Below are 57,671 nucleotides of genomic sequence, written 5' to 3'. Positions count from 1 at the left end.
GTCGATTGATCGGTCGCTACCGTATGGCGCATGATCGACAATTCACGGGTGGCGGTCGTCTCCGGCGGAGCGACGGGCATCGGTCGCGAGGTCGCCCGGACGCTGGCCGGCCACGGCGACCGGGTCGTCATCATCGGGCGCCGGGCCGGGCTGCTGGATCAGGCCGCCGAGGAGACGAACCGGGCGCTGGGCGCGCACCGGGTGATCCCGGTCGCGGCGGACCTGACGGATCCGGCGCAGGTCCGGCGCGCCGCGGACCGCATCGCGGAGCTCGGGCCGGTCGGCGTGCTGGTCAACAACGCGGGCGCGATCATCACGCCGCCGGCCGACGAGGGACTCGAGGCCCTGGCCGCCGCGTGGCGTCGTGACCTGGACACCAACCTCATCACCGCGGTGCTGCTCACCAACGCCCTGCTGGAACACCTCAGCCGGCCCGGCGGCCGGCTCATCTTCGTGAGCTCCGCGGCCGCGCAGCGGGGAGGCGCCGGGTCCCACTCGGCCGGGTCGTACGCCGCGGCGAAGGCCGCGCTGCACGGCTGGGCCCTGGGGCTGGCCCGGCAGCTCGGCGGGGACGGCATCACGGTGAACGTCCTGGCGCCCGGCTACATCCAGGACACCGACATCTTCGCCGGCCGGGACACGCCGGAGTTCGTGGCCGCCAAGATCGCCGACACCCTGGTCGGCCGGACCGGGACGCCGGCGGACGTGGCGGCGGCCATCAGGTACATCGCCTCCGCGGACGCCGGATATCTCACCGGGCAGATCATCGGCCTCAACGGAGGTGCCGTGCTCGGCCGGTGAGCCCCGCCTGAATGGCTCAACCATCGCCCGCTCGTGTCGATGACCTCAAACGGAGGACAAGTGACGGGGCGGTCGGAGATGAGCGAAGCGCAGCGTCCGGAGTCGGTCCGGCGGCCCGCAGAGCTGACCGGTCTCGACATCGAGGCGGAGCTGGGTCGTGGCGCGTTCACGACCGTGTTCCAGGTGCGCCGTGGCGACGAGCGGTACGCCCTGAAGCGCCCGCGCGGCGAGGCGGCCGACGCGCCGGACACGATGCTGGCCTTCTGCCGCGAGGCTGCCCTGCTCGCCTGCGTCGATCATCCCGGCGTGGTCCGGGCGTACGCGGCCGGCCGCCACCAGGACGGCCCGGCGCTGGTCACCGAGCTGCTCGACGGCCGGTCCCTCGCCGATCTGCTCGCCGACGGTCCGCTGCCGCAGGAGCGGGTGGTACGGCTCGCCGCGGAGCTGGCGCAGGCGCTGGCCGCCGCGCATCGCACCGGTCTGGTGCACCGCGACATCAAGCCGCACAACGTCATGGTCCCCGCGCACGGGCCGGCGAAGCTGATCGACTTCGGCCTGGCAACGCTCGGCCAGGATCTGGACACCGCGGACAAGACGGTAGGTACGTTCCTCTACTGCTCTCCGGAGCAGTCCGGAATGCTCAAGCGGCCGGTGGACGGCCGTTCGGACCTGTACTCCCTCGGGGTCGTGCTGTTCCAGTGCCTGACCGGCCGCCCGCCGTTCTCGGCCGCGGACGTCGGGGAACTGCTGCGCCTGCACACCACCGCCCCGGTTCCGGGGCTCGGACCGGAGATCGACCCGGCGCTGGCCGAGGTGGTCACCCGGTTGCTCGCCAAGGACCCCGACGACCGGTATCAGAGCCCGACCGCCCTGCTCACCGCGCTGCGCGCCTGCGCCGGCGGACTGCGGTCCGCACCGGTCGACGCCGGGGCGGGCCGGTGGCCGTTGTTCGGCCGCGGCGCCGAGAGCCGGCAGCTCACCGAGCGGTGGCTGCGTGCCCGGGCGGGCGCCGGCGGCGCCGCGGTCGTCCGGGGTCCGGCGGGCTCGGGCCGCAGCAGTCTCGCGGCCGAGGCCGCCGCCGCGGCCGGCGCGACGGTCCTGCGGGGCCGGTGCGCCGAGGGCGAGGAGGTGCCGCTCGGCGGGCTGCGCGCCGCGCTCGAAGGGCACCTCGACGCCGTGGGCCGGATGGAGCAACAGGAGCGGGACGTCGCCCAGGAGCGGATCCGGACCGCCGCGGCTGCGGCGGGACCGGGTCTGGTCGCCGGCCTGTCGCCCCGGCTGGCCCCGCTGCTCGGCGACGCGACCGCGAGCGACAGCCGTGACGACCGTCTGCTGGCCGCGGTCGCCGTCTTCCTCAGCGAGCTGGCCCGCGTCGGCGAGGGGCTGCTCCTGGTCCTGGACGACGTGCAGTGGCTCGACACGGCGAGCCGGCGCGTGCTCGCCATGCTCGACCCCGAGCTGGCCACCCTGCCGCTGCTCGTCCTGCTCACCGAGCTCGACGGCGCGGCCCGTCCGCTCACCGAGCTGGACGGGGCGCTGGACACGACGGTGCGCTGCGAGCCGCTGGACGCCGACGCGACGGCCGCGCTGATCGCCTCCCGGCTGCCCGGCGCCCGGGTTCCGGACGGCCTGAGGACGCATGTCGCGGCCCTGGCGGACGGTTCGCCGCTCGCGATCGTCGCGTATCTGTTGCAGTTGGTCGACGCAGGTCTGCTGGTGCCGCTGTGGGGCGAGTGGTATTTCGACACCACCGGTGCCGAGGGTCTGCCCGTCGCCTCGGACGCCCGCTCGTTGATCGTGACCCGCCTTCAGGGGCTGCCGGGCGACGTCTGCGAGGTCCTGGCCGCCGCGTCGGTCGTCGGCGGCCGCTTCCGGCAGGAAGTGCTGACCGCCGTGTGCGGCCTGAGCGCCGGGACCGTCGCCGCCGCGCTCGGCACGGCCGTGCACCGGCGGATCGTGGAGATCGGCGACGGCGGCCGGTACGGCTTCGTGCACGCCGCCCTGCGCGACACCCTGCTGGCCGACGTCGCTCCCAAGCTGCGGCAGCGGCTGCATGCCGCGGCCGCCGCCGCCCTCGACCTGCTGCCGCCGGCGCTGCGCGACACCGATCACGAGTACGTTCTCGCCCGCCACCACCGTCACGCCGGCGAGGCGGCCGACCCGGACGCGCGGCGCCGCAGCGCCCTCGCCGCCGGCCGTCGTGCCCTCGCCGACCAGGCACCGGCCGACGCGATCGAGTACCTGACCGACATCACGGGGTCCGAGGGCGCGGCCGGTAGCGAGGTCCTGCACCCGCTCGCCGTGGCGTACCTGCGGGCCGGCCACTTCGCCGACTGCCGGCAGACGCTGGACCGGGCCCTGGCCACCGAGACCGACCGGCAGCGCCGCGCCGAGTTGCGCACGACCCTGGTGGAGCTGCACCACACCACCTGGGCCGACGAGCGGGCCGTGCAGGCGGCGACCGAGGCGCTGCACGAGCTCGGCCGCCCGCTGCCGGCGAACAAGCCGGTCCGGCTGCTGTCCACCCTCGCCCTCGCGGCGGCCGGCGCGCTCGTGCGCCGCACCGGCATCGGGTACGGCACCGCGAAGGGCCGCCGCCGCGACGACCTGGCCGCCCTCGCCGCCGTCCTGGACGCCGGCGGATACGCCGCCGCGCTCGGCATGCGCCTGCGCGAGGCCGCCGTCTTCACGCTGCGGGCGCTGTACGCCATCAACCGCATCGGCCTGTGCCCCGAGTACGTCCGGGTGTACGCGCTGATCGGCTACGTCACCGCGATGCTGCGCCTGCACGGCACGGCCCAGCGCTGCCTCACCCGGGCCACCCGGGACGCCGAGAAGCTGCGGGACCCGCAGTTGATCGCGTACGTCGAATGGGTCCTGGGCCTGGCACAGCTCTTCGCCGGCATCGACGACGGCAGCACCTACGAGCGGGCCCTCGCCCGGCACTCCCACTGGTTCCACCCGGCGCAGATGCTGCCCGGGATGGCCACGACGGCGCTGCGGCTGATGCTGCGCGGATACACCCGCGAGAGCAAGGCGGACTACGAGCGCAGCCTGCAACGGCTGGTCGACCCCAGCCAGGTGTACGGCACGTCGTTCAGCATGCTGGGCGTCTTGATCCCGGCCCAGTTGGGCCTGCCGGCCGAGGCCGCCGCGGTGGACGCCGCCATGCGCGAGGCGCTGCCGCCGGGGATCGCCACGCCCGTGCAGCGCGCCAACATCGCCACCGCCTCGCTCTGCGCGGCGGTGGAGGAGGGCGAGTTCGGCGCCCGCTTCGACGAGATCGTCGCGGAGTTCGAGGGCCTCAACCTGAACAAGAGCGAGCTCATGGCCCAGCTCAAGTGGTTCTACGTCTGGCGGGCGCACGGCCGGATGGCGCAGGTGCGGCTGGCCGACGAGGCAGAGCGGCCGGCCCGGCTGCTGGCGGCGGAGCAGGCGACGCGGGAGCTCGGCCGGGTGGCGAGCACCGTGCTGCTGCGCACCGGCCACCGCACCGCCCAGGCCGCGCTGCTGCACCTGCGCGGCGAGCACCGCAAGGCCATCGTGCTGGCCGACAAGGTGGAGCGGGACAGCCGCGCGCTGGACGCACCGCTGGTGACGTTCGAGGTGGCCCGCATCCGGGCCCGGGCTCTGCGCGCCCTCGGGCACACCGGCGAGGCCGAGCGGCAGGCCCGGATCGCCAACCTGCTGGCCGAGACGTACGGCTGGGAGCACCGCCGCCGCCAGGTCCGCATGGAGTTCGCCATCGACGACGCTCCGTCGCACCCGAAGCGCGTTCTCAGCGACCTCGACTCGCGCACCGGGCGCAACCGCCGCCTCGAGGCGCTGCAGCAGGTCAGCGCGGCCGGCGCGACGGTCCTCGACCCGCAGCGGCTGGCCCGGGTGGCGCTCGACGAGACGCTGCGCATCCTCGGCGCCGAGCGGGCCCTGCTCTTCCTGGTGGACGAGGCCGGCGCGACCGTGCCCTTCGCCGGGCGCGACGCCGCCGGCAACGACCTCGACACGGTGACCGACTACGGCTCCACGCTGGTGCAGCGGGTCATCGAGACGGGGGAGGCCCTGGTCGTCGCCGGCACCGAGCAGGGTGCCGCCCTCGGCTCGCAGAGCGTGGTCGTGCACGGCCTGCGCAGCATCATGGTGGCGCCGGTGCAGTTCAAGGGCCGGATCCTCGGCGTCGCGTACCTGGACAGCAGGATGGCCCGCGGCATCTTCACCGAGGACGACGTCGAGGTGCTCACCGCGATCACCAGCCACGTCGCGGTGTCGCTGGAGACCGCCCGCGCGGCCCAGCTCGGCCTCGCCGTGCAGACCGCCCGTCACCAGCAGCAGCTCGCCGAGACGCTGCGGTCGAGCCTGGCGGAGCTCAGCGCCATCCTGGACCCGTCGCAGGTGCTGCACCGGTTGTTCGCGACGCTGCACACCCACGTCGGCGCGACGGCGGGCGGGTTGCTGCTCGCCGGCGAGGCGGGGCTGGACATCGTGGCCGTCGCCGGGTCCGCGGACCCCGCCCTGCACGGCTCGTGGCTGGCGGACGGGGTGGACCCGATGCTGGCCGCCGCCCGTGTGGCGGACACGCCGGTGACGCTGCCGGCCAGCCCGGAGCTGCGCGAGCGGCTGCTCGGCGACGCGGAGGTCGCGCTCGCCGTACCGCTGGTGTCCCACGACGGCCTGGTCGGGGTGGTGCTGCTCGGCGGAGCCGGCTTCGACGACACCGCCCGCGAGATCGCGGCCGCGCTGGCCAGCCAGGGCATGAGCGCGTACGCGAACGCCGGGCTGTTCGCCCGGGTGCAGGAGCTGGCGACCACGGACGAGCTGACCGGCGTCAACAACCGCCGCCACTTCTACTCCCTGGCCACCACGCTGCTGAACGCCGCCGCCCGCAACGGCCACGAGTTGGCCGCGGTGATGCTCGACATCGACAACTTCAAGGCGGTCAACGACACGTACGGGCACGGCGTCGGCGACGACGTCATCCGGGAGGTCGCCCGCCGGGTGACGCAGAGCATCCGCTTCTGCGACGTCCTCGGTCGCTACGGCGGGGAGGAGTTCGCGGTGATCCTGCCGGACCTCGACGAGAGCGGCCCGAACCTCGCGGAACGGATCCGGGAGGCGATCGCCGCCACCGCGATCCCGACCCGGGACGGCGCACTGCCGGTGACGGTGAGCGTCGGGATCACCCACCTTCACCCGGAAGACGACGGGCTGGATCAGGTTCTCGCGCGCGCCGACCACGCGCTGTACCGGGCCAAGCAAGGCGGCCGCAACCGGGTGGAGCAGGCATGACGAGCATGACGTTCGAGCCCGGTCGCAGCGTGGCCGCGTTCATCGAGGCGATCTCCGGCACGTCCGACGTCGTCTCGGCCGCGGTGGCCGCCGTCGACAGCATGGCGGCCGTCCTGGCCGCGGACACGGTGGCGATCCTGCAGGACCGTGCCACGGTCGCCGTCCAGGGCGTTCTGGACGCGGAGATGCCCCAGCCCCGGGTGCCCGCGACGGGTGCCGCATGCGAGACCATCGGCGCTCGGTCCGTCCTGACCGTGGCGATCGGCCGGCACACCGGCCGGCGGCTGATCGCGGTGCGCGACGGCGGCTCGCCGTTCGTGGACGCCGAGGCCGACCTCGCGACCGGGCTGAGCGCGGCACTGGCGCTACAGCTCGCCGCCCTCGACCACGTCGCGGAGCAGCGGCGCTACGCCGGCGGCGACGCCGAGGCGGCGGCGCAGGACGCGCGGACCGGCCGGATGCTGCTCGAACAGCTCGCCGTGGTGCAGCGGGCGGTCGCCCGCCGCGCGCCGCTGAACGAGATCTTCGACGCGATCACCGCGGGCGCACGGTCCCTGCTCGGGGACGCCATCGCCGCGCTGGCGATGCGCGAGGGCGACGACCCGGACATGCTGCAACTCGCCTCGACGTGCGGGTTCCCCGACGAGGTGCGCCACCGCCTGTGGCGGGCACCGCTGAACGCCGCCGGGGTCACCGGCCAGGCGATCCGGCGCGACGAGGTCGTCGTGTTCGACGGCTCCGCGCAGTCGCCGGAGACCGCGGACGACGGCATCGAGGCCGGCGTCCAGGCGGCCATGGCGGCTCCGGTACGCCACCACGACAAGGTGGTCGGCGGCCTGTTCGTCGCCTCCCGCCGCCCCGACCGGGTCTACGGCCCCGCCGACCAGGCGGTGCTGACGGCGTTCGCCGAGCACGTCGGCGTCGCCATCGAGGCGGCCCGCGCGGTGGACGGCCTCTACCAGGCGTTCCACGACCCGCTCACCGGGCTCGCCAGCTCGGCGCTGTTCCGCAACCGGCTGGTGCACACGATGGCGCTGGCCGCCCGCGAGAAGAGCCGGGTGGCGGTCGTCCTGTTCAACCTGCACCGCTTCAAGACGGTCAACGACACCTTCGGCCACGCCGCGGGTGACCTGCTGCTCACCGGCGTGGCGGAGCGCCTCTCCGCCGGTCTGCGCGCCACCGACACGCTGGCCCGCTTCGGCGCGGACGAGTTCGCGATCCTGCTCGCCGGCGTGGAACAGGCGGAGCCGGCGATGGAGGTCACCGAGCGGCTGGCCGCGTCCCTGCGCCGCCCGTTCTGGATCGGCGGCCGGGAGGTCACGATCGACTGCACGGCGGGCATCGCCTTCAGCGCGCTCGGCGAGCGGGACGCGGACGCCCTGCTCCAGGGCGCGGATCTCGCCCTCACGGCGGCCAAGCAGGACGGCCCGGGCTGCATCGAGATGTTCCAGCCCGGCATGCAGGTGGTTCGCGCCCGGCGCGCCGGGCTGGAGATGGACCTGCGCCACGCGGTGGAGCGCGACCAGTTGGTGCTGCACTACCAGCCGATCGTCGACCTCAGCGACGGCCGGGTCACCGGTTGCGAGGCGCTGGTGCGCTGGGCGCACCCCGAGCGCGGCACGGTGTCGCCGCTCGACTTCATCTCGCTCGCCGAGGAGACCGGCTACATCGTGTCGGTCGGCTCCTGGGTGCTGCACGAGGCGTGCCGGAAGGCGGCGGAGTGGAACCGGTCGCTGCCCGGCGCGGGCCTGCACATCACGGTCAACCTGTCGGCCCGGCAGATCCGCCGCCCCGACCTGCCCGACCTGGTGGCGGGCGTCCTGCGGCAGACCGGCCTGGCACCGGAGCTGCTGACGCTCGAGATCACCGAATCGGTCCTCGTGCACGACGTCGACGCCACCGTGCACCAGCTCCACAAGCTGAAGGCGCTGGGCATCAAGCTGGCCATCGACGACTTCGGCACCGGGTACTCGTCGCTGGCGTACCTGCGCCGGTTCCCGGTGGACATCCTGAAGATCGACAAGATGTTCGTGGACGACATCGGCGTCGAGACCCCCGGCGCCTCGCTCACCCCGGCCATCGTCGGCCTGGGCCGCACCCTCGGCCTGGTCACGGTGGCGGAGGGCATCGAGGACGCGAGCCAGTGGAAGCCGTTGCTGGACAGCGGATGCGACCAGGGCCAGGGCTACTACTTCGCGCGGCCGCAGCCGGCCGAGGACGTCGAGAAGCTGCTCTTCGACGCGTACGGGAGCCGCGTGGTCGGCACCCTCGGCTAGGGGACTGTCCCGCGGGCGCGAATCTTCGTATCCTGACCCGGTGCCGCCAGACATCGCATTGAAGGCCATGAATGCCATTCACCGCGCCATCCTGAGGGTGAGCCGCGGGCGCCTCGGCTGGCAGGTCGCCGACATGACCGTCCTCGAGCTGGTCACCACCGGCCGCCGCACCGGGACGCCGCGGGCGGTGATGCTCACGTCCCCGCTCACCGACGCCGAGGCGTACGTCGTGGTCGCCTCCCGCGGCGGCGACGACCACCACCCGGCGTGGTTCCTCAACCTCCGCGACAAGCCGCAGGTGGAGGTGTCGGTCGCCGGCGGACCGCGCCTGCCGATGGTGGCGAGCATCGCCACCCCGGACGAGCGCGCCCGCCTCTGGCCACAGGTCACGAGCCGCTACCGCAACTACGCGGCCTACCAGAAGCGCACCACGCGCGAGATTCCTCTGGTCCTGCTCCGCCCCTCGACCTGAGACCGCCGGGGCTCGCGCTGCGCGCCCTCGGCCCGCGTCGCCGACCGGCAGCCACCCGCCCTCGGCGAGGGACCTGTCATGAACCCTGACGTCGATGCGGTACCGCCGCGGCGTCCGGAGCCGGGACCACCGCGGCCACGCGCTCACTGTGTGCCATGCCCCACGCTCCCGAGCGGATTCACGGCCGACACCATCCAGTGCAGAGGAGATGGGCGCCGCGGGTCAGACGTCGGCGACGACGCGGTCGCGGCCCTCGCGCTTGGCGACGTACAGATTGCGGTCGGCCAGGGAGAGCAGTGACGAGGGCGAGCCGCGGCCGTCGTCCGAGGTGGTCACCCCGATGCTGGTGGTCACCGGCATGGCGCCGGTGATGGGTTCCCAGGCGTGCGCGCGGATCCGCAGGCGCAGCCGCTCGCAGCGGTCGGCGGCCTCGTCCGCCTCCACATCGGGCATGATCAGCAGGAACTCCTCGCCGCCCATCCGGGCGGCGATCGTCGGTCCGGTCGCCGCCTCCAGCAGGAGCCGGGCGATCTCCTGGAGCACCACGTCGCCGGTGCCGTGCGACAGCGTGTCGTTCACCCGCTTGAAGTAGTCCAGGTCGAGGATCGCGACCGAGATCGGACGGCGCCCCACCAGCGCCTCGCCGAGCAGGGCGGGAAGCCGCTCGTTGACGTAGCGGCGGTTGTAGAGGCCGGTCAGGGCGTCGCGGTGGGCCATCTCCCGGAAGTGCTCGCTCGCGCGCCGAGCCTCGGTGGCCTCGAAGACCGCCTGCAACGCCCGGGCCCGTGCCTCGCGCTGCGCCGAGTGCAGGGCGGTCGCCGACTTGTGGAAGGCGAGGTGCTCGTCGTACGCGTCCCGGAAACGGCCCGTGGCGGCGTAGAGGGCGGCCTGCTCCTCGCGGGCCTGGGCGCGTACCCGGTCGAGGCCACGCTCCTCGGCGATCCGCACGGCCTCGTCGAGGGCCTGCTGCGCGGCGGCGTAGCGGCGGTTCAACCGGCGGGCCTCGGCGAGGGTGAGCAGGCCGACGGCCGGCGCGTCGCCCTCGTGCGATTCCACCTTCGACCCGCCGCCCTCGAGCAGGCCGCTCAGCGTCTCCTCGGCGGCGTCGTAGCGCCCGCCCATCATCTCCACGCGGGCGATGGTGTCGAGTTCGTGCGCGCTGAAGTTGCGCGGGCTGCGGGCCTGGGCCTCGCGCATGTGCCGGACGAGATCCCGGGCGGCGGCCTCGTCGTCGTTCTCGAAGGCCGTGTACGCCATGTTGTTGAGGATGTTCATGGTCAGCTCGAGGTCGCCGACGGTCGTGGCGATGTGCAGCGCCTCGCGGAAACGCCGGCCGCCCTCCGCGGTGGAACCGCTCTCGTCGAGCGCGATCCCGAGCGCCATGAGGTGTCGCGCCCGGATGTTCTGCGGCTCGTCGTCGGTGAGGTGGGAGTAGCACTGGACGGCGTGGGTGAGCCCCTCGGAGAGGTCGCCGATCTGGCGGTAGAAGCTCGACAGGATCCGGTGGGCCCGGGCGAGCAGGAACGGGTGATCGTGTTGCTGGGCCCAGGCCAGCACCTGGTGTGCCCACCGCCCGCCCCGTTCCAGCCGGCCCTCGCGGACGAGGACGTCGGCGCGCAGCAGCTTCGCCCGCACGGCGAGGTCCTGGAAGCCGAGGGCCTCCGCCCGGCGCTCGACCGCGGCGGCGGGCACGGTCACGCTGCGGAACCAGGACACGGGGCGCTTCTCGAGCTCCTCGAGGGTGGCTTCGAAATGCGCGCGCGTGTCGTCGGCCAGGGTCCTGCCGGACACCTCTGCCGCCTCGGTCGTCACAAGCGCTCCCCGCCCTCCCGGTCGATCCCCCGGGGTCTTCGGTATGCGGCTTTGATCGGACGCCGACCGTGATCGCTGAGATGTTCGCCTCGATTATCTAGGTCACAATCTCACCGGCGCGCGGTGCACGCCGCCGGCGAGGCGGCCACCTTGTCGACGGTGTAGACGACGGCGACGGTGAAGCAGTAGTTGTTCTGCTCGTTGAGGCCGTAGACGACGTACTCGGTGGTTCCCGCGGGAAGCTGCTGGAACGCCCGCTGCTCCTGCCCGCTGCGCCCGCCGGAGATCAGCACCGGGCCCTCCGAGCCCTGCGGATAGCGCCAGGTCAGCGAGACGCTATCGCGGTTGTCGCGCAGCTTGACGTCGATCGGCGCGAGGGGGTCGACGGTCGCCGACGGGCCCGGCGCGGCGGCACTCCCCGTCCCGGCGGCACTCGCTCCGGGGGCGCCCGAAGAGCCGCTCGCCGGGGCGGTCGCGGTGCCCGCCGGGCCTGTCGCGGTGCCGGTCGCCGGGAGCGGTGCGGCGGGTGTCCGGGCCCGGTCGCCGCGCGGCAGGGTCACGGCCACGATGGCCGCCGCAGCCGCCACCCCGGCGACCAGCACCGTGGCGAGGATGAACGGCTGCCGGCTCGCCGGCAGGTCCGGCTCTTCCGCGGGTACGCCGGTGACCGGGGCGCTGGCCCGGTCGACGGGCTGCCGGAACGGCCGGGGATCGGCGGGAAGGGCCGGGATGCCGGCGGTCGCGTCGGTGAACGGTGCCGCCGGCGCCCCTTCCTCCCGCCGGGGAACGTGGCCGGGCCAGGCGGCCTGGGGCGGGACGACCGCCGGCGGGACGGCCACCGGTGGGACGGCCACCGGCGGCGGGGCGGAGGACGGGACGGCCGGCGGGGCGGCCGGAAACGGAACGGCCGGCGGCGGGTCCAGGCGGGCGTGGCGGCCGGTGAGGTCGCCGGGAGCCGGGTCCGGACGCACCGGGTGCACACCCGGGACGGTGGCCGGCATCCGGCCCGGGGATGGCTCGGCCGCCGGGCCGGTCGAGCGGCGCACCTGCCCGCATCGGTGCTCCCCGGACGGGGGGTGGCCGGCCAGCCGGGCGATCTGCTGCGCCAGGGAGTGGTCGGCGCTGAGATGGCGGGCACACAGCTCCTGAGCCAGGGCCAGGTGCGCGGCGGCGTCCTCGCCGCGGCCGCACTCGCGCTCCATCGCGCCCAGCCGGGCCAGCATCTTGATCCCGGCTGCGGAGGCGTCGCCGTGCACCTCGCGGTGCCGGGTCCAGGCGTCGGTGAGCCGCGCCCGGGCGGCCGTGCACTGGCCCGCAGAATGTTCGGCCGTCGCCAGGTCGGCCTCGGCGGCGAGCACCCGCGCGGACAGCGGCCCGTCCAGGGCGGTCAGCTCGCCCACCAGATCGTGGTAGAGCTGGGCGGCCCGGCCGTGGTTGCCCACCCGGTGCAGCACCGCCGCGTGGGTCGCGGCGGCGGCGATCGTCCGCTCGTCGTGCGGGCCGTGCAGCCGCTCCTCGGCCGCGTGCGCGAAGCCCGCCCAGTTCCGCGCCGCGTGCGCGTCGCCCAGCGCGATGAGGATGCGCGCCTGCAACGCCGCCGCGAGCGCCAGGTCGGGCGAGGCGTTGCGGGGGTCGGTCTCGGCCGGATCGAGGGCACCCGCGAGGACGTCCCGGGCGCCGGCGAGGTCACCCTCGGCCGTCAAGGTCTGCGCCTGGGCGGTCAGGGCGGCGAGCGGGAGGGGCACGTGCCTCATAGTGTCTGCTCGGCCACCGTAGGTACAAGTCCTGACTCGCGTAGCGTCGCGGCGCTGCACCGGGTAGAACTCGGGTATGAGCGCCGACAGCGTCGCCGACGTCAAACGCGAGATCCTCGTCCGCCATCTGGAAGCGTGGGCCCCCGCGGCGCTGCACCGGGCCCGCCGCGCGGTCTACGCCCACGGGTACGCCGACGCCACCCGCCCGCTCGCCGAGGCCGCGCTCGGCGTCTTCACCGAACAGTCCGACCTGGTCAGAGGGCGGGAGCTCGCCATGGTCGCGGTCGGCGGCGAGATCGGCGGCACGGGCGGCGCGGGCCTGAGCGTCCTCGGTGTGCCGGGTCGCACCGAGGACTCGTGGGGGGCGGCACTCAAGGCGGCGGGCGCTTCGCGCGTACCCGTGCTGGGCTTCCTGGATGCGACGGCCGTGAGTGAACCGCCCGGCGCGGCCATGCTGACCGCCCTGGCGGCGGGGAAACCCGCCGAGGTCATCGTCGTTGTGCCCGGGTCGTCGCCGGTGCCGCAGGCGCGGGACGACCTGCGGCAGGCCGGCTTCCCGCTCGTCGCCGCGGTCGAACTGGCGGTCTCCGACGAGCCGGGCGAGATCCTGCTCTATGCGACGACACTCGGCAAGAGCCTCGAGGCCTTCAAGGACCTGCTGTGGGCGGTCGACGAGTACGCGGGCGTCCGCTACCGCGATCCGGGCGACCCCGAGCGGCACCTCATCGACATCTCGCTCAGCCCGCACCCCGGCCCGCTGCGCCGCGAGCTTCTGGCGCACCTGCGGGAGGAGGGCGAGGCGAGCGTCACCAACCTGCGGACGTTCGCGCTGACCGAGACGGTGTACCGGGCGGCGGACGCCACCCGGGTGCTGCACACGCTGCTGGACGCCGGCACGGTGACCCGGCGCCCGGAGCACGGCCGCCTCGGCGGAGACGTGATCATCTCCGCTTGAGGGGTTACTTGTCCTGCTTCCAGGAGAGCGGGCCGGGGAGGTCGACGCGGTGCGCCCGCGCCTTGGAGTTCCAGGACCAGCGGCCGATCTTGATGGTCCAGGAGGAGAGGCCCCGCTGCGTGAAATTCAGGATCAGCGGTCCGAACTTCTTACGACTGCGGTACATGATGGCCATCGGGGGATCCTTCCGTGGAATCGGTTGGTCCACCGATGCCCGGGGGCAGATCTTCCGAAACGCCCGCGCCGTCCCGCGCGGGCCCGGCGGCGTCCGGCGCAGCCGCTCGGCCAGGCCGGGCGCGCCGGCATCGCCCGAGGCTCAGCGGGGCTGCCAGGCGTCCGGGCGGGTGGTCAGCTTGCGCACGTGCGCGGGCATCCGGCCGCTGATCAACTCGGCGAGGTTGACCTCGTCCACCACCTCCCGCACGGCCGCGCGGACGGCGACCCAGAGGTTCGGCAGGTTCTCCGCCGCTCCCGAGTATTGCGTCTCCTCGGGGCGCAGCCCGCGCACTCCCGCGAGTGGACCGTCCACCGCGCGCAGGATCTGGCCGATCGTCACATCGCGCGGAGGTTGTGACAGTGTGTAGCCGCCCTCCGCCCCGCGTTGCGCGCGGACCACGCCCGCCCGGCGGAGGTCCGCCAGCACGGCCTCGAGGAACTTTCGGGGCATGTTCTGGTCCAGGGCGACGGCCTGGGCGGACATCAGGGCCGGATAGGCGTTGGCCAGGCTCAGCGCCGCCCGTACCGCATAGTCGCCACGCGCGGAGATCTGCACTCCCCCATCATGCCGCGTCCGCACCCGCCGACCTCGTCCACCCCAGGAAATATGGGAATTCTGACGGCGCCTACTCCGCCGCGGGGCGTTGTGCGGGCACCCGCGGGGCTTTGTCGGTCGCCGGCAACGGCACCTCGGCCGGAGTCTCCGCGGCGGCCCAGGCTCGGAAGGCACCGGGGCTCATCCCCGCCTCCCGGTGGAAGAAACGGCCGAAGTTCGTCGGCTCACCGAACCCGAGCCGGCGCCCGATCTCCGCTACCGAGAGTTCGGTGCACGCCAGCAGCCGGCGCGCCTCCAGCGCCACGCGGTCGTCGACGACCTGTTTCGCCGTACGGCCGGTGAAGGCCAGGCTGGCGCGGGTCAGGGTCCGGACCGAGCAGCCGATCCGGGCCGCGTAGTCCTCGACCCGGCGGCTCTGCGCATGCCCCGCCTCGAGGTCGCGGCGGAACCGCACGAAGGTCCGGGCCTCCGCCACCGAGGTCGCGGCCCGGGCGCCGTCGTCCAGCAGGGCGATCCGCAGCAGCAGGACCGCCACCTGGTACCGCAGCAGGCCCGCCGCGATCGCCCCGGACGGGTGCCGCGCGCAGTCGACGCCGAGCTGCGCGACCTCCCTGATGATCGCGTCCTCGTCCTCGCCGGCGAGTTGCCAGCGGGCCGGACCCGGAAGATCGTCCACGGGTACGCCGGTGATCTCGGCCGCCGCCAGCAGGTCGCGCTGCCACGTCACCAGGGCGGCGTCGAGTCCCGGCTCCGCGCCGAACCGCACGGCCTGGCCCGGCCGGATCCAGAGCAGGGTCCCCGGGCGGCACCGGTGCGACACGAAGTCGATCTCGACCGTGCCGTGCCCGGCGGTGGTCAGGACGAGCAGGTGGTAGGGCAGCCGCCGGGTCCGCGCCGGGTCCGTGGCGAGGTCGGTCCGGGACAGCGCGCAGGTGCTCACGCCGGCCCCCGACGGGGTGGGTGCGGGCCTGGTGCGGTGCTGTCCTGGTGTGACCATCGAGGCCGACCGTATCCGGCCGTGACCTGCGATGCACGTGGGAGTCCGGAGGTCGGCGGATATCCCGCCAGACGATCAGGAAAACGGGCATTGAAACGGACAAAATAGACGCGCTTTCCGTACGTAAAAAGCGACCCGCACGGACCGGCAGTGTCCGCGCGGGTCGCCCCGTTAATCGCTTGTCGCTATCGACCGGCCAGGAGCCGGTTGACCGCCGCGTCCACGTCCAGGTGATCGGACTCCCGGCCCCGCGGAACCACCACATAGGTGCGCCGCAGGAACCGGACCAGAACGCTGCGTGGTACTTCGAACAGCGCATTGCCGTCGGGCGACGACAACGCCAGGGCGACGAAGTCGCCCCGCGGCGTGGCCCACGGCCACACCCGGACGTCCCCGATCCCCGCGGGCTCATCGAGCCCGGTCACGAGAAGTTCCCGCGCGAAGGACCAGCTCACGGCTTCCCCACCGGCTGATTCTGCGTGGAACAACACGTGGACCGCGTACGGGTCGGCTGGGTCGTACCGCAAGCTGGCGCGCACGGGCAGGGCCGTGGCATCAGGCGCTACGAGCCGCAGCGATGTTTCGACCTCGACGGTCGTTGGACGAATGGTACTCATGGACGAACTCCCCCCGGCACCGCTGCGAGGCTGGTGAACCCCGCGTTTCCCATACTCAGGTGATCCCTGTCATTACGCTCCGCCATACGCTGATCTCACCCAGTAGTGGGAAGACGGTTCCGATAAGCTCTCCGAACGAGCCGTTAAACGGTATGTTGTCCTGTTCTGCCCAAGTACTCGGTTCCGCCCGGCGTCGGGTGGTCCAGCAGTTGACTCACTCCGGTAACGTCCATTCCTCCCGGGTAGTGACGGGGAGGCGGAACACTAGGGGATGAAATGACCGGGAGACCGCGATCTTTGCCGTGAAAGTGAACGAGATGTCCCAATCAGACCCCGTGACCGATTCCGACTCGCCCGTCGGCGTACTCGATCGAATCCGGTCCAACCGCACCAGCCACCTCGCCCTGAAGGTCGGCATCGGCATCCTGGGCGCCGTGGTGGTCGCCGTGGGCATCGCCCTCATCCCACTGCCCGGCCCCGGCTGGGCCATCGTGATCCTCGGCCTCGCCATCTGGGCGGTCGAGTTCGTCTGGGCGCGCCACCTGCTGCACTTCACCAAGAAGCACGTCCAGGCATGGACCCACTGGGTCATGCGTCAGTCACTGCCGCTGCGAGCCCTCATCGGCCTGCTCGGCTTCGTCTTCATCAGCGCGGTGGTGTGGCTCTCCGTCAAGCTCACCATGGACGTCGACCTGATCGTGAAGATTCGCGACTTCCTCACCACCTGACGCGCCGACCCTGATTCGCACGCCCGGCGGGCGGTCCGGTACAGTCTGCTGCGGCAAGGGCGATTAGCTCAGCGGGAGAGCGCTCCGTTCACACCGGAGAGGTCACTGGTTCGATCCCAGTATCGCCCACACCTTGGTCTACCAGCAAAACACCCGCCGTCGTGGATCATGACGGCGGGTGTTTTGTCATGGTTTTGGGGAGCAGGCGGGGAGCAAGCCCGGTCGGCTGGGGCTGACCTCTCCTGAGACTGATTTGTGCGCTCCCCGCGTGAGCACCACTATGTCGCGAACGTGGTCATCGTTCGGGTGCGGACCGGGCGGTGTTCTCCCATCGTTCTTGCAGGCCGTCGATGAGTCGCTGTTCCACGACGGCGCTGACGTGGCTGTAGATGCCGCGGACGCCGGGTAAGCGGTGGCCGAGACGCTTGGCCTGTGCAACTTCTGGGACGCCGTCTTCGATCATCCAGGTCTTGTGGGTGTGCCGGAGGTCGTGGAAGTGCATGCCGGGGATGACGGATGCGATGACCTTGCGGGGATCGCCGTCGGTGGCAGGCCGCCAGTGCCGGCGGCTGAAGTTTGAGCGGCGCCACAGGCCGCCGTCGGCGCCTACGAAGACGTGGGAGTGGTCGTGGTTGGCGAGGTGTTCCCGCAGCCGTGCAACGAGGAACGGCGGCAGCAGGATGGTGCGGACGGCGGCGGGAGTTTTCGGTGGCCCGAGCGTCAGCGTGCCGGCGATCTCGTGCAAGGCTCCTTCTTTCGGGTCTATGTGTATGCGGGCGTTGTCCAGGTTGGCTCGGCATCTCTGCAGAGCGCAGGCTTGCGCCGCCCGGCTGCGGCACCAGCGACAACCAGCCCCGAGCCTTCGGCCCGTCGCTCATCACACGAGCGTACGACCAGTCCTGAGACGATCTTGAATTAGAAGGGCAGGCACTGAGCGTCAAGAATTCTTGAGCCGGCTACGCAGCTCCTTGCGGATCTCGTCCCAGCGATCGCCGAAGGCGTTGCGCACATGGTCCAACCCGTCCAGCGGATCGGCGCCGTGAGCGTGGCACAACAGACCGGTGAACGCCCACCCCGCCTGCTCCCGCACCACCCGCGCATCCCGCTGCCCCGTCGTCCCCGCTCCATCGGCCGCCGCCCAGACTCCGTCCGCGGCTGCCGACATCCGGTCGCGGACGTCGTAGACCGCACGCTCCGCCTCGCCGCCCAACAACCGACCGGCGCGCAGCGCGGCGATGCCGTCGCGCACCGCCGGCTCACCGTCGAGTTCGGCGGTACGGGCCAACTCCTCCAGCAGCCAGCCCAGCGCCGCCCGGCGCACAGGGTCGGGCGCCAACCGCAGGACGGAGTCGGTGTCCGCGTCCACCAGCCGAGACGGCGAGGACGGGTCACTGGGTATCGGCGGCGCCACGAGCACGTACTGCGGGCTGTCGAACCACTCTTCGGTCAGCACGACACCGGTGCGCCGCTCGATGAAGGCCATCATCCCGGACTGCCAGTAGCCTGCGTAGCCAAAGCCGTCATCGCCCGGGGCGGCCATGGCGACCAACTCGTCCAGATCACCGTCGAACGCCGTCGGGTCACTGCCCTGGCATTCGTCCGGGAAGTCGATGCTCCAGCTCGCTTGCACCCGCCCGTAGACGGCGCAGGAGAGGTCGTTGACCCCGTTCACGTTCCAGAACGCATTGTGCACCCGGGCACCGTCACTGAGCCACCTCAGCACCTCCGGCCGGGAACCCTGGTAACCGTTGTACTCAACCATCACGACGGCGGAGCCGATCGGGCCGATGAGGTAAAGGCACTCATCGCGGTCGAAGTCCGCGATGTCGGGCTCCCCCCGCCGCAACGCCGCCGGGTCAGCCCCCAGCCGGCGAGCCACCTCTTCCACCCCGAACGGCCTGACCACCGGCTGGATCACGGTGTAACACGCCGCCTCGCCCAACCCGCCGTGGCCCAGAACCCGAGCGTATCGCTCCGCGATATCGTCCCCCATCGCACCATTCTCTGCCGCCCCGACGCATCAGCGCGGCCGAACACCGGACGCGAGGACCAGCGCAGCGGCACGTCGCATGACGCGGTCCTACGCCCCCGGCCCTACGCTCGTCCATCGCGGGCACCGGCACTGCGCGTGGCAGGCAGCTCGGCGCTGAGCACCTCGCCACCCAAGCCGAAACAGCTTCGCCGCCAGCAGCCTAAAATCCGCTCCGGTCGCTTCCGGAAGCGTCGTCTCGGTGACGGTGCGGTGCGGTGCGCCGGGGCCTACTCGTCCATGGGCGGTCTCCTCAGGTCCATCGAGGGGCGAGGTGTGGGCCGGTGCGGCATCACGCCGACACCTTCGGGCGTGCGTCGTTGAGGGTTGCGTCTTCGCGGCGCAGGGCGTTGAGCAGCTCCGATACGCGGTTGTTGCGGATGGCGGTGCCGTTACTGCGCAGGCGGTAAGCGAGGGCGTCGCGGCTGACCGCGCGTCCGTCGCGGGTCAGTTCGTCGCGGGCGGCGCGGGCGGCGGGCAGCAGCGGGACGAGGTCCGGGGCGAGGTCGACACCGTCATCCCTGTCGAACTCCTCGCCGTCGTACTGGTCGCCGTCCTCGTCATCGTCTTGGTCACTGTCGTCGTGCTCGACGCGTCAGCGAGGGCAAACCAGACGCGAAGCGATCCGCTGCCTGAAACGCTACGTCGCACGCGAGCTCTACGAACTCATCGCCCGACACACCGACACGCCAGCGCGGTATCGATCGCTTGACATCCATAGGGGCATCAAGCTCAAGGACCGTTACCACGCCACCGTGACCATCGCCTCGATCATGATCTGGCTCCGGGCCAAACCCGACCGAGCCTGCCCATGATCCGTCAGATTCGCTCTAGGCCCGCGATTCCCGCTCGGCTGTTGACGCCGCCGGCCAAGGTGCGGCGTGCCAGCACGCCGGCAATTTTGTCGGCACGAGGACGGTGACCGGTGATAGCGGATCGTTGCGTTTGGCGTCCGCCACAACCCGGCGCAGCGCTTCGTGCGCCGCGCCTCCGTACCCGGTCCAGGTCACCGACACGCAGGCCGCACCCTGTCGGCTGCGTGCGGATCCATCGGAACACCCCCAGAGTCAGCGGTATAGACACCAACCGGGGGGACCGGAAACGCATGGTCGGTTTTACGTTAGCGACGCTGCTGCCATGAGGTGGACGATTCACGCGAACCTCGGCTGACCTGGTCGGCGCGGACCCAACGCATGACCGAAGTCCAAGACCAGCGTGGAGGCTTTCAGTCCTCGTCATCCTCGTCGGGTGGCTCGTCCGCGTCCGCGTCAACCTCCCGCTGGTCGATGTACTCCTGCCGAATGTCGTGGAGGCTGCGGCGGCTTCTCGGATCGACAAGCCAGAACGACCAGCCGTGCTCGCCCTTGCCCGACACGGCGCGAGCCGCGCCCGACGGGGTTTCATGGCGGACGCCGTCAACATCGAGTGCGCCGTCCGGCAGCACGGTCGCGGTGCGGTCCGCGACCCGACGCCGTTTCGCGTGCAGCGTGGCACCTTCCTCGAGGAGACCCGCTCCGATCAGGTCGGTCAGCTCGACTTTCCGGCTGGGGGTCTGTGCGGTGCCCGTGGCTTGGGACTTGTGCCCCTCGGGCACCGGCCAGATGTCGAGTATGAGACGGATGAGCTGATCGGTGCGGGCCCGCACGCGATCGTCGTTCCACACCTCGTCGTGTTCGAGGAGTCTTCGGTTCAGCAGTAGGACGTCATGCCCGTGCAGGGCGGTGCGCTTGCCTTCCGGGCCGATCCACGGGCCGTTGGACACCTTGCTGTTCAACCTGCCGGTGAGCAGGGTGAGGTTGCCGATGGTGTCGATCAGAGCCTCGCGTTCGGCTGCCGTCTGCCCCTCGGTCAGCGGCCAATGCGTCTGCCAGCGACGAGGCATGATGTGCTCGATGGCGTACTTCGCGCGTGCGACCCGTTCGCCGCCGAGGCCAATCTGGTCACCTCGCCATCCACGCTCGTGGTCTTCGATGGCTTCGAGTGTCATGCGTAGCCGGGACCGGGAGAGCCGGCGGTAGGCGGCGAGGGCGCGTAGCGCGCCGCGTACCTCGTCGTCGTCCGGCCAGTACCAGTTGGCTCCGGCCTGCTGGCGTAGGTAGTCCTCGATGAGATCACCGGCGGCCTGGCGCCCGGACTTGCGTACGTGCGCGATGAGCTCGGCGATGACCTGCGTGTACGACTTGGTACTGGCGCGGACCAGCATCCGCCGTACCATCCAGCTCTCCATGACGTCCAGGGCCTTGGTGACCTGCGTTGGGGGAACCGCAGTGTCGTTCGGGTCGAGGAGGAACAGCACGAGCGGCTTGATGACCTCGCTCTCGAGGACCCCCGTGCGGTAGGCGAACAATCCCAGCCGGTCCACCGGGCCGGTCAGCTGGCCGGCCGCCGTGACGAACCGTCGGTAGACCTCCGCGGTGTTGTGGAGCTGGCCGAGGAGTTCGAGCATGGTCATGCCTGACTCGAAGTCGGCGTACCGCTTGAAGCGGTAGAAGACCTCGCGAGCCAAGATCTCTTCGCCGGTCCGAGCGATCAGCCAATGATTGAGGAACATCGAGGAACGGGGGTGCCGGACGCGTCCGGCACTGATCTCGGTCTCCCAGAACCCGGTCTCGAACTCCTTCCAGTACCGCTCGTACGTTGCCTCGACGTCGACGCTTGACTCGTTCAGTCGCTGGAAGATGAAGTTTTTGATCAAGTCTGCCGCGGTCAGCTGGGCGCCTCGGGCGTTCAGCGTCTCGAAAATTTCCTGTGCGTTCTCATCCGCGGTCAGGTCGATGACGACCATGTGCATCAGCTCGCGGACCGCGCGCTCGATGGCGCCGGCCCGTGCCTGGATCTGCTGGTGGTCGGCCTGCAGCCATTCCCGGGCACGTTGGCTGAAGTACTCGTGCGCTTGGACCAGTCGGCTGTCACGGTGTTGAAGCTCCCCGTAGGTCAGCGGCGGATCGACTGCCATGACGGCGTTGAAGGCGGCCCGGTCGCGGTTCGTTGGCCACACCTTGAACCGGTCCTCCGGGCGCTCCCAGAACGGGCGCGCGTTCATGACCAGCGCCTCGATTCGCATGGCGGGCTGCTCCGCGCCCACGCCATGCAACTCCGCGTGTAGCGCATCCAACAGAAGCTGCAGGGTGGTGAGCCGCTGTTGGCCATCGATGATGGTGCGCTCCTGCATGGTGCCGACCGGATTCTGTGACTGCTGCAGCACGACGGCGCCCAAGAAGTGCGGCTGGTGTCGTCCCTGCGGGTCGTCAAGCAGCCGCTGCGCTACGCGGATCACGTCCGTCCAGAGTGGCTCCCACTGGTTTTCCTCGTTCCACACGTAGGGGCGCTGGAACAGCGGGACGATCAACCGTTGCGGCTGCATGAACACCATCTGCGGCGTTCGGACCTGTGTCTCCACCGCTGCCGGCTCCTGTCTCACGTCGGTACGCCGGCGACTGGTCAGGGAACCCGCCGTCTGGGCTGACGGTTCAGATCCCCGGTGGAGCGCCTTCGGTAACTCGGCCGAGACCCCTTTGGGTGATCCTGTGTCGAATACTACTATTATTCGCTCCATCGTGATCCGGATGGCTGTGATCATGGATCCCAGTCTGGTCAGCAGCGGGGCATGGATGATGGCCGGTTCCCGCCATCGTGATCAAGGGCAGTCGGCGCCATGGTGGCCGGGTCTCGGGGACACGGTCGCGCACATTCGGGCGTGGTCGTGGCCATCGGAACGCCGCCGGGCATCCATCGCGATGCCCGTACAGCGGGCGGCTGTTCCGCTGCCGCCTCTGCGTCTCGGCCGGCCGCGCTTCGCGGCCACCCTCGGGGTCCGTCGTCCCGGCTATTGGTGGCTACGCCAGCAGGACGTCCATGTCCACGGACGGCAAGTATGGGGTAATGGTTCGTGTCCCCCCTCGGACACACATTAAGCACACGGCCGAGATCGGAAGACATGATCTCGGCCTTCAGTGTCTTTGCGCCCGGTTTGAAGGTCATCCTGAGCCCGATACGGCTGTACAGCTCCGCCTTGTCGCGGGGATCAGCCTCGCGGAGGACTCCGAGAAGGCTACCGAGACCTTCCACGATCGCGCTTATTTGATCTTCGTTGAGGCGTTGCGGTGGTGTCGCACTGGCGCGCAGTGCCGCGGTGGCGGCAGCCTGGACGGCGGACGTCTCGCTGATCCATCCGGCGATCAGGGCGGGGTCGCTGCCCGCCTCCGGGGCGGCCCGGTAGCGCTCGATCTTGGTGTCGCACTCGGTGATTGTTCGCCGGAGCTGGTCGCTCTCGTCCTGAGCCTTGTGCGCAGCGAGCTGGGCGCGGTAGTGAGCGTCGGCGAGGCTCCGGAGGTTCGCAGTGAGGGTGCCACCGGTCAGCTCTTGGTGGAGGAAGCGATCGATCGGCTCGACGATGGCGTCCTCGCGGAGGTACAGCACCGGCGGATGGGCGACCTCGTGTTGCCGGACGAAGTCGCGGGATGCCTTGCAGCGGTAGTACAGCCGGCCGTGGTTCGGGTTGCCGACCATGCTGCGTCCGCAGAGCCCGCAGGTGATGAGGCCGCGGAACAGATACGGTCGCATGCTGCGCCGAGGCGCCCGCCCGAGGTCGCTGTGAGTGGCGCCGATCTTGACAAGCCCAGGACCGTGACGGTCGGCAAGAAGAGGTCGTCGGTTCAATACCGGTCACCTCGACACGGGCGAGGGCCTAACCAGCGAGAACGATTGACAGGCCCTAGATTGGTCTGGGGTTCACCCAGCGAACCCGTGTTGAAGTCGTCGCCGCTGGAAGGCGGACAGCAGAGTCACCTGCTCGGTCGGCGGCAGCGCCTCGGCGGCGTCAGCCTGCGGATTCGTCGACTGTGCCACGATCGCGGAGTCGCCGGGCCCGGTCGGTCGCCGGTTGCTTGCCATCACCACGAGGTCCAGGTCCTGCCGGGTCGTCGGCCACGCGCCCCAGCGCAGGCTCACCGTGGAAGTGCCCCCGGCAGCGACCTGGCCCGGACACTGCTGGCCCGGCTGCGACCCGTCCTGCGGGTCGGGTGCAGCTACCGTCTCCCGCCGACCACGCCGGCAATCCACGAGGACGAGTCCGAAGAACGGCACACCGCGGCGGCCAGATCTGGGTGGAGTCACTCGTAGATCACCGGCGCCGGACGCTACCGGCACCGGTCCCCCGCGACCGATACCTTTCCTTCCACCCGGGCTGCTGACAGCGAATTCATGCGATGACCCGTGACCGGGCTCCGGTCGCGACGAACACCCGGCGGAGGTCGCGGATCAGGTTGACCCGCTTCAGCCACCGGTCGCTTCCGTCGTAGCGCGGCTCGAACGGTTCCCGCCCGTGTACGACGCGGTAGTTGTCGAGGAAAATGGCGTCGCCGGGCTCCAGGACCACCCTTTCCAGCGCGCCGCCCATGTAGCCGTACAGCTCGGTGATGGCCTCCCGTGCGACGTGGTCGTCCTCCTCCGCGGCGAAGGTATCGTCGAAGTCGATTCGCAGGTAGCGCGAGTCGGCCGGGCCGAACAGGATCGCGTCCAGGTCCGCCTCCCCACCGGAATGCCCGTGCGGCCCGATGTGCGACTGGTCGGGGCGGTGGCGGAATCTCTTCTCGGACAGGATCTCGGACAGCCGCGCCGGCAGATTGAGTCCGTCGGCGCGCACGACGGTCGTGCCGATCCGATCGGGATTGCGCAGACAGTAGAGCGCCACATAGTCGCAGCGGCATTGGTGGAAGGCGTCCTCGGTGTGCAGCGACAGCGGGGCGGTGCTGCTGCCGCTGGTCTCCGAGCGCTCCATGCCGGGCGTCGGGCACACATCGTGCACGATACGGCCGTCCTGCTGGTTACCCCAGGCGAACGGCTCGCCGAGGGCGGCGCTGCACAGCGTGAGCACGACCTCCTCCCGACAGCCGGCGCCGGTCTTCTGTGCCATGTCCCAGCCGGTCGGGGTGGGCTCGAGGTCCTGGCTCACCGGCAGCCCGGACAGCACCGCCACGTCCGTCTCGTCCGACTGTATCCGCCGCAGGAACTGGCGGACCCGAATGGGCAGCGACTCCGCCACCGTCCTGGCGTGCGTGACGAACTGCACCGGGTCCCACTGGCCGTACTCTTCGAGCACGTCGTCGACCAACCATTCGATCTGCCTGCGCTCGTTCGGTTCGATGACAAGCCTTTTCACGCAAACCGTCCTTTCGTCGCGCCGACCGACGATTTGCCGGTACCGCGCCCGTGCATTGAATGAATCTCGGAGTGCCGGCCCCTCGGTCCACTGCTGGTGAATGCTTCGGATCGAGCATCCTGAAAACCTCAGCGCACAGCCATCTCTTTGACCGACGGGTGAAACTGGGCGGTCGAGGGCACGTGCGGTGAGCGATCAGACACACGTTCGCGGGCAGCCCGCCGGCGGCACACACACGAGGCGCGGCCACGATTTTCCTATAATTCAACATGGTCGTCCGCCCGCGATACGCCGGAGACAATCCCGATGACCGAACCCGCGGACAGAAAGAGTATGAATACGTGGCGACCTTGACTGCAGTTCTTTCGTCATCGACTCACGACCGCCGAGCGGCGGTTCCCGTACTGAACCGGCGGCCGTTGCTCGCCGTCTCCGCCGCGGTGGGCGTGGTGTTGCTCGCCCTGTCGGGGCGGCACGGCTATCACGTCGACGAGTTGTACAACCGGGTGTCCGGGTGGCACCTGGCATGGGGGTACGTCGACCAGCCCCCGCTGGTCTCGCTGATCGCCAGGGTGGAGACCACGGTGTTCGGCGACACGCTGGCCGCGCTGCGCGTGGTACCGGCGCTGCTGACCTGCATGGTGGTGTGGGTGGCGGGCCTCATCGCGCGCGAGCTCGGCGGCAGGGGCGGTGCCCAGGTCTTCGCCGCCGCCGCGACGGGCGCGTCGTTGGTCACGCTCAACGCGGGGCACGTGCTGACCACCAACGGTCCCGACCTCGTCACCTGGGTGGCGCTGGGCTGGCTGTGGATCCGCTTGTTGCGCACCCGCGACGCCCGGCTGTGGCTGGCCATCGGCGCGGTCACCGGCGTGGGCGTACTCGCCAAACACCTCATCGTGCTGTTGCTCCTCGCCCTGTTGGTGGGCGTGCTGTCGGCGGGGCCGCGAGAAGTCCTGCGCAGCCGGCACCTGTGGGCGGGCGCCGGGCTCGCCACGCTGATCGGGGCGCCGGCGGTGCTGTGGCAGATCACGCACGGTTGGCCCGCCCTGGAGATGAGCGCCGCGTTGTCGAAGGCCCTGGGCGCCGACTCCCGGGTCGCCTTCGTGCCGTTCCAGCTGCTGCTGATCGGCCTGTTCCTCGGTCCGGTCTGGATCGCCGGGCTGGTGTCGCTGCTGCGCCGCGCGGAGTGGCGGGCGTACCGATCGGTCAGCGTCGCCTACCTCTTCATGGTGGTGCTGCTGATCGTCATCGGCGGGAAGCCCGAGTACACCGGCGGTCTCCTGTTGGTGCTGCTGGCGGCGGGTTCTGTCGTGGTGGCGCAGTGGGCGACGAGTACGTTCCGTCGCTCGCTGGCCGGCACCGCCCTGGCGTGCAACGCGGTGATGTCGGCCGTGCTCATGCTGCCGGTGTTGCCGATCGCGGTGTATGGGTCGAACCCGGCGCTGACGCAACTCGGAGTCTTCCAGCTCGACCAGGCGGCCTGGCCCCAACTGACCGCGCAGGTCGCCGTCGTCCACCGGTCGCTGTCCCCGCAGGAGCGCACGCACGCCGTCGTCTACGCCAACCACTACGGCCTCGCGGGCGCCCTGGACCGGTACGGGCCGGAGCACGGGCTTCCACCGGTCTACAGCGGACAGAACTCTTTCGCCGACTTCGGCAGGCCCGCCGACGACACGGATGTGGTCATCGCGGTCGGTGTGAACCGCGACGCGTTCGGCGCCCTGTTCGCAACCTGTGAGCCCCGCGGCACGTTCGAGACCGACCTGCCCGTCGCCGACCGGGGAACCGGGTTCCTGGTGTGCCGCAATCCCCGCGAGCCGTGGGCGCGGCTGTGGTCCAAGCTCACCTGGATCGGCTTCCAGTGCCCGTACACGGCCGAGGCCATCACTGCCAAGAGCGAAAAGGGATGCTGGAGCTAGATGGTGTCTCAAGTGAGGGGCCGCGCTCCGCGGCCCCTCACTTGAGCGTGGGAAACCGGCGCAGGGCGGGGCTGAGGGTGGTGCCCACGGCGACGGCGGCCAGACAGGCGCAGCAGACCAGCAGGCTGCCGCGGCTGTCCCCGTCCGCCATCAGCAGGCCGCCCACCAGCGGCCCGATCGCACCGGCGCCGCCCGCGAACAGCCCGACGACACCGCTCAGCCGGCCGCGCAGCTCGTCGGGCGCGACCCTGAGCTGGTAGGACATGACCGTCGTGAACGCCGTGGGAATGAGGAACGCGATCCCGCCGAGCATGATGCCGGTCAGCAGTCCGGTCGGCACCAGCGCCAGCACCAGCGTCAACCCCGCCCCGATCCAGGGGAATCCGACGATGACCGCGGACGCGGGCAGCGTGGCGTGCAGCCGGCCCGCGACCGCGGCGCCCAGCAGGCCGCCGACGCCGAACGCGGTCATCAGCGCGCCCAGCTCGCCCGGGGCCATGTCGTCCTCGCCGGAGGCCGCCAGGACGATGATGATCAGGGCGGAGATGAACCACTCGCAACACATCAGCCAGACGAGCGTCGGCCTGATCACCCGGTGCCCCCACACCCACCGGAACCCGTCGGTGAGCATGCCCGCCTTCTTGGGCTTCCCCACGGGTTCCCGCCGGGGAAGGCGGAGCAAGCACAACGCGACGCAGGACGCCACGAGCAGGACGACGGCGACCGCGAACGGGGTTCTCGGATCGACGGCGAACAGGAAGCCCGCGGATGCCGGGCCCAGCAGCGTGGCGACATAGCGGCGCACGCTGTTGCGCGCCACCGCCTCCGACAGCTGCGACTCGGGTACGACCTGCGGCAGCGCGGCATGCTCGGCCGGGTCGAAGGCCGCACCCAGCAGACCCTCCGCCACCGCGACCAGGAACACGTGTGTCAGGGAGAAGTGGCCGGAGAACAGGGCGGCCACAAGGCTCGCCATCGCCGCCGCGCGGACGCACTGGCACACCAGCATGACCCGCTTGCGGTCGAAGCGGTCCGCCAGTACGCCTGCAGGGACGTTGGCCGCCATGTGCGCCGCCGCGATGACGGCGGCGACGGCTCCCATCTGGGGCGCGGAGCCGGTCGCCGCCATCACCATCAGCGGGAAGGCGATGAGGCACAGCTGGCTGACCAGTTCGGACAGCAGCTGACTTCCCCACAGCACGTGGTAGTTCCGGTTGCGCGACAACGGTGGCGCGGAACCGGAACTCGCCTCGATCGTCATCCCACGGTCGTTCCGGTGCGGCGGAGCAGCCGCCCGGCGAGCTGCAGCAGCTCGACCCGACCCGTGTCCGGGTCGCGGACGAACCGGCCCGTGCGCGGCACCCCGACGCCCTCGGTGCCGAACCGCAGGTCCGCGTAGCAGGTCAGCGCGGAGCCGGGTCCGGACCCGACGGACAGGCTGAGCCCCTCGGGATGCGTCTCGACGACGCAGTCCCAGTCGCCGTTGGCGTAGTGCCCCGCACACTGGGCCGGCCCGGTCACCGGCGCGAGAGAACCGGGCAGCGTCCGCATCGAGTGGTTGGCCACGTCGATTCCTGCCGTGGCGAGGTCCGCGAGGAGGTCCTCCCACAGCGCGAGCCCGGTGCTCGCGTTTGTGGCAAGCCCCACCGCCGTCCCGCTGGACCGATGGAAGCGCAGGTGGGACCAGGTGCCGTCGCCGCTGCCGTCGTGCCCGTTCCAGTCACCGTCCGCGCCGCGGAACACGGACCAACCGAGCCCCCAACCGTCGGCGAGGCCGAACGGCCCGACGGCGATGTCACCGGTCTGGTCGAGGAGCATCGCGCCGGCGGCCGCGGGGTCGAGCACCCCGGACGCGCTCAGATCGTGCACGCCGGCCAGCCGTACCAGGTCGGCCGCGCTGGCCGCCAGCGCCACGGCGGGCTCGTCGAGCGGGGAGAAGGACTGGTCGGGTACGGGGAGCACGCGATCCTGCACCACGTGCCCCTGCGCCACCGGCCGCCCACCCGGCCCGGCGCTGTATGCGGCCGTGATCCCGAGCGGGCGCAGCAGCATCGACTCCACGGCGGTCCGCCACTCCATGCCGGTCAGCACTTCGACCAGCCGGCCCGCGAGCACGTAACCGACGTCGGAGTAGGAGAACGCGGTGCCGGGCTGGTGCATCACGGCGGTCTCACCGCAGTGCCGCTCGACCCACTCACGCCGGTTCGCGCTCGGCACCCGCTCGTCGATCGCGGCGACCAGCCCACCGGTGTGGCTGAGGACCTGCCGCGAGGTCACCCGGCCGACCGGGCTCGCCGCGGAGAGCTCGGGCAGGTACGCGCCGATCGGGGCGTCGAGGTCGAGGCGTCCCTCAGCAGCGAGCATCTGCACGAGCAGCGCGGTCACCGGCTTGGTCAAGGAGGCGACGGGGAACGCGGTGTCCGCGGTGACCGGCAGGCCGGTTCCCGCCACCCGCTCCCCCGTCTCCACGACGATCATCTGGCCCTGGTGGCGCACGGCGAGCTGCGCGCCCGGTACCCGGTGTGCGCGTGCCAGCTCGGCGAGCCGGGCGGCCAGGAAATCGCGGCTGACGGCCGAGTCCGCCGCGCGGTCCGGTGCGGTGGTCCGCGCCTCGCCGACGTCCGCCGGCTCGACACCGGCCTGCTCGGGTGCACGCTGTTCGGGCACAGCGGGCACAGCCGCCGGCACCACCACCGTCGCCAGGCGTTCGATGGTCGGGTGCGAGAACAGGTCCTTGGGCACGATGTGCCACCCGGCGCGCCGGGCGTGGTAGACCACCTGGACGCTCGACACCGAGTTTCCGCCCAGCGCGAAGAAGTCGCCGGTCACGTCGATCTCGTCGACCGGGCGGCCCAGCACGTCCGCCCAGATCGCGGCCAGCGCGGCCTCCGTATCGTCGCGCGGCGCGACCCTCGGCGCGTCGACGTCGGCCGCCGCGCCCGGAGCCGGCAACGCCCGCCGGTCGACCTTCCCGCTCGGCGTCAGGGGGAACACCTCCATCGCCACGAGAAACGCGGGGACCATGTATCCCGGCAGATACTGCTGGAGGTACGCCTTCAGCTCCGTGGCCGTGGGCGGCGCTTCTCCGGCCGACACGAAGTACGCCACCAACTGCTTGTCGCCCGGCCGGTCCTCACGCGCCACCACAACGGCCGAGCCCACCTCCGGGTGCACGGCCAGTACCGTCTCGATCTCGCCGAGCTCGATCCGGAACCCCCTGATCTTGACCTGGTCGTCGACCCGGCCGACGAACTCCAGGACCCCGTCGGCCCGCCACCGGACCACGTCGCCGGTGCGGTACATCCGCTCGGCGGGAGGCCCGAACGGGTCAGCCACGAACCGGCCCGCGGTCAGGCCGGGGCGGTTCGCGTAGCCCCGCGCCACACCCTCACCGGCGATGTACAGCTCACCCGGCACACCGGGCGGAACCGGCTGGAGACCAGCGTCGAGCACGTACACCCGGGTGTTGGTGATCGGCCTGCCGATCGGCGGCGCACCGGTCGCGCCGCGCGCCAGCTCCGCCGCGGTCGACCAGATCGTGGTCTCGGTCGGCCCGTACACGTTCGTTACCGAACCGGACCCGGCGGTCAGGGCCTCGGCCAGATCCGCCGGCAGTGCCTCGCCGCCGACGAGCACCCGGACCCGGGCGAGGACGTCCGGGGCACCCTCGACCACGCCGCGCCACAGGCTCGGCGTCGCCTGCACCACCGTGACGCCCTCGTCGTGGACCACTCGGCGCAGTTCCTGCGGGTCGTGTACCAGCTCCTTGTCCGCCAGCACCACGGTCGCACCGCTGATCAGCGGCACGAACAACTCCAGGTGCGCGATGTCGAACCCGACGGTCGTCACGGCCAGTAGCCGGTCGTCGGGGGTCATCGCGGTCCGGTCCCGCATGTCCAGCACGAAGTTGCGCAGGTTGCCCCGGGTGACCACCACGCCCTTCGGCCTGCCGGTGGAACCGGACGTGTACAGCACATAGGAGGCGTTCTCCGGGCCAGGCGGCACGGACGGGTCCGGCTTGGTTGCCGGGTGGCCCTCCAGCGCGGCCACCACGTCGGGGTCGGTGAGCGAGAGGGACGGCGTGCCTTCCGGCAGGTCGAGGACGGCCGAGTCGCCGGTCAGCGCCAGGACCGGGGCCGCGTCGCGCACCATGAACGCGAGGCGTTCCGGCGGGTGGTCCAGGTCCAGGGGCAGGTAGGTCGCGCCCGTCTTCAGCACCGCCAGCATGGCCACCAGCAGCTCGGGCGTCCGCGGGCAGGCCAGGGCCACAACCTGCTCGACGCCGATCCCCAGCGCTACCAGGTGGTGGGCGAGCCGGTTCGCGCGGGCGTCCAACTCGGCGTAGCTGAGCACGGCGTCCCCGCACACCAGCGCGGTGCCCTCCGGCGTGGCCGCGGCCTGCCGCTCGATCAGCTCGATGGTGGAGGCCTGGCCGCTCAGCCGGGAGGTGGCGTTCCACTCGCGCAGCAGAACGTCCCGCTCGACGGCGGGCAGCACGGGCAGCCGGGCGATCGGGGCCCCGGCGTGGTCGGCGAAGCCGTCCAGCACAGTCGCCAGGCGTTCGGCGAGCCGCTCCACAGTGTCCGGCTCGAACAGGTGCGGGTCGTAGCCGATGCGCAGGTGCAACTCGTCGGTGGTGTAGGCGGTGAGCGCGAGCGCGTAGTTGGTTTCCTCCGCGCCGGTGCTCTCGCGCACCACGAGCCCGTGCCGGGTGGCCGCATCCCGGTCGTACGGGAAGCTCTCGAAGATGACGATGCTGTCGAACAGGCCCGAGTCCCGCGGCACCTCGCTCCAGCCGCGCACCTGCGCCAGCGACACGTGCTCGAACTGCCGGGCATCGACTTGCTCGTCCTGCATTCGCCGGAGCCACGACACGAGGTCGAGGCCGCTGTCCACGGTCGTCCGCACGGGCAGCGTGTTGATGAACAGACCGACGATGTCGTCCGCGCCCGGCAGGTCCGCGGGCCGTCCAGACACCGTCGCGCCGAAGCACACGTCACTCTCACCGCTGTGCCGCGCGAGCAGCAGCGCCCACGCGCCCTGCACGACAGTGTTCACCGTGAGCCGGGCGCTCTTGGCGAATTGGTAGAGCCGACGGGAACTCTCTGCGGGCAGCCGCAGGTTCACGTCGCGCGAGGACCGCGCGCCGTGAGCGTCCAGCAGCGGCCGATCGAACGGCAGCGGCGTGGCCGCCGTGAAGCCAGCCATCGTGCGACGCCAGTATGCCTCGGCGGCGGCGTCGTCCTGCTCGACCAGCCACCGCACGTAGTCCCGGTACGGGCGGCGCGGCTTCGGCGCCGGGGCCGGCGCACCGCTCAGCGCGGCGTGCTCCTCGAACACTTGCGCCAGCACGTCGGCGAAGCTCCAGCCGTCCAGCAGCAGATGGTGGGAGGACCAGAACACCTGGACGCTCGTCTGCGACAGCCGGGCGATGGTCAGCCGCATCAGCGGCGCCTCGGCCAGGTCGAGCTTCAGCGTGGGCAGGCTCTCCCACAGCGACCGCGACCGCGCTTCCCGCTCCTGCTCGGGCAGATCGCTCCAGTCCACGTGGGCCAGGGGCAGGCGCACCTCGCGGTGGACGACCTGGAGCGGAACGTCCGTACCGGATCCGGTCACGGCGGTGCGCAGGATCGGGGTACGGTCCACCACGCGCTGGAACGCGTCGGTCAGCCGGTGCGGGTCGTCCACCCCGTCCAGCACCGCGGCGAAGTGCGTGAGGTACATATCTCCGCCGTCGCCGTCGAGCGAGTGGAACAGCATGCCGCTCTGCATCGGGGTGAGCGGGTAGATGTCCTCCACCGAACGGCCGTCGCCGGCGATCCGGTCCACCGTCGCCTGGTCCAGCCGCGCCAGCGGGAAGTCCGACGGGGTACAGCCGCCGGCACCGGGTTGGGCGCAGTGCTCCACGATCTGCTCCAGCGCCGCGAGGAACGCCTCGGCCAGCCGTACGATCGTCTCTTCGCGGTGGACGTTCCCGGAGTACTCCCAGCCGAACTCCAGCGCGCCGTCGCGGACCATGCCGGTGACTTCGATCAGGCACTGCCGAGCCTGCTCAGGGCTGCGGTCGGGCACCGGGTTCTCGCACCAGCCCCGGAAAAGCCCGGCGTCACCGGTGTCGGCGTCGAAGCGGCCGTGGTAGTTGAACCCGACCTGGCACTGGCGTCCCCGGCCCAGCGCGCCGGCCTCGCCGAGGTACCGCAGGGCGCCGTAACCCAGACCGCGCGACGGTACGGCGCGCATCTGCTCCTTGACCGTCTTCAGGCTCGCGCCCCAGTCGTCGCCCTCGGGCAGTTCCAGCGCCACGGGGAACACCGTGGTGAACCAGCCGACGGTACGCGAGAGGTCGACGTCGCCGAACAGATCCTCGCGTCCGTGGCCCTCCAGCTCGACCGGCACGCTGCCGCCGGTCCAGTCGCGCAGCACTCGGGCGAGGGCGCTGAGCAGCACGTCGTTCACCTGCGTCCGGTACGCCTCCGGCACCTTGCGCAGCAGCGCGTCGGTACGGTCGGTGCTCAGCCGCCGCGTCAGGGTGCGCGCCGAGCCGACAGTGTTGCGTCCCTGGTGGTCGACCGGCAGCGTGGGCGTGTCCATGGTGGCCTTCTCGACCTGGGTCCAGTAATCCAGCTCCGGGTCGAACCGGCCTTCGGCCACTAGGCCGGTGAGGCGGTGAGCCCAGTCCCGAAACGACGTGGACTTCGCGCCCAGGTCCACCCGCTGCCCGCTGGCCGCCTGCCGGTGCCCGGAGTCCAGGTCGGCCAGGATGACCCGCCAGGACACCGCGTCCACGACGTAGTGGTGCGCGGCAAGGAACAGCCGGGGAGCCCGGCCGCCGCCGAGGGTGAACAACACGGCCCTGAGCAGCGGGCCGCTGCGGACGTCGAACCCGGTCTGTGCCGCGCCGATCGCCGCACGCATCGCCTCGTCCGCCGCGGCGTCGTCGAGCGCGGACAGGTCGGCGGTCTCCAATACGGTACGGTCCACCGCGGCCGCGTTGTGCTGCCGCCACGTCCCGCCGACCCGCTCGGCCCGGATACGCAGGGCGTCGTGGTGGTCGAGTACGGCGGCGAACGCCATGCGTAACGCGTCGGCGTCGACGTCGGCGTCCAGTTCGAGGAACAGGGACTGGTTGAAGTGGCCCGGCGCGTCGGGGAACTCCTCGAAGTACCAGTGCTGCACGGGCGTCAGCGGCACCGGGCCGACCACCGGGCGCTGCTCGGCGTCGGGCGCGGTCAAGACGGTGACCTCGCCCGCCAGTTCGGCGATGGTCTGCCGCAGAAACATCTGCTTGGTGGTCAGCCGCAGGTTCGACCGCCGGGCGAGCGACACCACCTGGAGGCTGAGGATCGAGTCGCCGCCGAGGTGGAAGAAGTTGTCCTCGACGCCGATCCGGTCGGGCTCCACGCCCAGCACCTTCGCCCAGACGTCGACGAGCACGGCCTCCACCGGGGTGCGCGGCGGGACGCGGCGGGACGGGTCGACCTCGGACTCGTCCACGGCCGGCAGGGCACGCCGGTCCAAGGTCCCGTTCGGCGTCATCGGCAACGCGTCGAGGGCCACGATCGCCGAGGGCACCGCCTGGGCCGGGAGGTGGTCGGTCAGGAAGGCCCGGAGTTCGGCGAGGTCGGGGGCCCGGGAGCCCGCGGGTACCACATAGCCGACGAGCCTGACGTGACCGGAGTCGCCCCGGCGCGCGACCGCCGCCGCGGCGGCCACCTCGGGGTGGCGGGCCAGCGCGGTCTCCACCTCGCCCAGCTCCACTCGGAAGCCGCGGATCTTGACCTGGTCGTCCACCCGGCCGAGGAACTCCAGGTTGCCGTCGCCGCGCCAGCGCACCACGTCCCCGGTGCGGTAGAACCTGCCGGTGCCCGGCCCGAGGACGTCGCGCGGGAACCGTTCGGCGGTCAGCTCGGGCCGCTGCCAGTAGCCCTGGGCCACGCCGTCGCCGCCGATGTAGAGCTCACCGGCCACGCCGATCGGCACCGGACGCCGCAGCGGGTCCACGACGTACACGCTGGTGTTCACCATCGGCTTGCCGATCGGGACGAACCCCGCGGGCTCGACCGGGTCGCCGCGCAGCGCGAACACGGTGGAGTCCACGGTCGTCTCGGTCGCGCCGTACGCGTTGACCACCAGCGTGTCGGGGCCGATGTGCTCGAGCAGGTCGGCGCAGTCGCCCGCCAGCCAGCCCTCGGCACCCAGCGAGAGCAGCCGCAGCGACTCCAGGACGTCGCCCCGCCAGGCCAGTTCCGCGGTGATCGCCCTGGCCAGCGACGGCGTGGTGGCCAGAATCTGCGGTCGTACCTCGGCGATCAGGTCGACCAGCGCGGGCGGGTCGGTCACCACCTCCGCCGGGCACACCACGAGTTCGCCGCCGAAGAGCGCGGAGAACAGGAAGTCGCCGAAGAACAGGTCGACGCCGAAGCTGGCCACCGACAGGCACCGGCCGCGGATCTCGTCCAGCCCGTAGCGGGCGTTCCAGGCCCGCAGGATGTGGTGCACGTTGCGGTGGTTGATCAGCACGCCCTTGGGCTTGCCGGTCGTGCCGGACGTGTAGATCACGTAAACGAGGTCGTCGACGGTGACGCCGGACTCCGGCGGTCCGGCCGGCAGCGCATCGAGCACCGGCCGGTCGCGGTCGAGGCACACCACGGTCGCGTCGTGCCCGGCGACGCGATCCAGCACGGCGGTCGTGGTGACTACCACCGGCGCGGCGGCGTCGGCCAGCATCATGCTCAGCCGCTGCGCCGGGTAGTCGGGGTCGAGCGGCACGAACGCCGCGCCGGCCTTCAGCACGCCGAGCAGCGCGACCATCGCGTCGACGCCACGCTCGACGCAGACGCCCACCAGCGTTCCCGGGCCGGCGCCCAGGCCCATCAGGTGCCGCGCCAGCTGGTTGGCCCGGGCTGCCAGAGCGGCGAAGGTCAGTTCCTCGCCCGCGCAGCTCACCGCGACCGCGTCGGGGGTGCGCACGGCCTGCTCGTCGAACAGCTCGTGTACGCACCGGGAAGGGGCGAACTCCACCGTAGGGCCGTTCCACTCGGTGGTCAGCTGGTGCAACTCGGGTCCGGTGAGCATGGGCACCGCACTCATCGCCTCGTCCGGCCGCGCGGCGATGCCGTCAAGCAGGGTCAGCAGGTGCCCGCTCATCCGTTCGATCGTCGCCGCGTCGAACAGGTCGGTGCTGTACTCGACGTGGCCGGTGAGCGCACCGTCGTGCAGGAAGAAGTCGAAGGACACGTCCAGCTTGGCCACGTGCATCGGCGGGGTGATCTCGGTGACCCGCAGGCCCGGCAGCTCGACCTTGCTGTCCGGGGCGTTCTGGAGGTTGACCATCACCTGCACCAGGGGCGGCCGGCCCGGGTCGCGCTCCGGCCGCAGGACGTCGACCAGCCGCTGGAACGGGACTTCGTCGTTGGCGAACGCGTCGAGCACGGTGGAGCGGACGTCACCGAGGAAATCGGCGAAAGATCGCGTCTCGTCCACTTGGGAGCGCAGCACGACGGTGTTGCTGAAGTAGCCGATGAGGTGCTCCAGCTCGACCCGGCCGCGGCCGGCGGTCACCGAGCCCACTGCGATGTCGCGCTGCCCCGAGTACCGGGCGAACAGCAGCTGACTCGCGGCCACCAGGGTCATGAACAGCGTCGCGCCGCTGCGCGTGCCGAGCTCCGTCAGCCGTCGGGTCAGCGATTCGGGTACGGCGATCTGGTGCACCGCACCCGTGGCACCGCGCACCGGGGGCCGCGGGCGGTCCGTGGGCAGCTCGACCGGGGGCAGCCCGGCCAGCTGCCGCCGCCAGTAGTCGACCTGCCCCGTCACCTCCGGCCCGGCCATCCGTTCCTGCTGCCACACGGCGAAGTCGGCATACTGCACCGGCAAGTCCGGCAGCCCGGCCGGCTCGCCGCGTACGTGCGCCGCGTACCCGGCGTTGAGCTCGTCGACCAGGATGCCGATGGACCACCCGTCGCCGATGATGTGGTGCAGCCCCAGTATCAGCACGTGATCGTCCGCGGCGAGCCGCACGAGCGACACCCGGAACAGCGGACCGCGACGCAGGTCGAACGGGGTGTACCCCTCACGCTCGAGACAGCGGTCGAGTTCGGCGGCGCGCTCGGACTCCGCCCGGTCGGACAGGTCGACGATCTCGACCGGCACCCGGCCGGGCTCGTGCACCACCTGGACGCCACGGTCCTCGACCTCGCCGATGGTCGTACGCAGCGCCTGGTGCCGCACGACCACGCCGTCGAGGGCCGCGCGCAGCGCCTCGACGTCCAGATCACCGGTCAGCCGCAGCACCCGCGGCGCGTTGTACTCGACGCTGCCCGGGTCCAGTTCGGTCAGGAACCACAGCCCCTGCTGGCCGGCCGACAGCGGCGGCGCGCCGTCCCCAGACGCCGGGCTGATCGAGCGGTCCTCTTCGACGGGCTGTGCGGCACCGGCGAGCTGTCGCATGAGGAGCGCCCGCAGGTGCTCGGGAAGCGCCGACAGTCGGTCCTCCGCGACGGGTGACAGTTCCATGCTGTTCTCTCCCAATTCCAAAAGCGCGGGTCCGATGCGTTCAGGACTGAACGACGGCCATCTCCATGACCTGGGCCAGGATCCGGTCGCGGATGGTCGTGGCCAGGGCGGCGATCGTCATCGCCTCGAAAAGGTCCCGCGGGGTGACGTCGACGCCGAAGGCGGTACGCATCCTGGCGACGATGCGCAGGCTGTTGACAGAGTCGCCGCCGAGGGCGAAGAAGTCGTCCTCGACGCCGACCTGCGCGATGCCGAGCACCTCCGACCAGATCCGGGCCAACGCCTCCTCGGTCGGATCCCTCGGGGCGACGTACGTGACGCCCCCGCCGTCCTGGCGGGTCGGCGCGGGCAGCGCCGACCGGTCGAGCTTGCCGTTGTGGTTGAGCGGCATCCGCTCCAGCAGGACGATCGCGGTCGGAATCATGTAGTCAGGCAGCACGGCGCTGAGGTGGCGGCGCAGCTCCTCCGCGGTCGGGGCCTGCGCCTCGGACCGGCCTACGACGTAGGCGACGAGTCGCTTGTTGCCCTTCTCGTCCGGCCACACCGCCACCGCGGCCCCGGCCACGCCGTCGTGCCGCAGCAGCACGCTCTCGATCTCGCCGGGCTCCACCCGGAAGCCGCGGATCTTGACCTGGTCGTCGGTACGCCCGACGAAGTCCAGCGTGCCGTCCGGGCGCCACCGCACCACGTCGCCGGTCCGGTACAGCCGCGAGCCGGGCGGGCCGAACGGGTCGGCGACGAACCGCTCGGCGGTCCTGGCCCGGTTGTCGACGTAACCCCGCGCGATGCCCACGCCGCCGACGTACAGCTCGCCGGGCACCCCGACGGGAACCGGGCGCAGGCGATCGTCGAGCAGATGGACCCGGGTGTTGGCGAGCGGCTTGCCCAACGGCACGCTGCGGTAGCCCGCACCCTGCTCGACCTCGAACAGGCTCACGGTCACGCCCGCCTCGGTCGGCCCGTAGTTGTTGATCACCCGGTGCTTGCGCGCCCACGCCTCGGCCACCTCGGGCACGACCACGTCGCCGCCGACCCGGACGGTGTCCATGCCCGGCAGGGATCCCACGTCGAGCGACGACAGGACGGTGATCGGGATGGACGCCGTGGTGACCTCGCCCGCGAGCATGTGCTCGACCAGGTAGGCGCCATTGCGCGCGGCGTCCGGGCCGGGCACCACCAACGTGGCGCCGGCGGCCCAGGTGGTGAACAGGTCCTGTACGCCGGTGTCGAAGCTCATGGAACAGAGCTGGAACACCCGGCTGCTCGGGGTGAGCCCGTACGGCCCGACCACCGCGGTCACGGTGTTGTAGAGCGAGCGGTGCTCGACCATCACACCCTTGGGCCGCCCGGTCGATCCCGAGGTGTAGACGACGTAGGCGAGGTCGCGGGCACTACCCGGCGCCTCGGGGTCGGTTGCAGGGTACCCGGCGATGACCGGCCAGTCCCGGTCGAGGAACACGATGCTCGCGTCGGTCCGGGGGAACCGGCCGATGCCGCCCTCGTGGGCGAGCACCACGGGCGGGCGGGTCTCGGCCAGCGTGACGCCCAGCCGCTCTGCCGGGTAGTCCGGGTCCAGCGGCACGTACGCGCCGCCGGCCTTCAGGATGCCGAGGATGGCGACGAACAGGTCCAGGCTCCGCTCGATCGCGATGCCCACCAGCACGTCGCTGCCGACGCCCCGCCCGATCAGGTAGTGGGCGAGATGGTTCGCCCGCGCGTCCAGCTCGGCGTAGGTCAGCCGCTGGTCGTCGAGCTCCACCGCGACCGCGTCCGGGCGCAGCCGCACCTGCTCGGCGACCAGCTCGTGCATCCGGTGCTCGACGGAGTAGCCCGCGGCCGTGTGGGTCCACTCGTCCACGATCACCCGGTGTTCGGCGGGCGAGAGGGCCGGCAGCTCGCCGACGGTCCGCCCGGGCTCGCCGGGGAAAGCCGCCAGCAGCGTCAGCAGGTAGTCCGCCATCCGGCGCACGCTGTCCGCCTCGAACAGCGCCGGGTCGTAGTGCAGCCGCATGGTGATCCGGTCGCCGGGGAACACGACGACACCGAGCGCAGCGCCCGAGCCGACCTCGGTGTCGAAATGGCTCAGTTCCACGCCGTGGGCGGCGAACGTCCGCTCGTCGAACGGGAAATTCTCGAAGACGACGATGCTGTCGAACAGGTTGTCCCCGGCGGACAGCCCGCTCCACGACCGTGCCTGCGTCAGCGACACGGCCTCGAAGTCCCGGGCGCGGGCCTGTTCCGCCTGGAACGCGGCCAGCCAGGACACCAGGTCCTGCCCGCCGTCCACGCGTACCCGGACCGGCAGCGTGTTGACCAGCATGCCGATGATCGAGTCGACGCCCGCCAGGTCCGGTGTCCGGCCGGACACCGTGCCGCCGAAGCAGACGTCCCGGTTCCCGCTGTAGCGCGACAGCAGCAGCGCCCAGGCGCCTTGCACGAGCGTGCCCGTGGTCAACTTCGTCCGCTTGGCCACGTCAGCGAGCTGCGCGGACAGCTCGGGGGCGATGTCCACCTCCACCATCTCGGTGGCGCTCGGCCGGTAGTCCGGCGGTGCCGGGCGATCGTAGGGCAGCCGGGTCGGCGTGGTGAAGTCGCCGAGCACGCCGCGCCAGTACGCCTCTGCCACGGCCTGGTCCTGCTCATCAAGCCACCGCAGATAGTGCTCGAACGGCACGCGGGGCCGCGGTTCCGGTCCCCCGCCGTCGCGCAGCCGCGCGTAGTCGGCAACCACCTCGGCGAGCAGTTCAGCGCCGCTCCACCCGTCCATAACGATGTGGTGCATCGACCACAGCACGCGGACGCTGGTGTCGGTGAGCCGGATGATCGCGACCCTGGCCAGCGGCGCGGCGGCGAGGTCCATCCCGGCCGCCCGGTCCGCGGCACGCAGGGCGAGCCACCGTTCGTGCCGGTCAGACCCCGGCAGCTCCCGCCAGTCGTGCTGGGTGACGGGCAGCGTGGCCGCGGCGCGCACCACCTGCACCGAGCCGCTGACGTCCGCCCAGACCACGGCCGTACGCAGGATGGGCAGTCGGTCTGTCACCAGCCGCCAGGCCCGGCCGAGCAGCTCCGGTTCGTCGACGTGGTCGAGCACCAGGTCGAACTGGATCAGGTGCAGGCCGGTGTCTCCGGTCATCAGCGCGTCGAAAAGCATCCCGCTCTGCATCGGGGTCAGCGGGTAGACGTCCTCGACGGCTCCGCCCGCGGCGAGGCGCTCGGTCTCGGCGGCGGTGAGGTGGACGAGCGGGCCGTCCGCCGGGGCGTCGCCGGGTTCGCCGTTCGTTCGGGTCGCGACCTCGGCCAGCTCCGCGATGGTCGGGGTGAGGAACAGGTCCTTGCCGGTCAGCCGGATGCGGTGGGACCGCGCCCGGGAGACGATCTTGATGGCCACGATGGAGTCGCCGCCGAGCGCGAAGAAGTTGTCGGTCACGCCCACCCGCTCGACGCCCAACGCCTCGACCCACACCCGGGCCAGCAGTCGCTCGGTGTCCGTACGCGGCTCGACGTGCTCCGCCGTGGACATCTGGTCGGCCCGCGGCGCGGGCAATGCGCGGCGATCGACCTTGCCGGTGTTCGACAGGGGTAGTGCGTCCATCGGGATGAACCAGGACGGCACCTCGTAGCTCGGCAGCCGCGCGGACAGGACGTCGCGCCACGCCGCCACGTCGGGCTCTCGGCCGCGTTCCGACACCACGTAGGCGACCAGGTGCCGGGATCCGCGCGTCTCGTGCACGACGACGGCGGCGTCGGTGACGCCGTCGAGCTCGGCGAGCGCGGCCTCGATCTCGCCGATCTCGATCCGGAAGCCGCGGATCTTGACCTGGTTGTCGGCCCGACGCAGGTAGTCCATCGTCCCGTCGGCGCGCCACCGGACGACGTCGCCGGTACGGTACAGCCGCTCCCCCGTACCGAACGGGTCGGCCACGAACCGCTCGGCGGTCAGCGACGCCCGGCCGAAGTAGCCGCGCGCCAGGCCGTCGCCCGCGATGTACAGCTCGCCCGGCGCACCGACGGGAACCGGCCGCAGCCAAGCGTCGAGCACGTACAGCCGGGTATTGTCGACCGGCCGCCCGATCGGTACCACGCGCGAGCGCACCTGCTCCAGGGACAGCTCCTGGAACAGTGCGTAAGTGGTGGCCTCGGTCGGTCCGTACGCGTTGATGACGACCGTGCCGGGGCAGTGCGCTATCACCCGCGCCAGGGCCTCCGCCGAAGGCACCTCGCCACCGGTGATGACCGTGCCCGCGCCGGCGAAGCAGTCGGGCGCCTCCTCGGCAAACAGGCGCAGCAGCGCGGAGGTGAGGAACACCGCCGTCACCCCGTGCTTGGCGATCAGCTCGCGCACGAGTGCGGGCGTCGGCTCGTCCATCGCGATGACCATCTCGCCGCCGGTCAGCAGCGGAACCCACACCTCGTAGGTCGCGGCGTCGAAGGCGTGCGGGGAGTGGAAAAGAATGCGCCGGTGCGCCGCGTCACGCCATCGGTGGTCCCACGCCAGGGCGACCACGTCGCTGTGGGTGACCGCGACGCCCTTCGGGGTTCCGGTCGAACCCGACGTGAACATGATGTACGCGAGCTGCCGGGCGTCCGGAAGCCGTTCGGGATCGTGAGCGGGCTGACCGGCGGTCGTGGCCGGGTCGTCCACCACGAGCACCGGGATGTCGGTCGCGGCCCTGGAGGCCATCGCCCGGTCCGTCAGCAGCACCTCGGCGCCGACGTCGGCCAGCACGAAGCGGATGCGGTCCTGCGGGTAGGCGGCGTGCAGCGGGACGTAGACGCCGCCCGCTTTCAGCACCGCCAGCATGGACACGACCGCGTGCACCGACCGGTCCAGCAGCAAGCCGACCCGCGACTCGGCGGTGACGCCCTCCGCAAGCAGACGGTGGGCGAGTCGGTTGGCCCGCTCGTTCAGCTCGGCCCAGGTCAGCCACTGGTCGCCGAACAGCACGGCCGGCTTGTCCGGGGTGCGCCGCACCTGCTCGGCGAAGATGTCGGGCACGCTGCGGTGCTCGGGAAACTCGCGCGAGGTGTCGTTCCAATCGCGCAGCAAGCGGCGCAGCTCGTCATCGGGTACCAGCCGCAGCTCGGACAACGGCCGCCCCGGGTGGTCGACCACGCCCCGCACCAGGGTGCGGAACACCACGGCCAGCCGCTCGACGGTCGCCGCGTCGAGCACGTCGGGGTGGTAGTCGACACATACCAGCAGCCCGCCGTCCTGTTCGGCGAAACGCAGCGCGACGTCGGCGACGGCGAACTCGCCCGGCAGGGAGTGCGCCGCGCCGCAGACCTCGCCGACGAGGCGGTCGAACGGCACCTTGCCGTCGACGGTCGCGTGCAGCAGGACCGGCGCGTGATAGTTCCCGGAGGACCGGCCGCCTACGGTCGCGGTCACCTCGTCCTGACCGGCGTACACGGCGGACAGCACCTGTCCGGCGGCGACCAGCGCGCCGAACAGCGTGCCGCCGGCCGACTCCGCCATCTGCCGCAGGCGCGACGTGAGCGGGCTGTCCAGCGTGAACCGGTGCGTCGCCGTGGCATCGACGCCGGCCGTCGGCCGCGGACGGTCGACGGGAAAGCGGGTCAGCGCTTCGGCGGCCGGGTTCGACGCCGGTCCTGCTCCCAGGAACCCCTCGTGAGTCACGGACGGCCTCCGTCTCGGGTATGGGCATCGCTTCCACAGCAGAAGCCGTGCCGGACGCCCAAAGTCTCCCCAGCGGGGCCGCACCTCAGCTACGCACTTGATCGAAGAGGAAACAGGCCGATCAGCGGCGTTCGACGCCCGCGGGCCGATGGCGCCGCCGGAATCGGCGACGGCGCCATCGGATGTGCCCGTGGTCTCAGGCGCCCGTCAGGCCCCTCACTCGCGTCCGCCGATCGCGTCGACCGGCGCCGGCCGCATGGCGAATCGGGTGGCCATCGTGATCGCGCCCCAGGAGAGCGAGACGGTGACCGCCACGATCGCGATGAGTCCGAGCAGGGAGATGCTGGGAATCGGCGACTTCGTCAGCCCCAGGCTGATGCCGACCAGCGGCGGGATCGTCGCCAGCAGACCGATCAGCAGCGCCGTGAAGACCACGATCCTGGATTCGCCGTTCATCATCGCCCGGACCTGGTCCCGGCTGGCGCCGATGAGTTGCAGCATCGCGAATTCGCGACCCCGCGCTGCCGTCGACATCACCAGGGTGTTCACCACGGCGATGGCGATGTAGCCCAGTAGCACGGTCTGGAACAGGAGGTTGAGCGCCCAGTCACCGGAACCGCCGGGCCCGGGCGCGGCCAGGAACGCTTCCCGGTCGCCCGCCTCGACCGTGGGGTAACGCTCGACGGCGCCGCGCAGCGCGTCGGCGAGCGCCTTCGGATCGGTCCCGTCCGCGGACCTGATCAGCACCGCGGTGTCGACGCGCGCGGTGGTGTGGGCGATGACGACGTCGTTGGGCAGGGTGACGTCCCCGAAGCCCAGGCCGTTCTCGTAGATCGCCACCACCCGCGGCTTGGTCGTCGTCCCGTCGCCGAGCCGGAGTTCGACCGTCGCTCCGAGCCGCGTCCGGACGGTCTCCGCGACGACGCGACTCAGCGCCACCGTCCCGCCCTGCAGTTGCGCGATGTCGCCCTGGATCACCGCGAGGTCCATGGTTTCGGAGAGCCGGTCGGGCGTGACGCCCTGGGCGGCGAAGACCCTGGTCGCGGTGCTGTCCTCGGACGGGAACGTGATCAGCACCTGCATCCGCGCCACCGGCGTCGCCACGGCGACCCCGGGCACGCCGCGTACGGCGTCCACGACCTCCGGAGAGACCCCGGCGCCGGACGACGCGGTCACCACGTGGTCGGCGCGCAGGCCGTCCTTCATCTGTGTCTGCGCCCCGGCGATCGCCGTGGACGCGCCGAACACCTGCACCGCGGCCAGGGTCACGCCCATCGCCAGCGGTGTGGTTGCCGTACTGAGCCTCCGCGAGTTGGCCCGCGAGTTGGCCTGGGCGAGGAAGCCGTGGGCCGTGGACCGCCGGTTCAGGCGCGGGCCGAACAAGACGATGGCGCCGCTGAGAAGCAGCGGGCCGAGACACCCGACCGCCACGACGAACAACAGGACCGCGCTGCCCGCGGTGTCGGCGGCCGAGTCGCCCGGCGACGCCACATCGCCCAAGGTGAGCAGCAGCCCGAGCGGGATGAGCAGGATGCCGATGGCCACTCGGACCCAACCGAGCTTCTTGGGCTCGACCGCGGCGTCGCCGAGCGCCTCGACCGGGCTGACCCTGGCCACCCTGCGCGCGACCAGCCAGCCACCGAGCCGGGCGCTGATCATGCACAGCACCAGAGAGCTGAGGACGGGCAGCAGACCCACGTCCATCTGGAAGTCCGCGGGCATGGCGCCGGCGAGGACGAACACACCGCGCATCACGTACGCGAGTACGACGCCGGGTATCGCGCCGACCACGGCACCCACCGACGACACCAGGGTCATCTCGGCCCCGATCATCCAGTGGATCTGTTTGGGCGTCGCGCCGATGGCCCGCAGCAGGGCCAGTTCGCGCCGGCGCTGCTGCACCGACAGCGCCAGAGTGCTCGCCACCACGAACACCACGATCAGCACCATGGTGCCGCCGAACGACGCCGCCGTCTCGACCACCAGGCTGCGGGCATCGCCGACGTCCAGGAACTCCACGTCGCCGCGTTCCGCGCCGGTGTGGGCCTCCACGTCCGGCACCGCGGCCGTGATGCGCTCGGCCAGTTCCTGCGCGGCGACGCCGGGCGCCGCGAGCACACCGACGGCGGCCACCCGGTCCGGCCGGCCGGACAGCTTGGTCGCCTGGTCGTCGCTGAAGAACACGGCGGACTGCCGGGCCAACCCGTCCCCCGGCGGGGTGGCGATGCCCACCACGCGGTAGGACGACGGGATCGAACCGACCACGACGCGCACCGTCGCGTCGAGCGACACGTCGCCGCGCTCGGCGAGGTCGGCGTCGAGCACGACCTCGTCGGCAGCGGACGGCGCGCGGCCGTCGCGCACCCGGAACGGACCGAGCGCCGCGGCGGACCAGCCGTGCCCGAGCACCGGGAAGTCGCCCGGGCCGCCCACCTCGTCGCCGTCCGGGTTCAGCAGGCTGACCTCGACGTCGACGTCACCGACAGCGGACTGGACACCGGGCACCGCGGCGACGGCGGCGACCTTGTCGGCGGGCAGAGTCACGCGCTCGCTGTAGCGGACCTCGGAGGACTCGTCCAGCCAGAACGACTGCTCCGCGCCGAGGACCACCGCCGCACCCGAGTAGCGTTCGGGGGTCACGCCGGTGCCGAGCCCGGACATCAGCAAGGCCCCGCAGGCGGTGATCACCGCTGAGCCCGCGGCGATCGCGACGAAGGAGCCGACGAAGCCGCCCTTGCGGCCCTTGATCGTGCTCCACGCCAGCGACAGATCCTTGCGGTACGGCACCACGAGGCGGACGACCCGCCGGATGCGGCGGATCACCACTCGCCCAGGTGCGTCATGCGCGACGCGACCTGCTCCGGCGTGGGCCGGTTCAGCTCGCCCGCGAGCCGGCCGTCGGCCAGGAACACCACCGAGTCGGCGTACGAGGCGGCGACCGGGTCGTGGGTGACCATCAACACCGTCTGCCCCATGTTGTCCACGACATGTCGCAGCAGCTCCAGCACCTGTTTGCTGGAACGGGAGTCCAGCGCGCCGGTCGGCTCGTCCGCGACCACCACGTCCGGGTGGGTGATCAGCGCGCGGGCGACCGCGACCCGCTGCTGCTGCCCTCCGGAGAGCTCGCTCGGCCGCCGCTTGAGGTGCTCGCCGAGGCCGACCGCGGTGAGCACCTCGCGCAGGAACGCGTGGTCGGTCTTGCGGTCCGCGAGCCGCAGCGGCAGCGTGACGTTCTCTTCGACGGTCAGCGCGCTCAGCAGGTTGTAGGCCTGGAAGATGAAGCCGATCCGCTGACGTCGCACCTCGGTGAGCTCGAGCTCGTTGAGGCGTGACAGCTCGACGTCGCTCAGCCAGACCGAACCCGAGGTCGGCCGGTCCAGGCCGGCCGCGCAGTTGAGAAAGGTGCTCTTGCCGGAGCCGGACGGTCCCATCACGGCGGTGAAGGTGCCACGGCGCAGTTCGATGCTCACGGCATCCAGCGCCTGCACCGCGTTCCCTGTCGATTCGTACACTTTGGACACTGAATTCAAGCGGATCGCGTGGTCAGTGGACTTGGCACGCCGTACAGCCTGGGTCATATAAGGGGACATTAATGACGGGCGCCGCATCCTGTCAACTTTCCCCGAAACCGCGGTAATGTCGGCAAATTTAGTGCACGCCGAAAGGGGAGTCCGGAAAGGACACCTGCGATTTTCCGCTGATTCAGCGGCACCTTCAGTCGGCACGGCCGGCATTCCGCTCCGCTCGATCGGTTTGCCGCCGCGCACAACGCAATAGTTTTCGAAATAGCCAATCCGCCGGGCTCCTCCGTACCGGCGGTGCGATGGCCGTGATCAGCGGAACGCGAAGCCGAGCAGGTCGAGTCCGGGTGCGGTGGTGATGGGTTCCGGCACGAAGTTGTCCCTATGGACGAACCGTTTCAAATAGCCGGCGCCTTCGGTGCCACCGGATCCCTTCACCCCCGGCAGGTAGCGGCGACCGAACCCATAGTGCCTGCCGCGCCAGGTCAGCAGCGTGCGTTCGACCGCGGCGAGCGCCTCGGTCAACGTCGGATCGTCCGCTTCGAGCACCGCCTCGCGTAGCGGTCGCACCGATCGCAGCGGTGGCACGGTCAACTCGTGCAGGTGCTCGAACTTCATGTAGGCCTCGACCTTGCGCGCGTCGTAGCCGTACAGCACCAGTTCCATCATGTGGTAGTTCAGCGACTGGAGGGCGCTGGCCTCGCCGGTGGCGTCGCGGAACGCCAGGAACAGATCGGGGGTGAGCGTCTGCAACACGTGGAAGATGTGGTTGGGCAATTCCGCGAAGTGGATCAGCTGCGCCATCAGCGCGTGCGCCTCGCCGTCGGCACGCCCGATCGACGTCCTCGCCCGTACGGCGAGGTGGCGGATCAGGTAGAAGGCCAGTTCGCACGCCTGAACCGCGCGCAGGAACATGTGCTCGTGGTGGTCGTTCGAAGCGACGAAGCCGGAGCAGCGGGTCAGCACGTACGCCTGCCAACGCGCCAGATCGTCGCACGCCCGGTCGATCACCTCGGCCGCCGGCATGTCACCGCCGGTCTTCACCGGCAGCCGCCGGACCTGCTCACGCAACGCGTCCAACCTGCGCAAACGCTCCTCGGTGTGGTCGGCCTCGGTCAGCCAGGGAGCGGCACGCCGCTCGACCGCGTCGAGGGCGGCCAGCGTCTCCTCCAAGGCCAGCACGGCGCCGGCCACGGGCTCAGTCGGGTACAGATCGAGGAACCACGCGTAAACGTGGAGATTGGCATAGCGGTAGTACTCGGGGATGGGTTCCCGGCTGAACGACCGGGTCAGCAGTCGCATCACCTCGCTCTCGGCGCTCTGTTCGGCGTACGCTTCGCAATAGAGCTTGTCCAGAAGGTCGCGCTCACCCGCGGTCAGCGCCTGCCGACCCGCCCGCTCTTGAAGCTGTGCGATCTCGTCGCATCGTCCCGCAAATAGCAGGGACGCCGGTGCGGTCTCCATTTGTCCTCCAGCCCTGTATTCAGGACCACGGGCCGTCGCGACCCGCGGCACGGCGTCTCGTCACTTGCTGCCGATGATCAGGTGTTTGTCCTGAGTAGACCGACGCAGCTCGCAGTTGACGAATCCCGCGCTTTCCAACAGCCCGATGTACTCCGCCGCGGTCCGGTGCCTGCCCTTCGCCTCGACGTGCATCGACAGGTTCATCACCGCCGTGGGCAGCGGTCCGCGGCGGTCGTCGTCGAACAGGCGGTCCATGATCAGGACTCGACCGCCGTCAGCGCATGCGCGGTAGGCTTTGCGCAACAGCTCCAGGCCGATCTCGTCGGTCCAGCCGGAGAGGATGTAGCCGAACGCGACGCACTCGGTCGGCGGGAACTCGTCGCGGTGAAAGTCGCCCGCGACGAAGTCCAGCCTGCCTTGCAGGCCGTACCGTTCGACCGTGTCAGTCACGTACGGGCCCACCTCGGGCAGTTCGAACACCGTGGCGCGCAGGTCGGGGGTTGCCGCCAGCGCTGCCACGCAGAACGGTCCGCTCGCGCCGCCGACGTCCACTAGGTGTCGAATCCCGGTCAGCCCGGCCATGGGAACCAGCTCGCGGGAGACGTCATAGGTGAGCTGCCACATGGCCGCCACGAAGTCATCGGTGAGCTTCGGCGTCCCGTACATGACGTCGAACGGGGCGGGCAGCGCGGCGTCCACGGCCGCCTTGCCAGCCGTCAGGTAGTCGTCCAGCTGCGGCAGCCGGTCGACGGTGCTGTGCATCACATGGTTGAGGAAGCCACCGACGGAGCGTGGACTCCTGGGGTCAAGGTAGGGCACCAGCTCCGCGGGGATGCGGTAGGTACCGTGCTCGTCCTGCTCGATGACGCCGAGGGAGTCGAGGAGGACCAGCAGGCGGTCGAGGGTGTCCTCGTCCAGCCCGAGCCCAGCGGCGATCTTGCTGGTGGGCGCCTCCTGGGTGATGAGAAACTCGAAGACACCGTGCTTGTCCGCCAAGTGGAGTGCGGTTGTCGCGTATACACCGTAGACCGCTTTTTCCAGCGCATTGGGCGGCATCATTCAATCTCCATATCGTCTCTGCGGGATCACGCAGTCGCGCCGGGCACGATTTGCGCCCGTTTCGAGTCGGAGGTGGACCGACGTGAAGTCGGCCGGGAACACTCGGCCACGACCGGAAAGACAGCCTTTGATTTCCGTGAGACGAGGCTATGTGCGATCCGCGAGCGCCTGAAGGAAGTTGCCTTGTCGTTCAAGGACCGGCGTGGGCGGCGTTCACGAGCGTGCCTTCACAGGAAAATGCCCGACCCGCGAAGGTCGCGGGCCGGGCACCGGATTGTGGAGTTGTCGGAACCGTCGGGAAAGGTGTGCGCCGACCGAACTAGCGCCGGCTCATCGCTTCCTGCAGGCTCTTGGGCCGCATTTCGGTCCAGTTGGCCTCGACGTAGTCGAGCGCCGACTGTCGGTCGGTCTCGGGCAGGACGACCGTCCAGCCCGCGGGCACCTCGGCGAAGGCCGGCCACAGGGAGTGCTGGCCCTCGTCGTTGACCAGCACGAGATAGATGCCGTCCACGTTCTCGAACGGGTTGGTGCTCATGGTTCTCCCTTCATGGGTCGAGGTCACTGGTCTAGGCGCTCACCGCGCTCACGACGCCTGGCGAGCGCCGCTGCCGCAGCAGTGCCACGCCGAGCGGCGTGAGAGAGTGCAGCGCAGTGTTGCGCTGACGGGCCGTCGTGACGAGTCCCGCCTTGCGCAGCACCGTGGCGTGCTTGCTGGCGCCGGCCAGTGAGATGTTCAGCCGCTGCGAGAGCTCACCCGTGGTGCAGCTCTCCGACAGCGATTGGAGTACGGCGGCGCGCGTGTGCCCGACCAGGGCGCTCAGCGCCTGCTCGTCCCGCCCGCCGTGACCCCAGAACTCGGTCGCGGTCGCGGCGTCCAGGGGCACCGAGAAGACGAGGACGGGGGCGCCGGTCTCCTGGACGCCCTCCAGGACCATGCACGCCTTGCTGGCCATGAACAGCGACGGGCACAGTACGAGCCCCCGCCCGTTGAGATACAGGTCGCAGTCCGGCTCTCCCGGCACCTCCAGAACGGGGGGCTTCCAGTTCAGCCTCGGGTGGAGGTTGTCCAGTGCGGCGTGCATCCCGTTGGCGATGCTGATCCGGCCGCAGGCGTCGCGCACCGAGGCCAGGTGACCGCGCATCTGCCGCCAGTGCGGCAGCACGGCCGCCTGACAGAACGCGAACACGGTGGACTGCACGCGCTGACGGGTCCGTTCGTCGCCCGCGCCGTCCGGGTTGCCGCCCGACTGCAGTCTGAGCAACGTCAGCAGTTCGGACACGTCGTACCGGCCGGCGAGCCGCTCGGCCTCCGCGACCCGGGTGCCGAGCCGTTCCCGGACGCCCTTGCGCCAGCCGTGGAAGGTGGCGCTGCCCTGCCTGCCGAACTGCTTCAGCGCAAAGGCGCTCTCGGCGACGGGGCCCAAAGTAGAAATCATGGTCAATTGTGCGAGATCATCAACGGTGAAGTGAATCCTCAATTCCCCGGCCCCAAACGTCAGTGCCGGCGGGCCCGCGCCTCGGCGCGACTCCACGGCCCGTCGGGGTACGGCACACACCCGACCGCCGAAGTGCACGTGAACAGCCCGCGACATGCCACAGCGTGGTCACGTCCGCAGACCGGTCCGAGCCATCTCCGCCAGCTATCCCAGTGAGTTGTTGCGGCAACGCAATAGGTCGACAGCGAGAATTGCAGTATTTACGAATACCAAGCTGTCAGGGCACAGCCGAATCGCCTGATGCTGACAGATCCACCCTCCCGATGCCCCCGTGCATGTCCTGTTGTCTCCTCCCGGTGCCAGTCAGTCGAAAATGCTGTGGGCGGCCATGCGGCAGTCGCCTCGCAGAATCACTGCCGCCGCGACTGCGCGGCAGCAGGGAAGGATCGTTGGCAAACAGGACCGTCGAGCGTCCCACCACTTCGCTCACGCCGGCGTGACGCCGGCACCGACCACAGTGGCCGGAGAGAGTCTGGCAGCGCCCCGAACGGCTGTCAACTACTATTGTGAACAGAGCGTGCGGCTCTTTGCCCGCCGGAGCGACCCTCGACCAGGAGCGGAACCCGTGGAGCAGCACCGATCAACGGTGCAATTGCCGCAGGCCACAGGCCTGCGCCTTGTCGAGAGCGCATACCGAGACCGCGACTGCTGTTCAAAGCGGTTGACATCCCACCCGGCTGCCGGTTAGCTGAGCGCTCTATGGACGATCAATCGCTCCCACGCAGTGACGGCGCTGACCTTCGGCCGACCACGACTCTTGCCGACAAGATCAACGCATTGATCATCGAGCGCTGGCGAGGGCAGAAGCCGCCCGGCAACGCCGTGATCGCCGAACAGATCCGCACGGAGACCGGTCTGTCCATCTCGACCGGATACTTGTGGATGCTCAGGACGGGCGTCCGGGACAATCCCACCGGGGCCCGCCTTCAGGCCCTGGCACGGTTCTTCGGCCGTTCGCCCTCGTACTTCCTCGACGCCGAGGGCACCGAGCCCGACGATCAGCTCAGCGCAGCGCTGCGGTCGAAGGACGTGGTCCAGATCGCCTTGCGCTCGGACGGCCTGTCCGACCACAGCAAGAAGGCCATCCTCAGCATGATCGAGCACGCGCGGATGATCGAGCGGCTCGATGATCACTGAGCTGCGCAGTCAACTCTGTCTCAGACTCACCCGCTACGCTCGCGCGGCAGCGGGCCGCATCGGGCTCCACTGAGCAGACAGCGCGGGGCGATGGAGGCCGACGCCTCTCCTCCCGCTGGAGAAGTTCAAACCGGGGAACCACGGGGAGGCAGGAGTGCTTGACCGGGCGCTTCATCAATATTGCTACTCAATAATTCGAGATCTCAAGCTGCCCCGACCATTCTCCGCCAAGGCTCTGTGCGAGGCCTTGGCCGCACAGTCGGATCGGCGCATCTACCTGCACCCCTACGAAGCGGTCGGAGTGGGAGTGGACGCTCCGTGCGGCGCATGGATCGCCACGGCCCAAGCGGACCACATCTTCTTCGAACAGAGGACGAGCAAGTACCACCAGGAGCAGATAATTCTGCACGAAATAGGGCACCTCCTCTGCCGCCACCGATTGCATGACATCTCCGAGACCATGCTGAGCGAGACCGATCTTCTGAATGACCCCGGCAAAGCTCACGGTGCGCTTCTTCGCACCAGCTACACCACTCAGGAGGAGAAGGAGGCGGAGCTCGTCGCGTCCATGTTGCTGGAGCGGTCGACGTCATGGGACGGCGACGGCGCCCAGACCGGCGAGCGCTACCTGGGCGAAGTGCTCGGCTTCATCTGAGCCTTCCCCACGAATCTCCGTGGCCCGACATGCTGTCGAGGCCATGTTTGACCACGATCACGGCTGCCGGCCGCACCACGTCCGATCCGACGAACAGGGCGATAATCGTGCTGAATGTCCAGAACGACTTCCTCGTCGAGCCCAGCCCCGACACACGCGCAGACCACATCGATGACCACTTGGGGCCATCAACTCAGCGATACTTCGGGTCCGGCCACAAGCGAGTGTCTCACCGAATATCGCATCTGGCGTGGACCTCGGTCGCGGCCGAACCGCCCGGGACCGAGGCGCAAGGCACCGCTGAGATCATCTATCCGGTCACCTGGTCCTCCAAGGCTCACAACGCCACGGACACGGCACATGTCAGCACCATCGATGCCCTCGTAGTGAGCCTGCGGCTGGTGGAGACATGTCTGGCGTCCGGCCTGGGATTGACCGCGGCGCAGATATCACGAGCCTGGCTCCGCCGATATGTGATGCGGCCCGGCTCGCGGCCGCATACCGACGTGCACGACGTCCCCCTGCGGATCATCAAGGGCAGAAGCCGCCCGAGCGACCTGTCTCCCGGATGGACCTCTACGGAGTTCGTCTGCGTTGTCGGCGGCATCAAAGTCCGCTGTCATGTGGAGCACGAGGTCGGCGACGCCCGGAGCACGGGCGCTCCGCTCTCGCTCACGACAGCGCCGTACCACTGTGGTGGCTACCGTTTCCGGACACACGAGGTCACCGGGGTGAAGCTGGCGGCTGCGGAGGCGTCCGTCGGTGCGACGGTACGGGTACGCGACACCGTGCAGGCCCGCGCCGGCATCGGCGAACTGGGCGCCGCGTACCAGCCTGCGCTGACGATGTTCGATGCGACGATTGTGTACGCCCAACTTGGTCAGGTCCTGATGTATTCGCTGGACGAGTTGACGCGGGGCGATACCAACACTCTGTGGATGCGCGCGGTCGACATGGTCTCCAGCGGTCCGGATTCGACCTTGCTCGGGCCGATGTCCTGCACCTCGAGCGTCACCCGCAGCTCGATTCTGAACTTCGCCGGAAAGCGGTGGCGGGTGTCCACGATGCAGGGCAGCTTGGCGAACACGACAGTCACGTATTCGCTCGGACACCGACTGCCTGGCATGGAGTCCGCGTGAAGCTTGCGATCTCCGGCACGTACTCCTCCGGCAAGACCACGACCTCGATCGCGTTGTCCCACCTGACCGGAATCCCGCGCACACACGCCAAGACGATGCGCGAAATCCTGCCGAGTCTCCTGCCCGGCCGGCGGCTGGAGGACTGCACCATACCGGAGTTACTGCAGCTCGGCATGGTGCGCTACGCCGAACGGGCGGTCCACGAGAGCCACTTGCCCGACGGCTTCATCTCCGACGGGTCGTCACTGCACGAATGGGTGTACGGCAAGGTCCGGGTGCTGGTCGGCCTTCATCCCGGCGTTCGCGAGGCCACGGGCGGCTTTCAATCTGCCGACGAACGCGACTTCTTCGCCCAAGTCATGGACGCCATCGGGGCGGTCATGCGGCGCCATGCGGTGGACACCTACGACGCGTTCGCCCATCTGCCGATCGAGTTTCCGCTCGCTTCCGACGGACACCGGCCTGTTTCCGAGGAGTTCCGGGCCAAGTCCGACGAGCTGCTACTCGACACTCTTCGACAAGCCGGCATTCCCGTACGGATCATCGGAGGTTCGCTCGTCGACCGGCTTGAGGCACTCGTGCGGAGCTTCGACCTTCCCACGGTGATGCCGGTGGACGAGGCCATCGGTCTCGCCGACGCCGAGATGAGCCGCATCGACACCTCGGACGAGCTGGCTCGCCGAAACATCCGGGCGATCGTCGACACAGCGAAGGGACGGGTATGACCACCGCTGAGGCAGGCCATGCGCTCCTCACCTCGTTCCATCTGCGTCACCTCCGGCTCCGGAATCGGGTCGTCATGGCCCCGATGACACGCGAGGCGTCGTGCGACGGCGTGCCGACCAAGGCCATGACGGACTATTACGTACGCCGCGCCGCCGGTGGGGTCGGACTGATCATCACCGAGGGAACGACAGTCCCCCATGACGCTGCCCGCAACCGGGTCGGCGTTCCCGTCTTCCACGGCGACGACAGCCTCGCGCAATGGTCGAAGATCGTCGCCGCGGTGCACGCCGAAGGTGCCGCTATCATGCCGCAACTGTGGCACGTCGGCATGGACCGGAAGATCGGCGATCCACCGGACCCGAGGGTGCGGCCCGTCGGCCCGTCGGGCATCGACCTGCACGGCTCTCCGGTGGGAGAACCGCTGACCAGGACCGAGATCGACGACATCGTCAAGGCGTTCGGTTCCGCCGCCCGCGATGCCGAGCGGACCGGGTTCGACGGAATCGAACTGCACGGCGCCCACGGGTACCTGATCGATCAATTTCTCTGGTCGCGGACCAACCGTCGGACGGACGAGTACGGTGGCGACATCGTCCGGCGTACCCGGTTCGCCGCGGACGTGGTCCGCGAGTGCAGGTCGGCGGTGTCTGCCGACTTCCCGATCATCTTCCGGCTCTCGCAGTGGAAGATCACCGACCTCAGCGCCCGGCTGGCCGAGTCGCCGGCGGAGCTCGAGCTGATCGTCTCCCTTCTCGCGGACGCCGGCGTCGATGCCTTCCACTGCTCCACCCGGCGGTACTGGCTACCTGAGTTCGAAGGTTCGCCGTTGACGCTGGCCGGCTGGGTTCGGCAAATCACCGGGCTACCCACGATCGGGGTGGGGTCGGTGGGCCTGCACAACAGCGACTTCACGGCGACACTGCTCGACGGCGTGGGTGCGGAGGTGGATGGACTGGCGCGGGTGGCGGAGTACCTGGGCCGTGGCGAGTTCGATCTCGTATGTGTCGGCCGCTCCCTCATCTCGGACCCTTCGTGGGTGAACAAGATCGCGCAAGGACGTACCGACGAGCTCCTGCCTTTCGACGCCGGTGACCTGGCCCGGCTGCACTAGGACCGCGTGAAAGGCCCGCAGGGTCGAAACACCTCACTGCAGGAGAAGATGATTGTCCATCAGCGACCGTGTCCGCGTGCGCGACTCCACGGACGCCCCGGGCCGTCCCGGAGACGGCGTCAAGCTGCTGGCGCTGGCCGTCGGGTTCGTGATGGCTACCCTCGACGCCACCGTGGTGACCGTCGCGGCGGTCGACATCGCCGACGACATGGGATTGGGAGCGGCGGCTCTCACCTGGCTGATGGACGGCTACATCCTCTCGTTCGCATCACTCCTCCTGCTTTCCGGGTCGCTGGCCGACAGGTTCGGCGCGAGGCGCACGTACCTTGCCGGACTCACGCTCTTCGTCATCGCGTCGACCATGTGCGGACTCGCTGACAGCGGCGGTCTGCTGATCGCATCACGCATCGTCCAGGGCGCGGCTGCCGCGTTGTTCATGCCGAGCTCACTGAGCCTGCTGGTGGGCGCCTTCGGTGAACCACGACGTCGAGCGTCCATCCTCGGCTACTGGACCGCCATCGTGTCGACCGCCTCCGGGCTCGGACCGGTTGTCGGTGGCGTACTGGTGGACACGCTCGGCTGGCGGAGCATCTTCCTCGTCAACATCCCGTTCGGAATCCTCGGTGCGATCCTCACACTGCGACGGATCGACTCCTCGCCGCGGCGGCCGAGGGCCTTGAGTTTGGCGAGCAACGCCGCCGGCGCCGGCTTGCTGGCCGCACTCTCCATCGCGCTCATCCAGGGACCCCACCTGGGATGGAGCTCGCCGCAGGTGATCGCACTCGCGACAACGGGCGTCCTCGCTGCCGGCGTGCTCGTCCTCTCGGAGCGGTCCGTCGCGAGTCCCCTGATTCCGCGTTCTCTTCTCGCCAACCCGACATTCGTGGCAACCACGATCATCGGATTGCTCCTCAACTTCGGGCTCTTCGGCCTGATCTTCATGCTGGGAGTCGTCCTCCAACGGGCCTGGGGACTGACGCCGATGATGGCGGGAATGTGGCTGCTGCCCATGATGGCGGTGTTCGTTCTGGGCAACCTCACCTTCGCGCGCCTGGCGCGCCGGGTGGGCAGTCGTCGGCCGGTCCTGGTCGCACTTCCTCTCGCCGCGGTCGGCTTGGCGACGATGGTGACCGTTTCCGCATCGACACCGTACGCGGTCCTGGCCGTAGTCGTCGGCGTCGCGAACTTCTGTGTCGGCGTGACGGTGCCCGCGTTGACCGCCGCTCTGATGGCGGCGGCGAGCGGCCATGCCAATACGGCTGCCGCCCTGCTCAATGCCAACCGCCAGGTCGGGGCACTCCTGGGAGTCGCCGTCGCGGGAACGGTCCTGGCCGATACCGCGGACTGGTATCACGCGGCATCCGTGGCCTTTACCGTCGCCGCCCTGGCCTACGGCGCTGCCGCGTGTCTCGCTTGGCGGATTCCCCGGTCGACGTAGCGCGAGCGGTCCGCGGGCGTCGCCGCGACGGCGCGCGGCCCACCCCACCGGCAATAAAGTCTTGATGTGACCACAGCGATAGGATCTTGATGCAACCACATCGTGAGGGCTACCACGGACTCCGTGCCGACCGCGTGTTCGACGGCGAGCGGGTGCTGACCGGGCGTCCGATCATCGTGCTGCGGGACGGCCGCGTGGAGGCGATCGAGGACGGTCCGATCGACCCGGCCATTCCCGTCACCGACCACGGTGCGGCGACGCTGCTACCAGGGCTGGTCGACGCGCACGCGCATCTCGCCTTCGACCCGTGCGGCGACCCCGCCCAGCAGTTCCTTCATGACTGCGACGACACGGTGCTGACACGCATCCGCCATCATGCCCGGGTGGCGCTGCTGAGCGGCGTGACAACCGTACGCGATCTCGGCGACCGGGGATACCTGACGCTGCGTGTCCGTGATGAGCGCCGGACGGACCTTCCGGCGCTGCTGTGCGCAGGCCCACCGGTGACCAGGGAACGCGGCCACTGTTGGTTTCTCGGCGGCGAGGCAGAGCCCGGCGCGGCGTTGGCGGCCGCCGTCGATGAGCGCGTCGCCCGAGGTGTCGACGTCATCAAGGTGATGGCGACCGGTGGCGTGATCACGCCGGGCTGGGCACCACACGAGTCGCAGTACACGGTCGCGGATCTGCGTACCATCGTTGACCGTGCGCGCCTGCACGGAGTCCCCGTCACCGCACACGCCCACGGTGCCGACGGAGTCTCTGCCGCGATCGCGGCCGGTGTGGACGGCATCGAACACGCGTCGTTCCTGGGTGTCGGCGGCGTGCAGGCGTCCGACGAGGTGATCGCCGCGCTCGCGGCGACGCGCGTCTTCGTCGGCGTGGCGTCGGCCCGGCTCCCTAGCGGCAAGCCGCTGTCGCCACTGTTCCAGGCGGTAGCCGACGTCTTCGCGCGCCAGCATCGGGCCGGCGTCCGACTGGTCTGTTCATCCGACGCAGGCGTGGATCCGCAGAAACCGTTCGACTGTCTGCCGCACGGTATCGTCGACTTCCGGGACGTCGTCGGCATGGACAACCAGACGGCCTTGACTGCCGCGACCAGCCTGGCGGCCGACTCGTGCGGCATGGGTCACCGCAAGGGACGCCTTCTCCCCGGTCATGATGCGGACATCCTGGTCGTCGCGGGAGACGCCACCGCCG

Annotated in this window: 36 protein-coding genes, 1 tRNA gene and 1 pseudogene (2 of these 38 running past the window's edge); 16 read left to right on the top strand and 22 right to left on the bottom strand. The window is 70.6% G+C overall.

Going from position 1 to position 57,671, the window contains the following annotated elements; all coding sequences use genetic code 11:
* The 5 genes from EDD30_RS29680 to EDD30_RS29660 all read left to right on the top strand — a co-directional run.
* Positions 1–9 carry the 3' end of a multicopper oxidase family protein gene (locus EDD30_RS29680; protein WP_071809445.1) on the top strand. Its footprint begins 1,416 nt before the window's first position, so 9 of the gene's 1,425 nt are visible here — the last part of the coding sequence; the start codon falls outside the window, past its left edge; its stop codon occupies positions 7–9.
* Positions 10–30: 21 nt separating this feature from the next.
* Positions 31–801 (top strand): SDR family NAD(P)-dependent oxidoreductase, encoded by a 771-nt coding sequence (locus EDD30_RS29675; protein WP_071809444.1) that lies wholly within the window; start codon positions 31–33, stop codon positions 799–801.
* A 60-nt stretch (positions 802–861) separates the two neighbouring features.
* The gene (locus tag EDD30_RS29670; RefSeq protein ID WP_244945448.1) at positions 862–6,084 is read left to right on the top strand and encodes a diguanylate cyclase; all 5,223 of its coding nucleotides are present in this window, start codon (positions 862–864) and stop codon (positions 6,082–6,084) included.
* Entirely contained in the window at positions 6,081–8,360 is a 2,280-nt protein-coding gene (locus EDD30_RS29665; RefSeq protein ID WP_123678574.1) for a putative bifunctional diguanylate cyclase/phosphodiesterase, read from the top strand. The genes EDD30_RS29670 and EDD30_RS29665 overlap by 4 nt, the downstream gene beginning before the upstream one ends.
* 67 nt (positions 8,361–8,427) lie before the next feature.
* Positions 8,428–8,832 carry a nitroreductase/quinone reductase family protein gene (locus EDD30_RS29660; protein WP_211277834.1) on the top strand — a complete coding sequence of 135 codons (405 nt, stop codon included), beginning with the start codon at positions 8,428–8,430 and terminating at the stop codon, positions 8,830–8,832.
* A gap of 222 nt (positions 8,833–9,054) precedes the next feature.
* Here the strand turns inward: EDD30_RS29660 and EDD30_RS29655 are convergent, their stop codons facing one another.
* On the bottom strand, positions 9,055–10,644 hold the full coding sequence (locus EDD30_RS29655; RefSeq protein WP_084556522.1) for a GGDEF domain-containing protein: 1,590 nt from the start codon (positions 10,642–10,644) through the stop codon (positions 9,055–9,057).
* Positions 10,645–10,754: 110 nt separating this feature from the next.
* The gene (locus EDD30_RS29650) at positions 10,755–12,398 is read right to left on the bottom strand and encodes a fibronectin type III domain-containing protein (protein WP_123678573.1); all 1,644 of its coding nucleotides are present in this window, start codon (positions 12,396–12,398) and stop codon (positions 10,755–10,757) included.
* A 76-nt stretch (positions 12,399–12,474) separates the two neighbouring features.
* On the opposite strand from EDD30_RS29650, the gene EDD30_RS29645 reads away from it, so the two are divergent.
* Positions 12,475–13,353: a hypothetical protein gene (locus EDD30_RS29645; protein ID WP_071803062.1), complete on the top strand. Its 879-nt coding sequence runs from the start codon at positions 12,475–12,477 to the stop codon at positions 13,351–13,353.
* A 4-nt stretch (positions 13,354–13,357) separates the two neighbouring features.
* Here the strand turns inward: EDD30_RS29645 and EDD30_RS29640 are convergent, their stop codons facing one another.
* From EDD30_RS29640 to EDD30_RS29625, 4 genes are all read right to left on the bottom strand, one after another.
* On the bottom strand, positions 13,358–13,528 hold the full coding sequence (locus EDD30_RS29640; protein WP_071803063.1) for a DUF4236 domain-containing protein: 171 nt from the start codon (positions 13,526–13,528) through the stop codon (positions 13,358–13,360).
* A 141-nt stretch (positions 13,529–13,669) separates the two neighbouring features.
* Positions 13,670–14,125 (bottom strand): RrF2 family transcriptional regulator, encoded by a 456-nt coding sequence (locus EDD30_RS29635; protein WP_071803064.1) that lies wholly within the window; start codon positions 14,123–14,125, stop codon positions 13,670–13,672.
* A 70-nt stretch (positions 14,126–14,195) separates the two neighbouring features.
* Positions 14,196–15,122 carry a helix-turn-helix domain-containing protein gene (locus tag EDD30_RS29630; protein ID WP_071803065.1) on the bottom strand — a complete coding sequence of 309 codons (927 nt, stop codon included), beginning with the start codon at positions 15,120–15,122 and terminating at the stop codon, positions 14,196–14,198.
* A 185-nt stretch (positions 15,123–15,307) separates the two neighbouring features.
* Positions 15,308–15,739 carry an SsgA family sporulation/cell division regulator gene (locus EDD30_RS29625; protein ID WP_014446635.1) on the bottom strand — a complete coding sequence of 144 codons (432 nt, stop codon included), beginning with the start codon at positions 15,737–15,739 and terminating at the stop codon, positions 15,308–15,310.
* A 335-nt stretch (positions 15,740–16,074) separates the two neighbouring features.
* On the opposite strand from EDD30_RS29625, the gene EDD30_RS29620 reads away from it, so the two are divergent.
* Together EDD30_RS29620 and EDD30_RS29615 are read left to right on the top strand one after the other, a co-directional pair.
* Positions 16,075–16,467 (top strand): TIGR02611 family protein, encoded by a 393-nt coding sequence (locus tag EDD30_RS29620; RefSeq protein WP_244945447.1) that lies wholly within the window; start codon positions 16,075–16,077, stop codon positions 16,465–16,467.
* Positions 16,468–16,524: 57 nt separating this feature from the next.
* Positions 16,525–16,596, top strand: a tRNA-Val gene (locus EDD30_RS29615).
* A gap of 166 nt (positions 16,597–16,762) precedes the next feature.
* Here EDD30_RS29615 and EDD30_RS29610 read toward each other — a convergent pair.
* From EDD30_RS29610 to EDD30_RS29580, 7 genes and pseudogenes are all read right to left on the bottom strand, one after another.
* Positions 16,763–17,212 carry a tyrosine-type recombinase/integrase gene (locus EDD30_RS29610; RefSeq protein WP_394328210.1) on the bottom strand — a complete coding sequence of 150 codons (450 nt, stop codon included), beginning with the start codon at positions 17,210–17,212 and terminating at the stop codon, positions 16,763–16,765.
* 192 nt (positions 17,213–17,404) lie between these two features.
* A complete protein-coding gene (locus EDD30_RS29605; protein ID WP_071803066.1) occupies positions 17,405–18,460 on the bottom strand; it encodes a DUF6461 domain-containing protein in 1,056 nt (351 codons plus the stop codon).
* A 328-nt stretch (positions 18,461–18,788) separates the two neighbouring features.
* Positions 18,789–19,058, bottom strand: a pseudogene (locus EDD30_RS40995) (DUF2637 domain-containing protein); the annotation flags it as partial.
* Between the two features lie 663 nt (positions 19,059–19,721).
* Positions 19,722–22,076, bottom strand: coding sequence for a GmrSD restriction endonuclease domain-containing protein (locus EDD30_RS29595; protein ID WP_084556090.1), 2,355 nt, complete (start codon positions 22,074–22,076; stop codon positions 19,722–19,724).
* Positions 22,077–22,090: 14 nt separating this feature from the next.
* The gene (locus EDD30_RS29590; protein WP_071803068.1) at positions 22,091–23,059 is read right to left on the bottom strand and encodes a recombinase zinc ribbon domain-containing protein; all 969 of its coding nucleotides are present in this window, start codon (positions 23,057–23,059) and stop codon (positions 22,091–22,093) included.
* Between the two features lie 168 nt (positions 23,060–23,227).
* A complete protein-coding gene (locus EDD30_RS29585) occupies positions 23,228–23,446 on the bottom strand; it encodes a hypothetical protein (RefSeq protein WP_071803069.1) in 219 nt (72 codons plus the stop codon).
* 250 nt (positions 23,447–23,696) lie between these two features.
* Positions 23,697–24,656: a TauD/TfdA family dioxygenase gene (locus EDD30_RS29580; protein ID WP_071803070.1), complete on the bottom strand. Its 960-nt coding sequence runs from the start codon at positions 24,654–24,656 to the stop codon at positions 23,697–23,699.
* Positions 24,657–25,006: 350 nt separating this feature from the next.
* On the opposite strand from EDD30_RS29580, the gene EDD30_RS29575 reads away from it, so the two are divergent.
* Positions 25,007–26,575, top strand: a complete 1,569-nt coding sequence (locus EDD30_RS29575; protein WP_170047093.1) for an ArnT family glycosyltransferase — start codon at positions 25,007–25,009, stop codon at positions 26,573–26,575.
* 37 nt (positions 26,576–26,612) lie between these two features.
* On the opposite strand, the gene EDD30_RS29570 is transcribed toward EDD30_RS29575, so the two are convergent.
* The 9 genes from EDD30_RS29570 to EDD30_RS29530 all read right to left on the bottom strand — a co-directional run bounded on the left by EDD30_RS29570 (position 26,613) and on the right by EDD30_RS29530 (position 50,208).
* Positions 26,613–27,836 (bottom strand): MFS transporter, encoded by a 1,224-nt coding sequence (locus tag EDD30_RS29570; RefSeq protein WP_071803072.1) that lies wholly within the window; start codon positions 27,834–27,836, stop codon positions 26,613–26,615.
* Complete coding sequence (locus EDD30_RS29565) at positions 27,833–37,090, bottom strand: non-ribosomal peptide synthetase (RefSeq protein ID WP_071803073.1); 9,258 nt, start codon at positions 37,088–37,090, stop codon at positions 27,833–27,835. Before EDD30_RS29565 ends, EDD30_RS29570 begins: the two co-directional genes overlap by 4 nt.
* A 40-nt stretch (positions 37,091–37,130) precedes the next feature.
* Positions 37,131–42,728, bottom strand: coding sequence for a non-ribosomal peptide synthetase (locus EDD30_RS29560; protein WP_071803074.1), 5,598 nt, complete (start codon positions 42,726–42,728; stop codon positions 37,131–37,133).
* 216 nt (positions 42,729–42,944) lie between these two features.
* Complete coding sequence (locus tag EDD30_RS29555) at positions 42,945–45,554, bottom strand: ABC transporter permease (protein ID WP_084556092.1); 2,610 nt, start codon at positions 45,552–45,554, stop codon at positions 42,945–42,947.
* Positions 45,548–46,306 (bottom strand): ABC transporter ATP-binding protein, encoded by a 759-nt coding sequence (locus tag EDD30_RS29550; RefSeq protein WP_071803075.1) that lies wholly within the window; start codon positions 46,304–46,306, stop codon positions 45,548–45,550. Before EDD30_RS29550 ends, EDD30_RS29555 begins: the two co-directional genes overlap by 7 nt.
* A 255-nt stretch (positions 46,307–46,561) precedes the next feature.
* Entirely contained in the window at positions 46,562–47,764 is a 1,203-nt protein-coding gene (locus tag EDD30_RS29545; RefSeq protein WP_211277654.1) for a tryptophan 2,3-dioxygenase family protein, read from the bottom strand.
* A 9-nt stretch (positions 47,765–47,773) separates the two neighbouring features.
* Positions 47,774–48,772, bottom strand: coding sequence for a methyltransferase (locus EDD30_RS29540; protein WP_211277655.1), 999 nt, complete (start codon positions 48,770–48,772; stop codon positions 47,774–47,776).
* Positions 48,773–49,091: 319 nt separating this feature from the next.
* Positions 49,092–49,307 (bottom strand): MbtH family protein, encoded by a 216-nt coding sequence (locus EDD30_RS29535; protein ID WP_071803077.1) that lies wholly within the window; start codon positions 49,305–49,307, stop codon positions 49,092–49,094.
* A 31-nt stretch (positions 49,308–49,338) separates the two neighbouring features.
* Positions 49,339–50,208: an ArsR/SmtB family transcription factor gene (locus EDD30_RS29530; RefSeq protein ID WP_071803078.1), complete on the bottom strand. Its 870-nt coding sequence runs from the start codon at positions 50,206–50,208 to the stop codon at positions 49,339–49,341.
* Between the two features lie 837 nt (positions 50,209–51,045).
* On the opposite strand from EDD30_RS29530, the gene EDD30_RS29525 reads away from it, so the two are divergent.
* From EDD30_RS29525 to EDD30_RS29495, 7 genes are all read left to right on the top strand, one after another.
* Complete coding sequence (locus tag EDD30_RS29525) at positions 51,046–51,405, top strand: helix-turn-helix transcriptional regulator (RefSeq protein WP_143162541.1); 360 nt, start codon at positions 51,046–51,048, stop codon at positions 51,403–51,405.
* Between the two features lie 154 nt (positions 51,406–51,559).
* On the top strand, positions 51,560–52,060 hold the full coding sequence (locus tag EDD30_RS29520) for a hypothetical protein (RefSeq protein ID WP_123678572.1): 501 nt from the start codon (positions 51,560–51,562) through the stop codon (positions 52,058–52,060).
* Positions 52,061–52,107: 47 nt separating this feature from the next.
* Positions 52,108–53,199 carry an AvrD family protein gene (locus tag EDD30_RS29515; RefSeq protein WP_170047096.1) on the top strand — a complete coding sequence of 364 codons (1,092 nt, stop codon included), beginning with the start codon at positions 52,108–52,110 and terminating at the stop codon, positions 53,197–53,199.
* On the top strand, positions 53,196–53,924 hold the full coding sequence (locus EDD30_RS29510; protein ID WP_071803082.1) for an ATP/GTP-binding protein: 729 nt from the start codon (positions 53,196–53,198) through the stop codon (positions 53,922–53,924). The genes EDD30_RS29515 and EDD30_RS29510 overlap by 4 nt, the downstream gene beginning before the upstream one ends.
* A complete protein-coding gene (locus EDD30_RS29505; RefSeq protein WP_071803083.1) occupies positions 53,921–55,036 on the top strand; it encodes an NADH:flavin oxidoreductase in 1,116 nt (371 codons plus the stop codon). The genes EDD30_RS29510 and EDD30_RS29505 overlap by 4 nt, the downstream gene beginning before the upstream one ends.
* Before the next feature lie 76 nt (positions 55,037–55,112).
* On the top strand, positions 55,113–56,474 hold the full coding sequence (locus EDD30_RS29500) for an MFS transporter (RefSeq protein WP_342353750.1): 1,362 nt from the start codon (positions 55,113–55,115) through the stop codon (positions 56,472–56,474).
* Positions 56,475–56,563: 89 nt separating this feature from the next.
* Positions 56,564–57,671: the 5' portion of an amidohydrolase family protein gene (locus tag EDD30_RS29495; protein WP_071803084.1), read on the top strand. The gene runs 59 nt beyond the window's last position; 1,108 of the gene's 1,167 nt are visible here — the first part of the coding sequence; the start codon lies at positions 56,564–56,566; the stop codon falls past the right edge of the window.

The sequence above is a fragment of the Couchioplanes caeruleus genome, from assembly GCF_003751945.1.
Classification (GTDB): domain Bacteria; phylum Actinomycetota; class Actinomycetes; order Mycobacteriales; family Micromonosporaceae; genus Actinoplanes; species Actinoplanes caeruleus.
This window is presented reverse-complemented; position numbering and strand designations above follow the sequence as displayed.

Coding starts and splice junctions, on each gene's coding strand:
- EDD30_RS29675 (WP_071809444.1), top strand. CDS start 31: ATGATCGACAATTCACGGGTGGCGGTCGTCTCCGGCGGAGCGACGGGC.
- EDD30_RS29665 (WP_123678574.1), top strand. CDS start 6,081: ATGACGAGCATGACGTTCGAGCCCGGTCGCAGCGTGGCCGCGTTCATC.
- EDD30_RS29660 (WP_211277834.1), top strand. CDS start 8,428: ATGAATGCCATTCACCGCGCCATCCTGAGGGTGAGCCGCGGGCGCCTC.
- EDD30_RS29650 (WP_123678573.1), bottom strand. CDS start 12,398: ATGAGGCACGTGCCCCTCCCGCTCGCCGCCCTGACCGCCCAGGCGCAG.
- EDD30_RS29645 (WP_071803062.1), top strand. CDS start 12,475: ATGAGCGCCGACAGCGTCGCCGACGTCAAACGCGAGATCCTCGTCCGC.
- EDD30_RS29640 (WP_071803063.1), bottom strand. CDS start 13,528: ATGGCCATCATGTACCGCAGTCGTAAGAAGTTCGGACCGCTGATCCTG.
- EDD30_RS29630 (WP_071803065.1), bottom strand. CDS start 15,122: ATGGTCACACCAGGACAGCACCGCACCAGGCCCGCACCCACCCCGTCG.
- EDD30_RS29625 (WP_014446635.1), bottom strand. CDS start 15,739: ATGAGTACCATTCGTCCAACGACCGTCGAGGTCGAAACATCGCTGCGG.
- EDD30_RS29605 (WP_071803066.1), bottom strand. CDS start 18,460: ATGGGGGACGATATCGCGGAGCGATACGCTCGGGTTCTGGGCCACGGC.
- EDD30_RS29595 (WP_084556090.1), bottom strand. CDS start 22,076: ATGATCACAGCCATCCGGATCACGATGGAGCGAATAATAGTAGTATTC.
- EDD30_RS29590 (WP_071803068.1), bottom strand. CDS start 23,059: ATGCGACCGTATCTGTTCCGCGGCCTCATCACCTGCGGGCTCTGCGGA.
- EDD30_RS29570 (WP_071803072.1), bottom strand. CDS start 27,836: ATGACGATCGAGGCGAGTTCCGGTTCCGCGCCACCGTTGTCGCGCAAC.
- EDD30_RS29565 (WP_071803073.1), bottom strand. CDS start 37,090: ATGGAACTGTCACCCGTCGCGGAGGACCGACTGTCGGCGCTTCCCGAG.
- EDD30_RS29550 (WP_071803075.1), bottom strand. CDS start 46,306: ATGACCCAGGCTGTACGGCGTGCCAAGTCCACTGACCACGCGATCCGC.
- EDD30_RS29540 (WP_211277655.1), bottom strand. CDS start 48,772: ATGATGCCGCCCAATGCGCTGGAAAAAGCGGTCTACGGTGTATACGCG.
- EDD30_RS29535 (WP_071803077.1), bottom strand. CDS start 49,307: ATGAGCACCAACCCGTTCGAGAACGTGGACGGCATCTATCTCGTGCTG.
- EDD30_RS29530 (WP_071803078.1), bottom strand. CDS start 50,208: ATGATTTCTACTTTGGGCCCCGTCGCCGAGAGCGCCTTTGCGCTGAAG.
- EDD30_RS29505 (WP_071803083.1), top strand. CDS start 53,921: ATGACCACCGCTGAGGCAGGCCATGCGCTCCTCACCTCGTTCCATCTG.